Here is a 57671-nt window from a genome sequence, read left to right as displayed (position 1 = left end):
CATTTTCTGCCAATGACACTGGGGACGCGGGCCAGATCAAACCTCGGCCAGCGGAGCGATTCGTCAGTCTCCGCATGATTTGACGCAAGGTAAAAAGAGAATTTGTGCATATTGCTCGACACATCTGGAATATACTTACAATACTGTTCGGAAATATACTTCCTCTTCCATTCACCTAGGCGCTCATTTTTTCGCCGTAATGCGCCATAAGTTGGTAATTAAAGTATATAATAGTAAATATACTTGCCTTTCTTTTCATGCGTGCGGAAAGTACAAATCAGCTTGTGTCCCTGCCCATTTCCGCTCCGGTGGAGATGCGCCTCAACAGGCGGTTCGCTTTGGCAGAAGCGGCCGGGAGGGTCGAGGGGAGGAACCTCGCAAGCCGGTGCAGTAAGTCCGTGCGTTTGAGTGTTTCCGAGCGAAATGCGCGCCGATGGCTCCTTATTGCCCCGGCTTTGATGAGGCAATTGGGGGAGCCCGCTACCGGGCCATGCGCTGCGCAAGCACTTCATCCCGCTTTTCATCCTTCCCTTCCGGCAAGCACGAGAGCCGCGGCGCCATGGCGCGGATGCGAGAGGCTTTGCACTAAAGCGGGCTGTCCAGATGGGGGGCGGAACGTGAGTGAGGAGGGAGACAATGAAAAAAAGAAGAGAAGGCCACCGGCTGGCCGCGCTCGCCGGTCTGGCGACGCTCGGCACGGCACTGGCAGCGGCCCCGGCTTTTGCCACCGAATACAAATTCGGCGATACGACGCTTTCGATCGACTCGATTGCCTCGGTCGGTGCGACGCTTCGCGCCTCGGGGCAGGATTGCCTCTATGTGGCGGCCGTCAATGGCGGGTGCCGCGACGGCAACAACAATTCAGCGAACATCAACACGGATGATGGGAACATCAACTTCGACCAGTGGGACATCGTATCCGCGCCGGTGAAGGTTGTTTCCGATTTCGAGCTTCGCTGGAAAAACTGGGGCGCCTTTGTGCGCGCGCGGGCCTATTACGACCACGCCATCTACGAAGAGGCCGGGCAGAACAGCACCCGTTTCGGACAGCGGCCGCTCACGGACAATCTGCGCGGCAACGACGCGCGCAACAGCGCCAGAGGACTCGACCTTCTGGATGCCTTCGTGTTCACCAATTTCGATCTCGGTACCATTCCGACGTCGCTGCGCGCGGGCAAGCAGGTCATCAACTGGGGCGAGAGCCTCGCCATTCAGGGCGGCATCAACCAGTTCAACGCCATCGACGTTGCCGCCATTCGCACGCCCGGCGCGGAGCTGCGCGAGGCGCTGCTGCCCGAAGAGAGCGTCTATGTGAACCTTGCCCTGCCCTACGATCTCAGCTTCGAGGCCTTTTACGCCTTCAACTGGCGTCAAACGGAGCTCGACGCCGTCGGCACTTTCTTCGCCTCAAACGATATTTTCGGACCGGGCGGCGGATATGTGAATACAGCCGCGCCCGAACAGCCTCCGCTCGGTTCGCCGGAAAATCCGGGGACGATCTACAGGGGAAATGGCGACCTGCCCGACGACCAGGGGCAGTTCGGCGCGAAGCTCGGCTACTGGGCCGACTGGCTCAATGACGGCACGGAACTCGCCGCCTATTTCGTGAACTATCATTCGAAGCTGCCTTACCTCGAATACAGCAATGGCGCACCCGCCGCGGTTGACGGAAGTCTCTGCGCACCCGCGCCTTCCTGCGGCCTGCCGCAGCAGCTATACCGGGACGCCTATCCGGAAGACATCAAGTATGTCGGCACGAGCTTCGCTACCACGATTGCCGGCACCTCCGTTGCAGGCGAGGCGCTTTATTCCTGGAACATGCCGCTCGCCATTTCCTCCGGCGAGACGCTTGGCGCCCGCTGGATCGACAACGCAACGGGCGGGGCAGCGGGCGCTGCCGTGCTTCCCTATGACATGACGCCAGGCGCCTTTCCCAAAGGCTATTTCCGTGAAGACGTAATCAACGGCCAGATGTCGTCGATCACGGTGCTCAATCCGTCAAATGCGATCACGCGCTTCTTCGACGCGGCCAGCACAACCCTGATTTCCAATGTTGGCTTCCAGTATCTGCCGAGCATCAGCGATGACCGCCTCTCCGTCACTAGCGGGGGACGCGGTTCGGAAATCACCCATCCGAATATGGCGGTACAAATTCCGCTGTATCAGAACCCCAATCAGCAGCTCATCCATGCCGATACGTTTTCGACCGGCTATCGCCTGATCGGCTTGCTGACCTACAACAACGTGTTCAATACACCATGGAGCGTGTCGCCGACCATTCAGTGGCAGCACGATGTAAAGGGCAATTCGGCCGGCACGATCGGGCCGGGCTTCATCGACCGCCGCAAGACAGTCACGCTTGGCGTTACCGCGGACCTGCAAAGCACGTGGCGCGCCAATGTGAGCTACACGAACTCCTTCGGCAACGAGTTCCAGAACTACATGCAGGACAGAGACTTCATCTCGGCGAGCCTCTCCTACGCTTTCTGATGTCTCTGCCGGCGAAAACAGAAACGCCCCGTTCGAGAGAACGGGGCGTTTTTTATTTCGGGCGGGGCGTCCTCCGATCGCATGTCTTGCATAGATGCCTGCGCGGAAGTCAGCGAGTCGATGGCCTGAAACAGGGTGGCCGGAAAGCTGCCGGCGAATTCCCTTAGGCTGGTTGTATCTATTCATTTTGCACTTAGACAATTTTCCTTCGACTGGTTTGCAATAATTCACTTGTTTTTATCGCTGCGTCACAAGTTGACGCAAGGTAACAACGACGAATCCAAGCATTCCCCAAGGTAAGATTCAAGAAGTCGTTCCGGCTTCCAGCCTCATTTCCCAAGCAATGACTCTCATTAAATCCATGTTATTTACAATAGAGTCAGCATTAAACGTGTTGTCTGAAAACTAGACTCCAATACTTCTTGCTTTTACTTGAACAGCCCAACAGATTTATACCGCCGTCTAGTTTTGCCGGAGCGGGCGGATCACCCGAAGCAGGGCTGATCCAGAAGGGGGAGAAGCCGGGGCGTTCTTCAACAACAATAATTCTGTATACGGAATATTGTCCTCAGAGAGCACAGGCCCGGTCCCTTTTCTTTCCGTTGTCGTTCCGGCGATGCAGGCGCACCGCCCATCGAGCCCGCCCACATCGAAGACGGCGGGCCGGGCAAGAATGAGGGAACGAAATTCGAGGAGGGAAACCGATGAGTGCGAGCAAGCGAGGACGCCACCTTTGCGGGCTTCTTGTATCCGGCATGCTGACTGCCGCATACGCGGGCCCCGCAGCCGCAGTGGAATACAATTTCGGCGAAGCAACACTGTCGATCGACTCGATCGCATCCGTCGGCATGACGATGCGCGTGTCGAAGCAGGACTGTATGTATATCGCGGTGGTGAACGGCGGGTGCCCGGACGGCATCGGCCAATCGGCCAACATCAATACCGATGACGGCAATATAAACTTCGACCAGTGGGATATCGTCTCGGCGCCGGTGAAGGTCGTCAGCGACGCAGAACTTCGCTGGAAGAACTTCGGTGCATTCGTGCGCGCCAAGGCCTACTACGACTACATCGTGCACGAGGAAGCCGGAACCAACTCCACGGACTACGGCGTCCGGCCGCTTACCGACGCGCTCCGCGGCGACGATGCACGGAACGCAGCACGCGGCGTGGATTTGCTCGATGCTTTCGTCTTCGCGGATTTCGATGTTGGCAGCGTGCCCACATCGGTTCGCTTCGGCAAACAAGTGATCAACTGGGGCGAAAGCCTTGCCATTCAGGGCGGCATCAACCAGTTCAATGCCATCGACGTTGCCGCCATCCGCCTGCCGGGTTCAGAATTGAAGGAGGCGCTGACGCCGGAGGAAAGCATATATGTGAACGTTGTGCTTCCGGCCAACTTGAGCTTCGAAGCATTTTACGCGTTCAACTGGCGGCAGACGGAACTCGACCCCGTGAGCACCTTTTTCTCGGGCGCGGATATTGTCGGGCCGGGTGGCGCCTATGTGAATACGGTGATCCCCGAGCAGCCCAATCCGAACACGGCAGCAACGCTCTATCGAGCGCCCAGCGACGAGCCCGACGATCAGGGCCAGTTCGGCACCAAGCTTGGTTACTGGGCGGGATGGCTCAATGGCGGTACGGAGCTGGGGCTTTACTATGTGAACTACCACTCCAAGGCGCCATTCATCGAGTACAGCAACGGCTTCCCGCCCGCTATCGCCGGGCTCGTGGGCGGCCTCGCGGGCGGGTTCCCGGCCCAGTACTACCGAACCGCTTTTCCGGAGGACATCGAATATGTCGGTACGAGCTTCGCGACCACGGTTGCGGGCACGGCGGTGGCCGGCGAAGTGCTCTATTCATGGAACACGCCCTTTCAGATTTCCTCTTCGGAAATCCTGGGTGCGCGATGGATCGACAATTCGTCGGGCGGCCTCGCGGGCGCCACGGTACTGCCTTACGACATGACGCCGGGAGCCTTTCCGGCGGGGTATTTCCGCGAGGACGTGATAACGGGGCAAGTCTCGACCATCACGATCCTCAACCCTTCAAACGCAGTTCCGAAATTCTTCCGGTCGGATCTTGCAATACTGATTGTGAATGCCGGCTTTCAATATCTGCCGAGCATCAGCGATGCACGTCTCTCCGTTCTCAGCGGCGGTCGAGGCTCCGAAATCTCGCATCCCAATCCTCTGGTGCAGGGCGCGCTGTTCAACGTGAACCAGGAACTGATTCACGCGGATACGTTTTCCAGCGGATACCGGGTTATTGCCGGTCTCGACTACAACAACGTCCTGAACACCCCATGGAAGCTGTCTCCGAATATCCAGTGGCAACACGATCTGGGAACCTCGGCGGGCAGTATCGGACCAGGCTTCCTTCAGGACCGCATGACGGCATCCGTTGGGGTTACGGCCAACCTGCAGAACGTTTGGCAGGCGGAACTTCGTTACACAAATTCCTTCGGTAACAAGTTCCAGAACTACACACAGGACCGCGACTTCGTTTCATTCAGCGTGTCCTACGCTTTCTAAGGAGCGTGCCGGGGCGGACGTTCCGTCCCGGCACTCCCAACAACAAGAAGCGACACAGCCGAAGACGGCGTCACCATCTCGACCCGCCGGCTTCGCAGCTTGAAGTCAGCATCCCTCAACACCTGCGACGCGGCTCCCTTGAGCCGCGTTTCCTTTTACTGGGCAAACAAAAAAACGCCCCGTCGCAAGACGGGGCGTTTCAGTGCCAGCGGAGGGAAGCCGATCAGGCGGCCGCCTTCTCCTTCGACGGTGCGAAGCGGCCGTAGAAGGTGTCGCCCTTTTCGGCCATGTCGCGCAGGAGCTTGCCCGGCGTGAAGCGGGGCCCGTATTTCTGGGCAAGCTTGTCGCAGGCTTCGACAAACTCTTTCGTGCCGACCATGTCGATCAGCGAGAGCGGGCCGCCGGCCCAGGGCGCGAAGCCCCAGCCGAGGATGGCGCCGACATCCGCATCGCGCACGTCGGTCACCACGCCTTCCTCGAAGCAGCGCGCGGCTTCGAGCGCCTGAATGTAGAGGAAGCGGTTTTTCAGCTCCTGCACATCGAGGTCGTCGGGGTCTTGCGATTTACCGGCGAGATCTGCGAGGCCCGGCCAGAGCTTCTTCTTGCCGTCTGCGGGATAGTCGTAGAAGCCCTTGCCCGCCTTCTTGCCGACGCGGCCGAGGTCCACGACCATCTTCTTGACGAGATCGTCTGCCGGCGAGCCGACATATTTGTCGCCGAGGTCCTTCTTCGTCTGCTCGCGCACCTTGTAGGCGAGATCGAGCGAGACTTCGTCGTTCAAGGCGAGCGGCGCCATCGGCATGCCGGTCATCTTGCCGACATTCTCGATCATGGCGGGGGGTACGCCCTCGCCCAGCATGGCGAGCCCTTCGCCGACATAGGTGCCGAAGCAGCGCGAGGTGTAGAAGCCGCGGCTGTCGTTGACGACGATCGGCGTTTTCCTGATCTGCTTCACGTAGTCCATCGCCTTGGCGAGGGTTTCGTCGCTCGTCTTCTTGCCCATGATGATTTCGACAAGCTGCATCTTGTCGACGGGCGAGAAGAAGTGGATGCCAATGAAGTTATCGGGCTTCGCGGAGGCTTCCGCGAGACCGGTGATCGGCAGCGTCGAGGTGTTGGAACCGTAGATGCCGCCAGCAGCGAGCATCGGTTCGGCCTTCTTCGTCACTTCCGCCTTGATGTCGCGGCTTTCGAACACAGCTTCGATGACGAGGTCGGCGCCCTTGAGGTCGTCGTAATTCGTCGTCGGCTTGATAAGGCCGAGCAGCTTATCCGCTTTTTCCTGCGTGGTCTTGCCGCGTTCGAGCGCCTTCTTCAGAAGTTTCTCCGAATAGGCCTTTCCCTTTTCGGCATTCGCCTGATCGGTGTCGAGGAGCACGACTTCCATGCCGGCCTGGGCCGAGACATAAGCAATGCCCGCACCCATCATGCCCGCGCCGAGAATGCCGAGCTTCTTCACCTGGAAGGCGGGAACGCCCGACGGGCGGCGCGCGCCCTTGGCGAGTTCCTGCATGGAGAGGAAGAGCGAACGGATCATCGCCTTGGAACGCGGGTCCATCAGCAGCTTGGTGAAGTAGCGCGTCTCGATGCGGAGCCCCGCCTCGATCGGCACCTGGAGTCCTTCATAGACGCAGGACATGATGAACTTCTGCGCCGGGAAGTTGCCATGCGTCTGCTTGTGCAGCGTGGCATTGCCGATGGTGAAGACCTGACTTCCGCCTTTCCCGTTCGGGTCACCGCCGGGCACCTTGTAGCCTTCGCGGTCCCAGGGCTGGATGGCGATGGCGTAAACCTCGGGGCCCTTCTTGCCGAGTTTGACCTTTGGCTGGGCGAGACCTTCCTTCAGCCATGCCTTGGCGGCCGGGATGAGTTCGGCGGCGGGCACGACCTTGTGGAGGATGCCGGCCTTCAACGCCTTTTGCGGATCAAGCGAGGTGCCCTGAAGGATCAGCGGCAGGGCGGCCTGCGCGCCGATGAGACGCGGCAGACGCTGCGTGCCGCCGCCGCCGGGCAGGAGGCCGACCTTCGCTTCGGGCAGGCCGATCTGCGTTTTCGGATTGTCGCTGGCGATGCGGTAATGGCAGGCAAGCGTGACCTCGAGGCCGCCGCCAAGCGCGGTGCCGTTGATCGCGGCGACCACGGGCTTGCCGCAGGTTTCGAGGCCGCGCAGCAGCATGTTGAATTTGAGGTTGCCCTCATACATCGCCTTGACGCGATCTTCCTGCGAGCCGCTGCCCGAACCGCCGGCCTGCCCGCCCATCATGGAGAGATCGGCGCCGGCGCAGAAGGCATCCTTGCCGGAGGTGAGGACGGCGCCCTTGATGGCATCGTCCGACATGATCTTCTCGATGATCGAGGCCATATCGGCCATCGAGCTTTGCGAGAGGACGTTCATCGAACGGCCAGGCATGTCCCAGGTGATGAGGGCGATGCCGTCTGCGTCGAGTTCGAATTTGAAATTTTCGTAAGGGGTCATTGTCGCCTCACACGCGTTCGATGATGGTGGCGGTGCCCATGCCCGCGCCCACGCAGAGCGTGATGAGGGCCGTGTTGAGATCGCGGCGTTCGAGCTCGTCGAGCACGGTGCCGAGGATCATGCCGCCGGTGGCGCCAAGGGGATGGCCCATCGCGATGGCGCCGCCATTGACGTTCATCTTGTCGTGCGGAATGTCGAGCGCCTGCATCATGCGGAGCACGACGGAGGCGAAGGCTTCGTTCAACTCGTAGAGGTCGATGTCTTCGGGCTTCATGCCAGCCTTGGCCAGCGCCTTGCGCGATACGTCCGCGGGGCCCGTCAGCATGATGCAGGGCTCCGAGCCGATGGAGGCCATGGCGCGGATGCGGGCGCGGGGCTTCAGGCCGAGGGCCTTGCCGGTCGGACCGTTGCCGACGAGGACTGCGGAGGCGCCATCGACGATGCCGGACGAATTGCCGGCGTGGTGCATATGGTTGATCTCCTCGATTTCCGGATAGCGGTCGAGGGCGACGCCATCGAAGGCGAATTCGCCGAGCGAGGCAAAGGAGGGCTGCAACGCGGCGAGCGACTGCATGGTCGCATCGGGACGCATGTGCTCGTCATGGTCGAGGATGGTGAGGCCGTTGATATCCTTCACCGGGATGACGGATTTGGAAAAATAGCCTTTGTCCCAGGCGTTCTTCGCGCGCTTCTGGCTTTCGACCGCATAGGCGTCGACGTCGGCGCGGGAGAAGCCGTATTTGGTGGAGATGAGATCGGCGCCGATGCCCTGGGGCGTGAAGTAGGACTTGAACGCGATGTTGGGATCTGTCGACCACGAGCCGCCCGAGGCGCCCATGCCGACGCGCGACATAGACTCGACGCCGCCGCCGATTGCCATGTCGGCTTCGCCGGACATGACCTTTGCCGCCGCCATGTTGGTGGCTTCGAGGCCGGAGGCGCAGAAGCGGTTGATCTGCACGCCGGCCGTCGTCTGCGCGTAGTCGGCGTTCAGCACGGCGATGCGGGCGATATCGCCCCCCTGTTCGCCGACGGGGTCGACGCAGCCGAGCACGACGTCATCGACTTTCGATGTGTCGAGATCGTTGCGGTCGCGGATCGCCTTCAGCGTCTGGGTGGAGAGTTCAAGCGCGGTCACTTCGTGGAGCGCGCCATCCTTCTTGCCCTTGCCGCGCGGTGTGCGCACGGCGTCATAGACAAAACATTCGGTCATTCTCTGTCTCCCTGGGGGACTGGGTTCTTGTTTGCGGGTCGCGGGCGCTCAGAGCGTGCGGGCGACCAGCATCTTCATGATTTCGTTGGTGCCGCCGTAAATCTTCTGGATGCGGGCATTCGTGTAGAGCTTGGCGATGGGATATTCCATCATGTAGCCATAGCCGCCGAAGAACTGCAGGCAGGTGTCGATGATTTCGTTTTCCTTCTGCGTCGTCCACCACTTGGCCATGGCGGCTGTCGTCGCGTCGAGCTTGCCGTCGAGCAGCTTCACCGCGCAGTCGTCGACGAAGACGCGGGCTATGGTCGCCTCGGTCTTGCATTCCGCGAGTTTGAACTGCGTGTTCTGAAAATCGAGGATGCGCTGCCCGAAGGCCGTGCGCTCCTTTACATAATCGGTCGTATATTTGAGCGCCATCTCCATGGCGACACAGGCCTGCACCGCGATGATGAGCCGTTCTTGCGGAAGCTGCTGCATGAGCTGAAAGAAGCCCTTGCCTTCTTCGGTGCCAAGGAGGTTCGAGGTCGGCACTTTTACCTCGTCGAAGAAGAGCTCCGACGTGTCCTGCGCCTTCTGGCCCATCTTCTTCAGGTTGCGGCCCCGGCGGAAACCTTCAACCTCATCCGTCTCGACCATGATGAGGGAGGTGCCCTTGGCGCCGCCAGCCGGATCGGTCTTGGCGACGACGCAGATGAGGTTCGCCTGCTGACCATTGGTGATGAACGTCTTCTGTCCATTCACGACATACTGGTTGCCGGACTTCTTTGCGGTGGTCTTCACGCCTTGAAGGTCCGACCCTGTACCCGGCTCCGTCATGGCGATGGCACCGACAATTTCGCCCGACGCCATTTTGGGCAGCCACTTCTTCTTCTGGTCTTCGGTACCGTAAGACTGGATGTAGTGAGCGACGATGCCTGAATGAACCGAATTGCCGAAGCCGGAAATGCCGGCGCGGCCCTGTTCCTCGGCGATCACCATTTCATGGCCAAAATTGCCGCCGCCGCCGCCATATTCCTCCTTGATGGAGGCGCAAAGAATGCCGGCTTCGCCCGCCTTCAGCCAAGCGTCACGGTCAACGCAGCCCTGGTCTTCCCACCGTTCCACATGCGGCTGAAATTCCTTCTCGTAGAACTTGGCGACGGCACTCTGGAGAATTTCCAGTTCTTCGTTCAACCACGGCGATTTGTAACCGGCGTTCAGACTCATATCTTCGCTCCCTGAGGCGTCCTGTTAGAATTCGTTCGCGGCCAGCGACATCATGGGATCGGCACCGTGACGGATGCGCGCAAGATGCGTCGCCGTCTCGGGCACCACATGTTCCATGTAGTAGCGGCCGGTTTTTATTTTCGTTTCGTAATAGGCCTTGTCGCCCCCATTCAGGGTGGCAAGCCTTTCATGCGCGGCCTTTGCCATCATGGCCCACATGAGAGCGAGGCCGGTGACGCCGAAGAGGTGCATATAGGGCGTGGAGCCGGCGCCTGCGTGATCCGCGTTTTGAAGCGCGTTCTCCATGAACCAGAGCGTTGCGGCCTCCAGATCCTTGCGGGCGCGGATGAGCGGCTCCACAAAAGGTTTCAACTTCTCGTCGCCCTGGTTCTGCGCCGCGAAATCGTCGATTGTCTTGAAGAAGGCGAAGACGGCGCGGCCGCCGTTTTGCGCAAGCTTGCGGCCCACAAGGTCGAGCGCCTGAACGCCGTTCGCGCCTTCATAGATCATGGCGATACGGGCATCGCGCACGAACTGTTCCATGCCCCACTCTTCGATATAGCCATGTCCGCCATAGACCTGTTGCGCGTCGACAGCATTCATGAAGCCGCGGTCGGTGAAGTAACCCTTCAGCACCGGGGTCAGCAGCGACATCATGTCTTCGCCGAACTCGCGGGTCTTTTCATCGTCTGACCGGTGCGAGAGATCGCCGTGCAGAGCCGTCCAGACAAGGAGAGCGCGTGCACCTTCGTTGAAGGATTTGATGTCGAGCAGCATGCGGCGAATGTCGGGATGGACGATCAGCGGGTCGGCCGCCTTGTCCGCCGCCTTGGGGCCCGTCAGCGAACGTCCCTGAAGGCGCTCCAGCGCATAGGTGACGGCGTTTTGATAGGCCGCTTCCGACTGCGACAGACCCTGAAGACCGACACCGAGGCGCGCCTCGTTCATCATTGTGAACATGGCGCGGAGGCCCTTGTGCTCCTCGCCGACGAGCCAGCCAATGGCCTCGTCATAATTCAGGACGCAGGTGGCGTTGCCGTGGATGCCCATTTTTTCTTCAAGCGATCCGCAGGAGACGCCGTTGCGGTTTCCGAGGGAGCCGTCTTCGTTCACGAGGAATTTCGGGACGAGGAAGAGCGAGATGCCCTTGACGCCGGCGGGCGCGCCTTCGATGCGGGCCAGGACAAGGTGGAGGATGTTGTCGGCGAGATCGTGCTCGCCGGCGGAGATGAAAATCTTCTGTCCGCTGATCTTGAAGGACCCGTCGCCGACGGGCACGGCCTTCGTCCGCAAGAGGCCGAGATCGGTGCCGCAATGGGGCTCGGTGAGGTTCATCGTGCCGGTCCACTCGCCGGTGACGAGCTTCGGCAGATATTTCTTCTTCTGCTCATCGGTGCCGTGCTGCGAAAGGGCGGAATAGGCACCGTGGCTCAAGCCCGGATACATGCCGAAGGCCATGTTGGCGGAGGACACCATCTCGTTGAAGATGACGCCCAGCGCATTCGGCAGCCCCTGCCCGCCATAGGCCGTATCGGCAACGAGCGCCGGCCAGCCGCCATCGACCAGCGTCTTGTAGGCTTCCTTGAAGCCCGTGGGCGTGGTCACCACGCCATTTTCGAGCTTGCAGCCCTCGCGATCGCCGATCTGGTTCAAAGGCAGCAGCACCTCTTCCGTCAGCTTTGCCGCTTCTTCGAGAATTGCGTCCACGAGATCAGCCGGTGCGTCGGCGAAGCCGGGCAGATGCGCATATTGCGAGAAGTCGAGAAGCTCGTTCAGCAAAAAGCGATATTCGCGCAGCGGCGCTTTGTAGATGGGCATGGCGGATCCTCCGGCGGAAAGACACGCACCCTCCCGGAACCGGGAGGGTGCGCAGATTCCTAGACGATAGCCTTTTCGGGCTTTTTGGTGCTCGTCCTTTTTGCGGCAGCTTTCGGAGCCGCCTCCGTCGCCTTGCCGGCCTTCACCTGCTCCACGATCTGCGCTTCGAGGCGGGCGCAGCTGTCTTCCAGCGTCTTAATCTGCAGGTCGATTTCGTTGCGCTGCTGACGAAGCATGGCAATGCGCCGGCGGAACTTGTCCACGGCGACACGGTTCTGCGTTTCGCAGCCATCATGCTGATCGTAAAGGCTCAGGATTTCCTTGATTTCGTTCAAGGCGAGACCGACGTTCTTGCCGCGCACGATCAATGTGAGGCGGGCGCGGTCACGCGGATAATAGATGCGGGACTGGCCGCGACGCTCCGGCGACAGGAGCCCCTTGTCCTCGTAAAAGCGGATGGCCCGGGTGGTGAGGCCGAACTCATCGGCAAGTTCGGTTATCGAAAATGTGGTACCGGCGCTTGCGACGTCGCCGCCATTGCGCCGGAGCGCGTCACTGGAGGCGGCATGAACCTGCTGTTCCATGTACTTTCTCCCTGAATACACATGGCTTCCCGGGTGGAGGCACGGCCTCCGGGTCCAGTCGAGCCAAGGCGTTAAATCCCGAATTTTTGGCTGTTTTCAGCCGATTTTTGAAAGTGGACCGGACTCTAGTTGACGTTGACGTAAGCGTCAATGGGTCTCGAGGGACTCTTTTCCGTGGGGCCATGCCGCCACTTTGCCTCGGCGCTCCGCGATGCTCTATTAGCCGCCGGATAAACTGCCGGAGCCGAGGGGAACACCATGCGCAGCATCGCCGCCACCGCCTGCTTTCTGTTTCTATCCGTTGCCCTCGCCGCCTGCGCGGGGCCTGCGGCGGACAAGCCGCTGGCGGTGAACATTAAAAGTCTTCCGGCCGGGGCCAGCAGCGCGGCACAGGCCGACAGCCCGCTCAGCCGGGCGGTCCTGAAAAGCGTGAATGCCTTCCGTGCGGGCAAGGGGATAGGCACGCTTTCAGCCGATGCGACGCTGCAGCGCGCGGCGGCGGTGCATGCGGCCGACATGGCGATGCGCGATTATTTCGGCCATCACAATCCGGAGGGACAAGGACCGCGCGAACGGGTGCTGGCGGTCAATCCGGAGTTCAAGGGCCGGGTCGCGGAGAACCTTCAGATGGTGGAGGGGCCGAGCTATGCGGCGATGAGCGATGACGCGCTGGCAAAGGTGCTTACCGACAAATGGGCGCAGAGCCCGATGCACCGCAAGAACATGCAGCTTCCGGACATGACGCAGAGCGGTGTCGGCATTGCGCGGAGCGGTGAAAAGATCATTGCGGTACAGGTGTTTTCGGGTCCCTGACCGGGCGGCATGCCGGCATCTCGCGACGACAAACCTTCTTTCTTTGGGGCTGAAGAAAATGAAACGCAGGGAATTTCTCGGCGTCGCCGCAGGCGCGATCGCCATGCCGGCGATTGTGACCGCGGCGCGGGGCGACAACGCCATCGAATGGCGCATGGCAACGGCTTGGCCGAAGGGAGCGCCGGGCGTCGGCGTCAACGCGCAGCGTCTCGCGGACCGGATCGGCGCGATGTCCGGCGGGCGCCTTACGGTCAAGCTCTATGGGGCGGGCGAAATCGTGCCGCCTTTCGAAGTGTTCGATGCCGTGTCTCAGGGCGTGTGCGAGATGGGGCACGGCACGCCTTACTACTGGCAGGGGAAGAACCCGGTTTTCCACTATTTCACGGGTGTGCCCTTCGGCCTCATGGCGCATGAAATGGCCGGCTGGTTGCAATTCGGCGGCGGCCAGGCGCTGTGGGAGGAAGCCTATGCGCCATTCGGCGTGCTTCCCTTTTATGCCGGTTCGAGCGGTGTGCAGGCGGGCGGCTGGTTCAATCGCGAGATCAAGACGCTGGACGATCTGAAGGGGCTCAAATTCCGCATTGCAGGGCTTGGCGGCGAGGTGATGCGGCGGCTCGGCGCGAGCGTGGTACTGACACCGCCCGGCGAAATATTCACCTCGATGAAGAGCAAGACGATCGATGCCGCCGAATGGGTGGGGCCGTGGAACGACGTCGCCTTCGGACTCCACAAGGTCGCGCGATATTACTACCTGCCTGCCTTTCATGAAGCGGGACCGTCGCTCGAGCTCATCTTATCCCGGGAAAAATTCGCGGCACTGCCGGAAGACCTGAAAGAGGTCGTCCGAGGCGCGGCGCTGGCGAGCGCCGGTGAGACGCTTTCAGACTTCACGTTTCACAACATCGAGGCCTTTGCGGGGCTTGAGGCCGACGGAACAACCGAGTTCCGGCAATGGCCGGAGCCCGTCGCCGCGGCGATGGCGAAGGTGTCGGGAGAGGTTCTGGCCGAGCTGGCGGCGACCAGCGATCTCGCCGGCCGGATCGCCGGCGCCTATGGCGATTATCTGGCAAAGGCGCGGGCCTGGTCCGAATGGAGCGAGGCGGCAATGCTGTCGCTGAGGAACCGGCATCCGGCCGGGTGAGCTTCGTTCAAAAAAATCGCGCCATAGCGCGTACTTAGCCTCGGCGGTTAACCCCGTATTTACCGACATTGCCGCTTTATGGGAGTGCTGAAACAGCAAGTCCCGCCGAATGTTTGCGCGTCGGCGGAGACAATCGAGCCGCAACAACATTTTGGGCCAGTTCGCGTTGAGAAATACCAGATAGCGCGGTTTATACTGGCCCAAAGGGTTAACGGGCATAGTGATTCGGATGCGATCGGGGGTTCCATGGAGCGTCAAGGGCATAGAGCCCGAGGCGCGAGAGGCGGCCAAGCAGGCAGCGCGGCGCGCCGGCGTGACGCTGGGTGCATGGCTGAACCAGGTCATCATGGATACCGGAACCGATGAAGTGGGACCGCAGGAGGAGTCGCCGATGACGTCCCAATCCCCCTACGGACGGCCGCAGGCGGCGCCGGGGATCGCGATACCCGAACCGAAGGTCGACCTCGGCCCCGTGGCCGAAGCCGTGCGGGAACTCGTGCAGCGGGTGGACGGCAGCGAACGCCGGACAGCGGAGATGACGCGCAAGCTCGAAGCGACGGTGAGCCAACTCGCCGCCCGCCTCGACGAGCCGGAGCACGACATGGACGACAGATACCAGGAAGCGAGATCGCTCGACCCGCTGGAGCGCAAGCTGCAGCAGCTCGGCGAACGCATGGAACGCGCCGAGCGCGGCCGAGGCGGCCTGCGCCCGGAAGACGCGCGCGCGATCCAGACGCTGGAGAAGGCCATGAACGCGGTCGTCGACCATCTCGACGCGACCGAACGCCGGACCGACGAGACGCTGATCGAAATCCGCCAGTCGCTCGCCTCCCTCTCGCACCGCATCGAAAACGCCGAACAGGAATCCGAACGCGAGGAAGCGAAGAAACGCGCCCGCGCCCTCGAAGACACGCTCATGCAGCTCGCGACGCGCATGGAAAAAATGGAAACGGGCGTGAGCGGCATCGGCTCGCAGGCCGTCAATGCGGCGCTGAAGGCGATCGAAGAAAAGTCGAACGCGGAAAACCAGCGTGCGACCATCGACCGGCTCCAGAAGAGCATCGAACAGATTTCCGCGCGCATCGAACAGACGGAACAGCGGAGCGACCAGACCGCGAAGACACTCGAGACGACCGTTTCGAGCATTGTCCGCAAGATCGAAGAGATCGACCTCAACAGCCGCACACATATTCCCGACGCGCTGGCACAGCGGCTCGAGCAGATGGCCGAACGGCTGCAGCACAATGAACAATTGACGGTGGAAGCCGCGCAAACGGTGGAACGGGCGATCGCCGGTATCGGCGAAAATCTGACGGCGACCGAAAGCCGCGACCGGGAAGCGCTTTCGTCTCTGCAGACGATGATCGAACGCATGACGAACCGGCTCGGCCAGCTCGAGAAGGAAACGAAAGCCGCAAAGGCACAGGCAGCGCTGTCGCCGCAGCTCAATGCAGGTTCGCTGGCGGCAGGCTTTCCGCCTGCGGGGCCCGGCTATGGCATGAATTTCGACGCGCCGCAGATGATGAACCCCAGCATGGGCGGCAATCTCGGCCCTTCCTTTGGCCCGAGCGACTGGGGACGCCAGGACGCAACTCGCCAGGATTGGGGACGCCAGCACGAAGCGGAGCGTTCCGCACCTGCCGTTACAGCGCCGCCGCTCCATGAAGCGCCGCCTTACGCCGCGCGCGATGCGCGCTCCTTTGAGGAAGACAGCGTGCCGCCGCCTTTCGTGGCGGAGACGCACGACGAGACTTATGAAGATTTCGGCGACCATCAGGAGATGCGCGGCCAATATGACGACGGCATCATTCCGCCGGATCCGGTGGAACCGATGCAGAATGCCGGTCAACGCGCCGCCAGCGATTTCCTCGCCGCCGCGCGCCGCGCCGCGCAGGCCGCCGCAGAAGGCGGCACGGGCAGGCAGGAACCTTACTACGGCTCACCGCCCTCCCCCGGCTTCGCGGAATCTTCGTCCCGCTTTTCGGCGCAGGACCAGGGCGAGACGCGCCGGCGCAAACTCTTTCTTGCCGTCGCCGGCAGTTTTGTGCTGCTTGCCTTGCTCGCAGGCGCCTATGTGATGCTGAAGAACGGCTCGACGCCGACGCAGGCGCCTGTCGTTCTCAACAATCCGGGCAATGCGCGGCCGACCGTTCTCGACACTACGCCGCTTACGGCGGCGCCGGATGGACCGGCGGCCAATCCTGCAGAGACCGGGGCGGGCGAGACGGCCGCACCTGTTACGGATGCCGCTCCGAATGAAACACCTGCCGTGCCGAACGAGGCGCTGGTGCCCGCGCCGAAAGCACCGGCGGCAGCACAACCTTCGACAGGAACGCCCGCCGGGCAGGCAACGCTGACACCGGCACCTTCGCTGGCGCCCGCACCTTCGACGCCTGTGGAAACGGCACCTGTGGAGCCCGCCAAGGTGACGCTGCTCGATGCGGCGCGCGGCGGCAACGCGGCTGCGCAATATGAAGTCGGCCAGCGTTATGCCAATGGCGAGGGTGTGACACAGGACATGTCGGAAGCGGCGCGCTGGTTCGAGCGGGCGGCCAATCAGGACCTGACGATCGCGCAGTATCGCCTTGCCACCCAATATGAAAAGGGACGCGGCGTGCCGCAGGACGATGCGAAGGCGCGCGACTGGTATGAAAAGGCGGCAGCCGGCGGCAATGTGAAGGCGATGCACAATCTTGCCGTGATCCATGCCGAGGGCCGGGGCACGGCGCAGGATTTTGAAACGGCATCGCGCTGGTTTACGCAGGCCGCGGATTTCGGACTTGGCGACAGCCAATACAATCTCGCGATCCTGAACGAACGCGGGCTTGGCATCGAGAAGAACCTCGTCGAAGCCTATAAGTGGCTCGACATCGCGGCGAAGGGCGGCGACAAGGGCGCGGCCGCAAAGCGCGACGCCATCGCTACCGAACTCAGCGCAGACGATTTGGCGCGGGCGAAGATCGCGTCGGGCACATGGCGGGCGAAGAAGCCGGAGCCTGTTGCCAATGGCGATATGGGAACGCTGAAGCGCTGGGACATTTCATCGATGGAAGGCGCGACGAGCGCATCGGCCCCCGTCACGCGTGCGGATGTGGCGCGGGTGCAGGAACTGCTCAACCGGCTCGGCTATAACGCCGGATCGCCGGACGGACTGATGGGACCGCGCACGCGGGACGCGATACTGGAATACCAGCTGACTGAAGGGCTGGAGACGACAGGGACGGCGACACGCGAAACGCTGACATCGCTCGAAGCGAGGCTCAGCTAGCTTCGGCGGCAAATCCGGCGGCAGCAGCTAGGAATTGACGGAGGGACGTGCTACCCCAATTCCGTTCATTCTTCAGGGCGGGCTTTCGGGCAAGCTTCGGGTCCTGAGGATCTCCGGCAGCCGGAGCCGCGCGCGACATGCAGATCTATCTTCCGATCGCCGAGTTGCCGGTCAGCATTCTGACCATTCTCGCCATGGGCGCGACAGTCGGCTTTCTCTCCGGCATGTTCGGTATCGGCGGCGGCTTCCTGATGACGCCGCTTCTCATTTTTCTCGGCATTCCGCCCGCCGTTGCCGTGGGCACGCAGACGACGCAGGTCGTGGCATCGTCCGTTACCGGCGCGCTGGCGCATTTCACGCGGAAGTCCATCGATTTCAAGATGGGCGGTGTGCTGCTGATCGGCGGCATCGTCGGCTCGGTGAGCGGCATCTATCTCTTCAAACTGCTGACGGAGGTCGGCCAGATCGACCTCACGATCTCCATTGCCTATGTGCTTTTGCTGAGCATCATCGGCGTGATGATGATGGTGGAAAGCGTGCGCGCGATACGCGCGGCGCGGGGCGGCGCGCAGCCGGCGCGGCGCGGCGGACACCATAGCTGGATCCACGGCCTGCCCTTCAAGGTGCGGTTCCGCCGCTCGAAACTTTACATCAGCGTCATCCCGCCCATTCTCGTGGGCTTCTTCGTCGGCACGCTCTCCGCGCTGATGGGCGTCGGCGGCGGCTTCATCATGATCCCCGCGATGATCTACCTGCTGCGGATGCCGACCAATGTCGTCATCGGAACATCGTTCTTCCAGATCGTTTTCGTGGCGGCACTGACGGGCGTCATGCATGCGACGGAAAACCAGGCGGTGGACATCGTGCTCGGTTTTCTGCTCGTGATCGGCGGCGTGATCGGCGCGCAATATGGCGTGCGGGCGGCGGAAAAGCTGCCGGCTGAACAATTGCGCGCGCTGCTGGCCGCGATCCTGCTGCTGATCGGACTTCGGCTCGGTTACGACCTCGTTTCGACGCCGCCCGATCTCTACTCGATCGTCGAAGTGGAACCGCTTCCATGATGAGACATGTGGCGGCAACGATGCTTGCGGCGCTGGCGCTTCTCGCGGGCAATGGCGCGGCGCGGGCGGACCAGCTCGTTACCGATCTTTCCGAACATCAGATCGCCATCCGTTCGAACTTCACAGGAACGCAGATCCTCCTCTTCGGCGCGGTGGAGGCGCAGACGCCGCGCACGCGCGAGCTCAATCGCGACATCGTGGTCGTGGTGCAGGGGCCGGTGCGTCCGGTGATGGTGCGCAGGAAGGAGAGAGTGAGCGGGGTCTGGGTCAATCATGACTCCGTCACTTATCCGAATGTGCCGGGCTATTATGCGATTGCGAGCACGCGGCCGCTGGAAGTGACGGCGGATCCCGAAACGCTGAAGACATTGCGGATCGGCATCGAAAATATCGGACCCGGCGTGCCGGTGGCGCGCGCGATCGACGGGACGACACAGATATTGCCTCCGGATGAAGAGACCGCGTTCTGGAAGGCGCTGATCCGCAACAAGCGGCGCGACGGGCTCTACATCAATGTCCCGGGCGGCGTCACCTTTCTTGGGCAGACGCTTTTTCGCGCCACCGTCGAAATTCCCTCCAATGTGCCGGTGGGGCTCTATACGGCGAAAGTTTACCTGCTGCAGGAAGGCGAGGTCATCGACACGATTTCATCGCCGCTTTATATCGACAAGCGCGGCATCGAACGCTTCATCTTCCGCATGGCACATAGCGACCCGCTGCTTTACGGCTTGATCGCGGTTCTCGTAGCGGCGTTTGCGGGCTGGCTTGCTTCCGCCGTGATGAACCGGCGATAAAGGGGACCTCGAAGTGCGAAACGAGACGAAAGACCGCACCATCGCCCTCTTTCGCTGCACCCAGATGATCCTTTATTCAAAGTAGACTGCACGCTTCGAAAGACGAGAAACGAATGGCGACGCTCGAACTTTCATATGCCGCCGCGGCGCTTGGCGGCCTTATCAGTTTTCTTTCGCCTTGCGTGTTGCCGCTGGTGCCGGCCTATCTGTGCTTCATCGCGGGCACGTCTCTCGAGGAGCTGACGCGCGAGGACGAGCGGGGAAAGCCGCTGGCATCGGAAGGGCTGACACAGCGCGTGGCGCTCGGCGCCGTGGGTTTCGTTCTCGGTTTCACAACGATCTTCGTCGCGCTGGGCGCGAGCGCATCCGCCATCAATCCCTTGATTCTCGAACACAAGGATGTGCTGTCGCGCGTCGCGGGCGCCGTCATCATCGTGTTCGGGCTGCACTACATGGGATTGTTCCGCATCGCCTTTCTCAATCGCGAGGCGCGGTTTCATATTGCAGGAACGGGAGAGGAAGCGCGGAGCCCGTTGATGCAATTCGCGAGTCCCTATCTGCTGGGGCTTGCGTTTGCGTTCGGATGGACGCCTTGCATCGGTCCCATTCTCGCGACGATCCTGACGATCGCGGCGGCGCAGGAAAGTCTCAGCGCCGGCGTTACTCTGCTTACGGTCTATTCGCTGGGGCTCGGCATTCCGTTTCTTCTTGCGGCGTTTGCGGTGCGCGGGTTCTTGAGTTTCGCGGCGAGCTTCCGGCGGCACATGCGGAAGGTGGAGATCGTCGCGGGGGTGCTGCTGGCGGGGACTGGACTGATGATGCTGACCGGCAATTTCGAGCGGATTGCGATCTTCATTCTGGAGACATTTCCGGTGCTGGCGACGCTCGGCTGAGGGGTGGTTATCCCCGGTTTTCGGGTGACTGTCATCGAACTGTCACTGAACTGTCATGGTCGGGTCTTCAGGGTGGCGGGAAATAAGTAATCCCCGGTTTTGGCACCTTTCCCTGCGGCTTACCGCTCCCCCAGGGGAGGGCAGGAAGAGAATCATCATCCGTCTACGGATCAATCGCCTTCGAGGCGGCGGGCGGAGACGGGGATAACTGTTCTTGCGCCCATCATCCAGGCATGGAAATCGAAACCGGGGAGAAGATTTTCATAAGCCGCGTCGAGGACGTTGAGGCCCCCGGCATAGGCGCCGAAGGCGGGGAGGATGACCCGCGTGCCGTCGGAGGCGAAGCAGCGGCGGCGGAGGCGGCGGCCACGGACGCGGACGGCGGCGCAGGGGTGGAGATGGCCGGCGATCTCGCCCGTCGAAGGCGCCCCTCTCGGCTCGTGGCGGAAGGTGAGCGGACCGAGATTGAGTTCTTCCATCACGGTGCCGCCGAATTCGCGCGGGGGAACCGGATCGTGATTTCCGGCGATCCAGACCCAGTCGAGATTTTTTGCAAGGCGCGTCAGATGCGCGGCGTCGGATGCGTCCATGCGCGAGGCGGCGGCGCGATCATGGAAGCTGTCGCCGAGGGCGACGATTGTGCGCGGTTTCAATTTTTCAATGAGGGCTTCGAGGCGCGCGAGCGTGGCGCGCGTGTCGTAGGGCGGGAGGACGATGCCGCGCGCGGCGAAGGCGGAGCCTTTTTCGAGATGGAGATCGGCGACGACGAGCAGGCGCTCGTCCGCCCACCAGCCCGCGCCCTCGGGCATGAGACCGAGCGTGACGCCGCAGACGCGGAGCGAGGGCTGCGTTTCGATGCGGGGTTCTTTTTCTATCAGGTCGTACATTCGGCGGTGCCCGTCGAGAGGCCCATAGGCCCCGGCTTCCGCCGGGGTGACACTTCTATTTATCGAGAGGCAGCGCGTCAAACCAGCCTTGTCGCTTCTTCTATCAGACTGTCTCTCGCTTCGGCCAGCAAGGCTTCGTTCGCTTCGCCGTCGATCTGGACCTTGCCGATGTCGAGGAGGACGGGGACGGCCAAGGGCGAGACGCGGTCGAGGCGCTTCAGGGTGATGCGGGTCTTCACGCGCTTCAGCATTTCGGCGACGCGGGCGACGTCGAGGAGGCCGGTGGCGGCGTCATTATATGTCGCGCGGAGGAGGATGTGGTCCGGCTCGTGCTCGCGCAGGACATTATAGATGAGGTCGGATGAGAAGGTGACCTGGCGGCCGGTCTTCTCCATGCCCGGATAACGGCGCTCGATGAGGCCCGATATTATGGCGCAATCGCGGAAGGTGCGCTTCAGCAGGCTCGATTCGGCGAGCCATGCGTCGAGATCGTCGCCCAGCATGTCTTCGCCAAAGAGTTCGCCAAGCGGCAGTTCATGGCGCTCGTGCATGAGGCCGGGATCGCGCAGGCACCAGATGGCGAGCGAATATTCCGAGGCGACGAAACCCAAGGGCCGCGCGCCGGCGCGGTCGAGGCGGCGGGTGAGTAGCATGCCGAGGGTCTGATGCGCGAGGCGGCCCTCGAAGGGATAGCAGACGAGATAGTAGCGGTCGCCGCGCGGAAAACACTCGACCAGCAGATTGTGTTCGCCGGGAAGGACGGAGCGCCAGGCCTGTATCTCCAGCCATTCGCGGACTTGCGGCGGGAGCGCCGACCATTGTTCGCGATGGGCGAGCATGGTGCGGACGCGGGCGGCGAGATAGGTGGAGAGTGGAAACTTGCCGCCGTAGTAGGACGGGATCATCGGCTCGGCGGCGTTCGACTTCGTGACGAGGGCTTCCGTTTCGGCCAGCCCCTCAAAGCGAAGGACGTGACCGGCGAAGAGGAATGTGTCGCCGGGCGAGAGCTGGTCGATGAAATATTCCTCGATCTCGCCCAAATAGCGCCCGCCCATGCTGCCCACCGGGCGGCGGCCGCGGCTTTTTATCATGCGGACCTTCAACATCGGCGCCTCGACGATGGTGCCGACATTCATTCGGTATTGCTGGATGACGGAAGGCGAGGCGGCGCGCAGCCGCATATCGCCTTCGTGCTTCGCGTTGGGCCTGAGCCTTGCGAAGCGGTCGTAGTTTTTCAGGGCATAGCCGCCGGTGGCGACGAAATCGACCACCTTGCCGAAATCATCGCGGGGGAGAGCGCGGTAAGGGGCGGCGGATATTACCTCCGTGTAGAGATCATCCGGGTCGAAAGGTTCGGAGCAGGCGCAGCCGAGGATGTGTTGCGCCAGAACGTCGAGCGCGCCCAGCCGCGCGACCATGCCATCCTGCGCGCCTTCCAGCGCGGCGGCGCGGGCGGCCTCGCATTCGAGCACCTCGAAGCGGTTTGCGGGGACGAGAAGCGCGCGGGATGGCTCGTCGAGACGGTGATTGGCGCGGCCGATGCGCTGGAGGAGACGGCTTGCACCCTTGGGTGCGCCCATGTTCACCACGAGATCAACCTCGCCCCAGTCGATGCCGAGATCGAGCGTCGAGGTGCAGACGACGGCGCGGAGCGAGCCCGCCGACATGGCGGCCTCCACCTTGCGGCGCGCTTCCGCCGCGAGCGAGCCGTGATGGAGGGCGATGGGGAGCGCATCTTCGTTCAGGCGCCACAATTCCTGGAAGACGAATTCGGCCTGGCTGCGCGTGTTGACGAAGACGAGGACGATACGGTTCGCGCGGATCGCTTCGTAGACGGCGGGGAGCGCGTGGCGCGCGGAATGGCCGGACCAGGGAATGCGGCCCTCGCCCTCCTCCGTTTCGCTTTCCATTGGCGTCAGCACCGCTATTTCCGGCACGGCGCCGGGCGGGGCGACGATGATCTCGCTGAAGCTTTCGCCTTCCGCGGGCTGGGGCATGAGGTAGCGGCGGAGCTCGTCCGGCTCGGCCACGGTGGCGGAGAGGCCGACCCGGCGGAGGCCGGGCGCGAGACGCGACAGGCGCGCGAGGCCGAGGGCGAGAAGATCGCCGCGCTTGGAATTCGCCAGCGCATGCAGCTCGTCGAGCACGACGCAGTCGAGCGCGCCGAAGAAATCCCGCGCATCGGGATAGGACAGCAGGAGCGCCAGTTGCTCGGGCGTCGTCATCAATATGTCGGGCGGCTCTCGGCGCTGGCGGAGGCGGCGGTTTTGCGGCGTGTCGCCGGTGCGGGTTTCGATGGAGATGTCGAGGCCCATTTCGGCGACGGGCATTTCGAGATTGCGCTTCACGTCGACAGCGAGGGCCTTGAGCGGCGAGATATAGAGCGTGTGGAGCTTGCGGGCTTTGCGCGGGTTTGTGGCGAGGTCGACCAGTGTCGGGAGGAAGCCGGCGAGCGTCTTGCCCGCGCCTGTGGGCGCGATGAGGAGCGTCGATTTCTTTTCGCGCGCGAGGCCGGCCAGCGCGAGCTGATGCACGCGGGGGCGCCAGCCGCGCGCCTCGAACCAATGGGTGAAGGCGGGCGGGAGGATGGCGGCTTGCGGGTCTTCCTTCGGGGCGGGGGCCGGCTTGGTCATGGGGGAAGAGTATCAGGGCGCTCCGCCCCGGCCAAAGACCGGCAGCGGGCGAAAGACAGGATGGCCCTTCATGCCGGGCCGGGGCCCATGGACCCCGGCTTCCGCCGGGGTGACACACTTATTTTTGACGCAAAGGCCCATCAAAACCTGCCTTGCCCGAGGTTCAAATCACGGGGCAGTCGTGGGAGACTGCGGGAGACGGGTTCAAGGAGTTTTCGTATGCTCGATCAATTGCCGCCTGAAGTTCGCGAACAGCTCGATGTGTTGCTGCCGCTTGTCATGGAGCGGGGGCTGGGGCTGCTGTCGGCAATCCTTATTCTCATTCTCGGGCTCTGGTTTGCCGGGAAGCTGCGGCTCTGGACCATGCGCGCCTTTGCGCGGATGCCGCAGATGGACGAGATGCTGCAGAATTTCTTCGGCACCATCGTCTGGTATCTCGCGATCATCTTCACCGTGCTGGCGGTGCTGGCGAAATTCGGCGTGCAGACGGCGAGCCTTATCGCCGTGCTCGGCGCGGCGGGCCTTGCCGTCGGCCTGGCGCTGCAGGGGACGCTGGCGAATGTGGCAGCGGGCGTGATGCTGCTCATCATCCGGCCTTTTCGCGCCGGGCATTATGTGGAAGTCGGCGGGATCGCGGGCACGGTGAAATCGCTGTCGCTTTTCACGACGGAGCTTTCGACGCCGGACAATGTGCAGATCATCGTGCCGAACAGCGACATCTGGGGGCAGGCGATCAAGAACTATACCTATCACCCGACGCGGCGGCTGGACGTGACGTTCGGCATTTCATACGGCGACAATATCGGCAAGGCGATGGGCATCATCAGGGCGGAGATCGAGGCAGATGCACGCTGCCTCGCCGAGCCGGAGCCTTTTACGGGCGTGCTCAATCTCGGCGAAAGCTCCGTCGACATCGTGATGCGCGTGTGGGTCGCGAACAGCGAATACTGGAACGTGCGCTTCGACCTTATGCAGAAGATCAAGGAACGCTTCGACGCGGAGGGCATCACCATCCCCTTCCCCGCGCGGACGGTCTACACTGTCAATCCCGCCAAGGAAGCGGCGGAATAAGACCGGACGAAGAGGCCATCGCCGGAAACTCTGGAAGGACGGAATATGGATCGGTTTTTCGGCGGGCCCGTATTGCCCACTCTCCTGAAACTTGCCATCGCCTCCATCGCGGTGGGCGTTGTGCTTGCGGTGTTCGGCATCAAGCCGATCGACCTGTGGCGCGACTTTCTCGACACGGTGGCGAGCATCTGGGCGATGGGCTTCGATGCCATCGACTGGTCGGTGCAGTATCTGCTGCTCGGCGCCGTGGTCGTCATTCCGATTTTCGTCGCGGTGCGGCTGTGGAGCGTGCTGATGGCGCGGGGGAAGCGGGAGTAGCAATTCTTCCACCCTCCCCCTGTGGGAGGGTCGAAATTTGCGAAGCGAATTTCGGGGAGGGGATGCAGCAGCTTCGATGAATTCGATATCGACGGTAGTTGAGATTTCCTTCCTTCCCCCTCCCCAAACGGCTTTCAGCCGTTTGACCCTCCCACAGGGGGAGGGTGGCAGATCCTGTTCATCGCTTTTCGTCTCCACTTTTCGCTTTCCCTTGCGTCATGCCGAAAGGGAAGACGGAGCGAAAGCGGCACGCTAGTCTTTCCGCAACAAAACATGGGAGGACGAGATGGCGACGATGTTTCGCGACGGGCTTTTGAAGGGCAAGCGCATTCTGGTGACGGGCGGCGGCACGGGGCTCGGCAAGGAAATGGCCGAGGATTACCTGCGGCTCGGCGCGGAGGTTTATATCTGCGGGCGGCGGAAAAACGTGCTCGACGAGACGGCGAAAGAGCTGATGGCCAGGCATGGCGGCTCGGTGAAGACGCATAGCGTCGACATTCGCGTGGCGCAGGCCGTGGACGACATGGTGGCGGAAATCTGGGCGGATGGCGGGCCGCTGACGGGGCTTGTGAACAATGCGGCGGGGAATTTCATCTCGCCGACGAAGGACCTTTCGCCGCGCGGCTTCGACGCGATCGCAAATATCGTGTTTCACGGCTCGTTCTATGTGACGCATGCGATCGGCCGGCGCTGGATCGAGGACAAGGTGAAGGGGAGCGTGATTTCCATTCTCACCACCTGGGTCTGGAATGGCGGGCCCTTCACCGTGCCTTCCGCCATGTCGAAGGCGGGCGTCAACATCATGACGAAATCGCTCGCCGCCGAATGGGGGCCTTACGGCATCCGCCTCAATGCGATTGCGCCGGGGCCCTTTCCGACCGAAGGCGCATGGGCGCGGCTTTCGCCCGGACAATCGACGGATGGCGACGGCTCGCGCGAGGGCATTCCGATGGGGCGCGTGGGCGAGATGGACGAATTGAAGAACCTCGCGACGTTTCTCATGGCGGATGGCTGCGAGTATCTGACGGGCCAGTGCATCGCCATCGACGGCGCGGGCTTTTCAGGCGGCGGCGGAAATTTTGCGCGGCTCTCCAAGCTCTCCGACGAGGAATGGGACAAGATGCGCGAGATGATCCGCGGCGCGAATGAGAAGGACAAGGCGCAGAGGAGCGTTTGAGGAGGTTGCACGCAGGGGAGTGGATTGCTTCGCTCGCAATGACGAAGTGAGGCAGACGTACCAAATAGAAGTGTCATCCCGGCGAAAGCCGGGACCCAATCCACGCTTCCGCGAGTAGTGAGGCACATGGATCCCGGCTTTCGCCGGGATGACAGGTGTTTTGTTTTTGGCCGGGCATAGCCGCGCTTGCTGAGGGAACCAATGGGTCCCGGCTTTCGCCGGGATGACACTTTTATATTTATTTCGCTTCTGGTTATTTCACAGCACGCTCACATCTCCAGCACGACCTTGCCGACGGCTTCGCGGTTTTGCAGGAGGCGCATGGCTTCTACGGCGCGTTCCAGCGGGAAGCGGGCGCAGATGTGGGGGTCGATCTTTCCTTCGGCAGCGAGGCGATCCACGGCTTCGATGTTTGCCCTGCCCGCTTCCGGGTCGCGGCGGCCATATTCGCCGGCGCGGACGCCGACGACGGAGAAGCCTTTTATCAACGGCATGTTGACGGAGACCGTCGGGATGCGGCCGCTGGTGAAGCCGATGACGAGGAGGCGGCCGTTCCAGGCGATGCAACGGGTGCTTTCGTCGAAGACATCGCCGCCGACGGGATCGTAGATCACATCGGCGCCGCGCCCGCCTGTCAGTTCCTTCACCTGTTCGCGGAAACCTTTCGTGACGTTCAGCACGTGATCGGCGCCGCGCTGTTTCACCACTTTCAGTTTTTCATCCGAGGCCGATGTCGCGATGACGGTGGCGCCGAGGAGCTTTCCCATTTCGACGGCGGCAAGGCCGACGCCGCCGGTGGAGCCGTGGACGAGAAGCGTTTCGCCCTTTTGCAGATGGCCGCGACAGACAAGCGCGACATAGGCTGTGAGATAAGCGGCGGGATAGGCGGCGGCTTTCGCGAAATCCATGTTGCCGGGGATGGGACGGCAGGCTTCCGCCGAGATGTTTACCTCTTCGGCGAAGCCGCCGATGCGCAGGCCGGCGACGACGCGATCCCCCGGTTTGAATTTCGTTACGCCCTCGCCCACCGACGCGACCAGGCCCGCACCCTCCATGCCGGGGGCGAAGGGAAGCTCCGGCTTGAACTGGTATTTGCCCTGGACCATGAGAATGTCCGGGAAGTTGATCGAGCAGGCTTTGAGGCGGAGGCGGATTTCGCCCTTGCCCGGCGGCGGCAGCTCGACCTCGTCCAGCCGGAGGACGGAAATATCTTCCGATAGTTCATGCACACGCATCGACCGCATTTTTCGCTCCCGAAATTTTCTCTTATGGCAAATTGCTTTGTGGACCGAGCATAGAGCGGCGGCCCCAACTTCGCCACGGTGGGTGCGGAGAATGTGACGGGGGAAGCGAGAGGGACGACATGATTTCGGGCATGGAAGAGGCGCGCTTCGGCGTGGCGCATCTCGACAGGGTGGCATTGCATTACGCGGAGATGGGGCCGGAGGACGGGCCGCTCGTCATTCTGCTGCATGGCTTTCCCGACAGTTGCATCGGCTGGCGGCACCAGATGCCGGCGCTGGCGAAGGCGGGGTTTCGCGTGATCGCGCCGGACCAGCGCGGCTATGGCGTGAGCGGGAAGCCGCGCGGCGTGAAGGCCTATGATCTCGACGAGCTGGCGGAAGACATTGTGGCGCTGGCTACGCATTTCGGCGAGACGCGGCTCCGCGTCGTCGGCCATGACTGGGGCGCGGGCGTTGCCTGGTGGCTCTGTTCGACGCGGGGCGAGGCCATGGAAAAGGCGGCGATGATCAACGCGCCGCATCCCGCCATCTGGAAAGATGCGATGTACAAGGACAAGGCGCAGCGGAAGAAGAGCCGCTATGTGAAGGCGTTTCGCCTGCGCGTGCTGCCGGAGATGATGATAAGGCGGAAGAATTTCAGCGCGCTGGTGGAGGCGCTGAAGGGATCGGCGCGGCCGGGCGCCTTCGACGAGGCCGAGTTCGACGCCTATCGCAAGGCATGGCGCGAGCCGAAGGCGATCACCTCCATGGTGCATTGGTACCGGGCGCTCCTGAAGAAGAAGCTGCCGGCGAAACCGGCGCCGATCGCGACGCCGGTGCTGCTGATCTGGGGCGAGAAGGACGAGTTTGCCGATGTGTCGCTGGCGAAACGCAGCATCGCGCTGTGCGAGCGCGGCGGCACGCTGTTTTTCGCAGAGGGCACGCACTGGGTGCATCGCGAGGAGCCGCAGCCGATCAACGACATGCTGATTACCTTTCTGCGCTCCGATCAGGAATAGGCGAGCGCGCCGCCGACGGCCGCGAGGCCGAGCACGATGAAGATGGCGGCGGTGACGGCGCGGACGATGCGGAGCGGCACGCGCTTCGCCGCCGCCTCACCGAGGTAAACGGCAGGGACATTCGCCGCCATCATGCCGAGCGTGGTGCCGAGCGCGACAAGGACGACCGACTGGTAATGCGCGGCGAGCGCGGCCGTCGCGATCTGCGTCTTGTCGCCCATTTCCACGAAGAAGAAAGCAACCGTTGTGGCAAGGAAGGGACCGAAGCGGGCCGGGGCTTTCATCTCGTCTTCGGAGGGCGGCGCATCGGGGATCAGGGCCCAGACGCCCATGGCGAGGAAGGAGAGGCCGAGCACCCAGGCGAGAATTTCCGGCGTGAGCCATTCGGCGATCAATGTGCCGATGAAGGCGGCGAGCGCGTGATTGGCGACGGTCGCGACGAAGATGCCGGCGACGACGGCGGCGGGCGCGCGGAAGCGCACCGCGAGAATGAGCGCGAGAAGCTGCGTCTTGTCGCCGATTTCAGCGATGGCGACGGTGCCGAGGGAAACGAGGAAGGCTTCCAAGGAAATAACTCCGCGCCGGACGAGACAATGACCCATTGCGCCCGCCCGGCAGAGGGGCGCGCATGAGCCAAAGGTCTCGCCAAATCAGCTTTCGCTGAGCACGGACGCCACGGGCCGGGGCCCGAGTTTGTTGACGCCCGCCCCTCTCTGCCATGACGGCGGAGGGCGGCTACTCCCCTAAGGACGGGGTGGAATTAGCATGGAGGATTGCGGCGGGCAAGAGAGCGAGGGGTGAGAACGACTCGCAGCGCTGCGTCTCAGAGGGCGATGCCGAAGCGGGCGGCGATCCAGATGGTGAGCAGGTAGAGGAGGACGGTGATGGCGCAGCCGGCGGCGAGCGCGGGCCAGAAGCCGATGCCGTTTCGCAGCATGGCCGGGAAGATCAGAAACATCGGCAGCGACGGGAGGACATACCAGAAGGTGGCTTCGGCATGGGCAGCAATACGCTCGGCGTCGCCGGTCTCACGCCAGAGCCAGACGATGGCGAGGATGGAGACGAGCGGGAGCGACGCGATCAGCGCACCGAAGGCGGGGCTTCGCTTCGCCGTTTCCGAGACGATCATGACGAGGATGCCGGAGAGCGCCGCCTTGACGATCGTGTAGAGCATGGGTCAGCCCGCCTTGTGGAGCGCGGCGCCGACGTCGCGGGCGATCTGTTCGCAGGCGGATCTGGCGGCGGGGAGGACGCCGGTCATGGCGGTGAAGGCGTGGGCGAGGCTGTCTTCGCAGCGATAGAGGACGGAGACGCCGGAGGCTTTGAGCCTGTCGGCATAGGCGAGGCCCTGATCGCGCAGGACGTCGAAGCCGGCGGTGACCACGATGGCGGGGGCGAGGCCCGCGAGGTCCGGCGATTTCATCGGCGAGAGGCGCGGGTCGGCCGCGTCGGCGGGGGTGTTCATGTAGAGCGCGCCGAACCAATCCATCACGTCGCGGGGAAGCGGGTAGACGTTGGCGCAGCTTTCCATCGAGCCGCCCTTCGAGGCCCAATCGGTCACCGGATAGATGAGGAGCTGGACGGCAGGGGCGGCGAAGCCCTCGCGCTTTGCTTCCTGCGCGACATGGGCCGAGAGATAGCCGCCCGCGCTGTCGCCGCCGACGCCGACGCGGCCCGGTATCATGCCGAGGTCCTCGGCATTCGCCTCCGCCCAGCGGTAGGCGGCGACCGCATCCTTGCCCGCCGCAGGAAATTTATGCTCCGGCGCGAGGCGGTAGGCGACGTTGAGGACGGCGATGCCGGCGACATCGGCGATCATGGCGCAGAAGGTGTGGCAGGTGTCGAGATCGCCGATGACGCAGCCGCCGAAATGGAAGAAGACGAGCCCGGGGAGCGGGCCGGAGGCGCCGCGCGGACGATAGAGCCGTGCGTCGAGCGGGCCGGCGGGGCCGGGGATTGTCAGCTCGGAGATTTCAACATTGGTGCTCGGTTCGCCATCCAGCATCGCCAGGCCCTGCGAGGTGGCGGCGCGGGCGGTGAGGGGATCGAGCGTCGTGATGGAGGGCTGGCGCGCGCCCTGCGCAGCGAGGAACTGCATGCGGGCATCCATGATGCGGCCATCTATCGCGAGGGGCTTGCCGCCGGAGAGGCGGACGAGAGCGCCATCGGGCAGTTTCATCAGCAGGCGGATTATTGTTTTCTGGATGTTCATGCTTTTCCTGCACTGCTGCATTTTGCGGCTTACCCCTCCCCGAAAAATCCTGCAGATTTTTCGACCCTCCCTCAGGGGGAGGGTGGAAGAGTGCTACGGCTTGCCCTTGTTTCCTGCGTGAGGGAGGGCGCGAAAGCCGCCGAGGACGAGGGCGGTGGCGAAGGCGGAGGCGTGCTCGGCGTCCATTTCCGGGCGGCGCAGCATGCGGTCGCCCATTTCCATCGCGAGGCCGACCACAGCGGCCATCAGATATTCCGCATCCACCGCCGGCAGGGTGCCGTTGCGGATGTCTTCTTCGATATACTCACGGATTTCCTCGAAGCCGGCGATGATTTCCGGCGAATCCATGCGGACGCGCACCGTGTTCGGATTGCGGCGCATGACCTGGAAGGTGTCGCGGTCGGTGGCGAGGTAATCGAAATAGGTGCGGAAGGCGTTGCGGATGAAATCCTCGAAAGTGCGCGAGCGGATGCGCTCGGCGCGGAGGCGCGGACGGATGCGGCGCATGCCCTCATCCATCAGCGCCTCGAAGACTTCTTCCTTGCTCTTGAAATAATTGTAGAAGGTGCCCGATGCGAGGCCGGTCTTGCGGATGATGTCGCGCACCGATGTGGCGCCGTAGCCGAGATCGGAAAAGACGACCTTCGCCGCCTCGAGAATGGCTTCACGGTTGTTCTGCTTGGTGAGTTCGCGCTTGCCGGGCGCCTTCGGCTTTTTGGACGCCTCGGCGGGCGCCTCATCCAGATCAGTCGTCAATCAATTCCTCCGGCGGGTGCGGCAAGCTTTGGCCCCCCGGCCTCGCCTGCATCCCTTCACATTGGCCCCACTCTATCCAAATGACGACAATCGTCAACTTTAAACAGGGCTGAAATCCATTAAAATTCAGACACTTATACCTATTCCGCCGCGCGGGCCGAGCCGGAAGCGGCGCGGGGCGGAACGGGGAGCGGATTGCCCGCAGCGCGCGCCCTCTTCTCCCCCTTGCGCCACTCCTTCTTCAGATCGTGGCAATAGATGTTGAAATCGACCTGCATCTTGTGGCGCGGGCTGTCATAGAAATGGCCCATGAAGCGGCGTTCATCCGCCTCCAGCACGGCTTCCATTTCATGCTTCGGGGGGAGCGCATACTCGCCCGCGAGATAGGCCGCGACGAGGCGGGCCTGCTGCTCGGCGAAATTGATGAGCGTGGGCAGCGGCTGGGCGAGGCCCATGAAGAAGAGGTTCGGAATACCGGGCTTCATCATGCGCTTGAAGAGCGGCAGGTGATTGTCCTTCACCTCGATCAGGGATTTGTCGAGGAAGGGGAACTCGACGTTGTAGCCCGTGGCATAGATCACGACATCGACATCCTCGACGCTGCCATCCGCGAAGCGGACATGGGCGCCTTCGAACCGCTCTATGGTTGGTTTCACCTTGATATCGCCGCAGCCGACGCGGGTGAGAAATTCTCCGGATACGGAGGGGTGGGCTTCCAGGGGCTTGTGATCCGGCTTCGGCAGGCCGTAATCCTCCATGTTGCCGACGGCGCGCTTCAGCGCCTTGGCGGCCAGCCAACGCTGCACGGAGAGCGGCACCCAATGCGGCAGCGATGCCTTGTCGGCGACACGGCCGCCGATATATTTCGGGAAGATGTAGACGCCGCGCCGGGCCGAAACCCAGAGATTTTTCGCGATGGGCTTTTGCGACAGCTCGGACGCTATGTCCATGGCGCTGTTGCCCATGCCGACCACGACGATGTTCTTGCCGCGCATCTCCACCGGCTCAAAGGGTGTGAGATAGGAATGCGCGTGCATCTGGACGCCGGCGAATTCGCCGGGGAACGGCGGCGTGGGCCAGCGCGGGTTCCAATGGTGGCCGTTGCAGACGAAGAGCGCATCGTAGAGAAGCGTTTCGGACGAGGCGCCACCGGCGGCGGAGCGATCCACCGTCACACGCCAGAGACCTTCCGGCGTGCGCTCGCAATGCGTTACCGCCGTGTTGAAGGAAATTTTCCGGCGCAGATCGAAGTGATCCACATAGTCGTTGAAATATTGCAGCACCTGCGCGTGGTGCGGAAAATCCGGGAAGGCGTCGGGGATCGGGAAATCCTCGAACTGCATCCGGTATTTCGATGTGTCGATATGGAGCGATTCATAGCAGGCAGACATGCCGTTCTTGTTCTTGTAGGCCCAGTTGCCGCCGACGGTATCCGACATTTCAAAGACGTCGAACGGGATGCCACGATCCTGCAATGCCTTGGCGGTGGAAAATCCGCTGCAGCCCGCACCGATGATGCAGACTTTCGGCAACATGCGCGAAGACCCCGGCGACGACTGTCCGGCCATGACGAACTCCAGTGTGAAATTTCAATGGAACGAGGCTACAGGAAGATGCCGCATGGAGCCAGAAAGCGCCGCTGCATGAGGCTCAAGGGAAGGCATACGCTGCGACAAGGCGGCTGATCCTTTCGCCATCCGATGAGAGCGGCAGCTGGATGCATTCGAATCGGCGGTAGTCGCGGCCGAGCCAATCAAAGCGGCCGGAAAAGGCGATGGGCGCCGGCGAGCGAAGCATGTCGCGGAGCCCGGCGAGACGTTCTTCCAGCCTTTCACCTTCATGCCCTTCGCGCAGGGAGCGGCCGGTGCGATCGACGCCGGTCATCTCGACGATCCGGGTGCCGACGAGGCGATAGCGGAAATCGAGCGGATCATAGGTGACGTCCGCGATGGTGAGGAAGGGAAGCAGGCGCGGGATTTCGACCGGGTTGATGTCGGAGGGTGCCGGCATGAGACGGCCCGCCCGCTTGCTTTCCCAATAGGAGAGGAGCGCGGGCAGCGGCGCCGCAAGCACCTCCATATCCTTCAGAACGGTAAGGCCGCCTTCGATTGTCAGCATGGTCTTTCGCTCCTCCTGTTACCATTGTTGCGCGCCGGAGCGGGGCGATGCAAGCGGGCGGCGAGAAGGAAATATTACGATGTGTGAAGCGTTTGCGCCGCGCCCCGCCCCAAAATTCGCAGACGAATTTTGACCCTCCCCCAAGGGGAGGGTGGGTAGAGAAAAGCGGGTTGACTTGGCGCGGCGGCGTGGCGCTATTAGAACAGCGTAGCGAGCGAGGAAACATGGCCGCCGACGACGACTTCAAACCCGAACATATCGAGCTGATGAAGAATGTGCTGATCGAGCATGTGCCGCATGCGAAGGCGATCGGGCTTACCGTTGCCGATGCGAAGCGGGGACAGGCCTGGCTTTCCATTCCCTACGCGGAAAAGCTGATCGGCAATCCGGAGACGGGTGTGATCCATGGCGGCGTCATCACGTCGCTGCTCGACAATGCCTGCGGCATCGCGGTGCAGCTTGCGCTGCCGGAGCGCATGTCCATTGCGACGCTCGACCTGCGGATCGACTACATGAAGCCGGCGACGCCGAAGCTCGACCTGATGGCGCATACGCATTGCTACAAGGTGACGAAGAACATCGCCTTTGTGCGCGGCACGGCCTATCACACGGATGAGGAAGACCCCATCGCCACCTGCGTCGGCACTTTCATGCTGGGCGCGAACCGGGCGGCGCCGATGCCGGTATCGCCGGACGCCGCGGACGAGGCGATGAAACTGCTGGCGAAGAACAAGGGGGGCGCGGCATGAGCGAGACGAAGGGCAAGGCGGACATCAACGCGCTGATGCAGGCGATCCCCTATGCGCGCTATCTCGGCATTACCGTGGACCAGCGCGGCAATGAGGTGACGACGGTGCTGCATTTTTCGCAACAGCTTATCGGCAATCCGGTGCTGCCGGCGCTGCATGGCGGCGTGATCGGCGCCTTTCTCGAGACAACGGCGATTGCGCAGCTTGCCTTCGAGGGCGGCGCGGGGCCGCTGCCAAAACCCATCGGCCTTACCATCGACTATCTGCGCTCCGGCAAGCCGGTGGATACTTACGGCCGGGCGGAAATAACGAAGCAGGGGCGGCGCGTGGCGACGGTGCGCGCGGAAGCCTGGCAGGATGACCGCTCGCGGCCCATCGCGGCGGCGCATGGTCACTTCCTGCTGCAGGCGGCGGACGACACGACCACATCATGAGCGAGGCGGCGGCGCGGGTGAACCATCGCAAGGTTCTTGCCATCGCCATTCCCATCGTCATTTCCAACATCTCGACGCCGCTGCTCGGCATTGCCGATACGGCGGTGATGGGGCGGATGGGCGATCCGAAATATATCGGCGCGGTGGCCATCGGCGCGCTCATCTTCACCATGGTCTACTGGACCTTCGGCTTTCTGCGCATGGGGACGACGGGGCTTACCGCGCAGGCGCTGGGCGCGATGGATGGCGAGGAAATCCGCGCTTCGCTCGGGCGGGCGCTGCTGATTGCCGGGGCGGTGGGCGCGGCGCTGATCCTCATGCAATGGCCGATAGGCTTTGCCGCTTTCGCACTGCTCGACGGCAGAGAGGAAGTGGAGAGCCTCGCGCGCGTCTATTTCGACATCCGCATATGGAGCGCGCCTTTTGCGCTGGCGAATTATGCGCTGGTCGGATGGTTCATCGGGCTCGGGCGCGCGAATATCGCGCTGGCGCTGCAGGTGTTCCTCAACCTCGTCAACATCTTCTTCAACATCGCGCTGGCGCTGGGGCTCGGCTGGGGCGTGGCGGGGATTGCGGCGGGAACGCTGATCGCGGAAGTGGCGGCGGCGCTTGCCGGGCTTGCGGTGGCGGCGCGGCATTTGCGGTTCTATCCGGGGCAATGGACGCGGGCGCGGCTCCTCGATGCGGCGCGGCTGGCGCGGACGGTCGCGGTCAATCGCGACATCATGATCCGCACCATCGTGCTGATGTTTTCCTTCGCGTGGTTCACGGCGAAGAGCGCCGAGGCGGGCGCGGTGACGCTGGCCGCCAATTCGATCCTGCTGCAATTCGTGACGGTGAGCGCCTTCTTTCTCGACGGTTTCGCGCTGGCCGCCGAGGCGCTGGTGGGCAAGGCTTTCGGCGCGCGCAGCCGCGAGGATTTCGATCTTTCGGCGCGGCTTTCGACCGCCTGGGCGGCGGGGATCGCGTGTACATTGTCGCTCGGGATTTTCGCGTCTGGCGGTTTCGTCATCGACTTCCTCACCATCGATGAGGAAGTGCGCGCGGCGGCGCGGGTCTATCTCTTCTGGGCGGCGCTGCTGCCGGTGCTGTCGGTCTGGTGCTACCAGCTCGACGGGATATTCATCGGCGCGACACGCGGGACCGAGATGCGGAACGCGGCGCTGGCATCGAGCGCGCTGTTCCTGACGCTCTGGTGGCTGCTGCTGCCTTACGGCAATCACGGGCTGTGGGCGGCGCTTGCGGGCTTCAACCTGATGCGGGCGGCGTCGCTCGGATTTTACTATCCGCGACTGAGGCGGGCGCTGGCGTGAGCCTCAGAGAATCTCCAGCACGCTTTCGGGCGGGCGACCGATTTTCGCCTTGGCGCCCATGACGACGATGGGGCGCTCGATCAGGATCGGGTTTTCGACCATGGCGCGGATGAGTTTTTCAACCGTGAGTTTTTCATTGTCGAGGCCGAGGTCCTTGTAAGCGGCTTCGCCCTTCCGCATCAGGTCGCGCGGTTTCATCTTCAGTTTTTTCAGGATCGACTGAAGCTCGGCGGCGGAAGGCGGCGCTTTCAGATAATCGACGATGAGCGGCGCGTGGCCGTTTTCCTCCAGCAGCGCGAGGGTCTGACGCGACTTGGAGCAGCGCGGATTGTGATAGATGGTGGGTTTCGGCATTTTCGCTCCTAGAGGTTTACATCCGCGCCGACGGCATCCTTCAGATGCGCGAAGCCATCGGCGGCGAGGCGCGCGGCGAGGCCCTGCTTGATGCGGGCGACAAGCGGCGGGCCGTCATAGGTGAGCGCGGAATAAAGCTGCACCAGCGAGGCGCCGGCGCGGATTTTCGCATAGGCATCGTCCGCGGAGGAGATGCCGCCGACGCCGACAAGCGGCAGACGGCCCCCGGTGAGGCGGTACATGTCGCGCAGCACGGCTGTGGACATGGGAAAGAGCGGTGCGCCGGAGAGGCCGCCGGTTTCATTCGCATTGACGCCGGAGACGAGGCCTTCGCGCGCGATGGTCGTGTTGGAGACGATGAGGCCGTCGAGGCCCTGCTCAAGGGCGACTTCGGCGATGTCGCCGAGTTCTTCGGCGTTGAGATCCGGCGCGATCTTCAGGAGGACGGGCGTCTTGCCCTTGCGCGCGGCGAGGACGCGGGCGACGAGGTTTTGCAGCTCCGCCTTGTTCTGCAGGGCGCGGAGGCCGGGCGTGTTGGGCGAGGAAATGTTGACGGTGAAATAGCTCGCCAGCCCCTCGAAGGCGCGGATGCCCGCCTCGTAATCGGCGATGCGGTCCGCCGCGTCCTTGTTGGCGCCGATGTTGACGCCGAGGATGCCGGGGCGCTTGCGGCGCGCGAGGAGGCGCTTCTTCAGGGCGGCGTGGCCCTGATTGTTGAAGCCCAGACGGTTGATGACGGCGCGGTGAACCGGCAGGCGGAAGACGCGCGGGCGCGGATTGCCGGGCTGCGGCAGGGGCGTGACCGTGCCGACCTCAGCGAAGCCCATGCCCATGGCGAGCATGGCATCTGGCACCTCGCCGTTCTTGTCGAAGCCGGCGGCGATGCCGAGCGGGTTTTCAAAATGGAGGCCGAAAAGGTCTATCGCGAGGGAGACCGGGTCCGGCGCACGCCGGGTGGGGCCGAGGCCCAGGCGCAGCGCGCGCAGCGTGAGACCATGCGCGGTTTCGGGGTCCATCAGGCTCATCAGCGGGCGGGCGAGCGGGAAGAGGTCCATTCAGTCTTCCATCGAGGGAAAGAGGTGTGTGCCGTCCTCATCCACGGGGAGCACATCGACGCGGCGGACGGCGTGGAGGGGCAGGACGTCGTAGAGATGCGGGAAGAGAGCGCCGCCGCGCGAGGGCTCCCATTTCAGCGCCTCGCCAAGCGCCGCCACCTCGACCGCGACGAGAAGGAGGCCGTGGCGGCCGGCGAAATGGCGGGCGGCGGTTTCGCGCGCCTGGGTGGAGGTCGAAAAATGGATGTAGCCGTCGTCGATATCGACGGCGGAGCCGATGAAATGGCCCTCGGCCTCGGCGGCGAGCCATTCATGCTGGCTCACGATCTTGTAGATGAGGCTGGAATCGGGCGGCATGGGGCGCACTCTAGCGGCGCGGGCGGGGGCCGACAAGGCGGCGGATGGGAATCAAATCCGCAATTCCGGGGTGCGGGGGGCCGCGGCCTATGGCATGATTCCCATGTCCCGCCCCCGCCGACAGGAATTCATTCAGTCCGATGCCCCGCAAGCTTTCCCACAACCGCCTCTGGGCGGCGATCGACGCGCTGGCGGGGCGGCACGGACTGACAGCCTCGGGGCTTGCCAAGGCGGCGGGACTCGACCCCACGACCTTCAACAAATCGAAACGCGTGACGGCGGCGGGACGGCCACGCTGGCCGAACACCGAGAGCCTGGCGCGAATACTCGATGCAACCGGCTCGTCGCTGGAGGATTTTCTGGTGCTGGTGGCGGATGGCGAGGTCGCGTTCACGCCGCAGCGCCATGTGCCGCTGATCGGGCTGGCACAGGCGGGACGCGGCGGCTTTTTCGACGATGCGGGATTTCCGGTCGGGAGCGGCTGGGAGGAAGTGGCGTTTCCCGATTTCAAGGATGAGCACGCCTATGCGCTGGAAGTGAGCGGCGACAGCATGGAGCCGTTCTACCGGGCGGGCGACATCATCGTCGTGTCGCCGGGCGCGGAAATAAGGCGCGGCGACCGCGTGGTCGTGAAGACGGCGGGGGACGAGGTGATGGCGAAGGTGCTGGCGCGGAAGACGGCGACGCGGATCGACCTGCAATCGCTGAACCCGGCTTACGAGGACCGGTCGCTGAAGCCGGAAGAGATCGTCTGGATGGCGCGCATCATCTGGGCGAGCCAGTAGGCTCATCTCTTGCCTGTTGGGGCCGGCGCCTGTGCGGGCGGTGCCGCGCGGCCAAGCCGCAGGGCGACGATGCGGGAGGCGGCGGCCATGTCGTTCGCGTCGAGCGCCTGTTTCAATTCCAGCGCCGCATCACGCAGCAGCTTTTCCAGCGCCGTAGCCGGCTCGCGCCCGGCGATTTCCGCGAGCAGTTCCCCGGCGCGGGCGGTTTTGGCGGTGGTGCCGAAGCCCGCGAGCTGGAAGGCATATTGCCAGGCAATCGACATATTGGCGGGATCAAGCGCGAGGGCACGCTCATAGGCGGCGATGCCTTCATCAGCGGATGCGCCATAGACGACGCCGCCAAGGGGCCCGCCGGCATGGACGATTTCGAGATGCCAGCCGCCAAGCGCGGCATGGGCCCAGGCATTGTCCGGGTTGAGGGCAAGCGCCTTGTCGATATGGGCGCGGGCTTCCGTGGCCATGCCCGTGAAATGCGCGGCCATGCTGCCTTCGCGGCGGGCGACGAGGCCGAGCGCGACGGCGACCGCGAGATGCGTCTCGGGCCTTTCGGGCGCGCGCGCGACGGCACGGCGGCCATCGCGCAATGCCGCCTCGAAACGGACGAGGCGCGCATCGCCCTCGGCGCCGAAATCACCCCGCACCATTTCCGCCCGCGAGGCGAGCGCGTCGCCCTCGCCGGTCTGCAGCCTGCGGGCGAGCATGGCGGCGCGGGCGAAGGCGCCGCTGTCAAAGGCCGCCTGTGCCTCGGCAAGGCCGCGATCGAAGGCGAGCGCGGGAGCGGCGGCGAGCACTGCCGCGAACAAGAGAAGGGCGCGGAGGGCGATCATCGCGCGAAGGCCTTGTCGAAGAGGAAGGGATCGTCGAAATGACGCTCGCCGACAAAGGCGGTGGCATGGGTGCCCCATTGGCGCATGGCGCCGGGGCTTTCGATGCCGAGCGGCCAGAGGGTGAAGCGTTCGAGACGCTCCGTATGCGGCACGATTCCTGTGGGCCCATAGAAACTGCGGCGGCCGCCTTCCGGCAGAGGCAGGGACCGTTCGCCGAAGGCGGGGGATGCCCGGTCGGATTGGAGTTCGTAGGTGGAGGGTGTGGAGGCCGGGTGCCGCACGCCGAGATCGAGCAGGTAATGGCTGACGGCGGCAAGGCGGAGATGGATACGCTCGCCGGGGGCGAGACGCGGCGCGGCTTTCGGCACCAGAGGCGCCTCACGCATGTCGCGGTCCTCCGGCACGGGCACGCGGCGCAAGGGCGCGACGGGGAAGAACATGTGATAGCAGCCGCAGGCATGGATCGCGTCATAGATGAGCGGTTCACCCTCTTCATCGAGCGTCACGCGCCAGATGAAACCGTCGATGCGGCCACCGAGAAGATCGAAGCTTCCCTGCAGGGGGCGCGCCGGAAACCAGACCGTGTAGACGAGTTGCGGCAGCACCCTGCCCTCGAAGCGGGTGTAGACGAGGCGCGTGGTGGCGGCGGGGCGCGAGACATCGATAGCTGGCAGGAGCTCGCCTCCTTCGCGCTGCCAAAAAGGCGAGCCGAGACGGTCGTCGTCGCTTTGCGTCTCGATTTCAAAGACCGGTGCGAAGGCGGCGGCGAGACGGGCCACTTCATCCGCCGAGAATTTCGGCAGGCCGAGGGCGGAGCGCGGCGCGGCGCGGACAAGGGCGGAGACGCCGCCCTCCTCCATGGCCGCCGCCGGCACGTAGACAACCGTGCTTTCGGACGGGGCAGCGGCGGCGAAATCCCGCGCGAAGGGGCCGAGGTTTTCATCTTTCCAGCGGCCATAACCGATGGCAGCGCCGAGATTTGTCAGCGGGTAGAGGCCGATGGCGCGCTGCCACTGATTGTAATGGCTGGGTGCGACGGCGGCGCGGACAAGGGCATCGCGCGTTTTCAGCGGGCCTTCCAGGACTTCGGTTTGCAACAATAGATCGCCGCAGCGATTGGCGGCGCCGGCGAGGGATTCCGGATCGGTGGCGTGGCGAGCGGCGAGCGACATGCGCGCATCCAGCGGCAAGTTCGAGGCTTCGATCTCGCGCGCCCTTGCGTCCAGCCAGCGGAGGTGGCTTACCCAATCCTCGAAGGCGCCGGGGGCGGAGAGCTCATGGCGAAAGCTGGCGAGGAAGCGGTCGATGCGGAGCCAGGGGAATGTCTTTATGCGGGCGGCACCGGCGTCGCCGACATCATGCGCGGCGACGGCTTCATCCATATCCGTGAGAAGAGCGAGACATTGCGCGTCGGCCATGGGTGCTTCGGCGCGCCAGTCCGGCACGGCCACGCAGCCGCCAAGAACGAGCACGAACGGCAAGACGATCCATCGCGCACAGAACTTCACCGGCCTACCCCTATTGCACATCCCACGGCCATGTTCGGCCAAGCGGCGCAACACAGCAAGCGCCGCGGCAATAATCAGGCTTTGGAGAGGTCTTCGCCCGCGAGCGCACGGCGGATGAGACCGACGCTCTGCTTGACGCCATAAAGCTTGACGAAGGTGCCGAAGCGCGGGCCCTGTTCCTCGCCGAGCAGAACCTCGTAGAGCGCCTTGAACCAGTCGCGCAGCTTTTCAAACGGATGGTTCTTGCCGATGTCGTAGACGATGTTCTGCAGTTCCTCGGCCGAGGCGTCCGCATCCGCCGCTTCGAGGCGGGCGGCAAGCTCCTCAAGCGCAGCGCGCTCCAGATCGGCCGGCGCGCGGTACTTCTTCGCGGGGCGTACGAAATCGTGGAAGTAGTTGATGGCGTAGCCGACGAGATCGTCGAGCCGGGGATGGTTCTCCGGCGTCGCATCCGGCGCATAGTTTCGAATGAAGCCCCAGAGCACGTCGCGGTCTTCCGAGTGGCTGGCGCTGGCGAGATTGAGCAGCAGCGAGAAGCTGATCGGCAGATCTTCCGCAGGCGGATTGCCATGATGGATGTGGAAGGCGGCATTGTTCAGCCGCTCGCGCACATCCTGCTTCGGGAAGGCGGAGAGCGCGCCCAGATATTCATCGACGTTGCGCGGGATCACATCGAAATAGAGGCGCTTGCCTGCGCGCGGGCTCTGAAACATGAAATATTGCAGGCTTTCCGGGCTCGCATAACGCAGCCAGTCCTCGATCGAAAGCCCGTTGCCCTTCGACTTGGAAATCTTCTTGCCTTCCTCGTCCAGGAAAAGCTCGTAGTTGAAGCCTTCCGGCGGCGGCGCGCCGAGGACACGGCAGATGCGCGAGGCGAGCTTCACCGAGTCGATGAGATCCTTGCCCGCCATTTCATAATCGACGCCAAGCGCAGCCCAGCGCATTGCCCAGTCTGCCTTCCATTGCAGCTTGCAATTGCCGCCGGTGACGGGCACTTCGACCGTTTCATTGGTGCCCGGTTCGACATAGCTGACCGTGCCCTTTGCCGCATCGCGCGCAACGAGCGGCACGAGGAGGACATGACCGGTGCGGGGGCTGACGGGGAGGATCGGACTGTAGCTCTGCTGGCGCTCCTCACGGAGGGACGGCAGCATGATTTCCATGATTTCGTCGAACTTCGCGAGCACCTTGAGAAGGGTTTCGTCGAAACGGCCCGATTTGTAGTAATCCGTCGAGCTCGCGAATTCGTATTCGAAGCCATAAGAGTCGAGGAACGAACGCAGGCGCGCGTTGTTGTGTTCTCCGAAGCTCGGAAACTTTTCGAAAGGATCCGGGACGCGGGTCAGCGGCATATTGATGTAGTTCGCCAGCATCTCCTGATTTGGGACGTTGGTTGGCACCTTGCGGAGGCCGTCCATATCGTCGGAGAAACATAAAAGACGCGTTTTCACGCCCGGCATCAGGATTTCAAAGGCATGGCGCACCATTGTGGTACGCGCGACTTCCCCGAAAGTACCGATATGCGGAAGACCGGAGGGCCCATAGCCCGTTTCGAACAGGACAGTGCGGTCCGGACCGCCCTCGCGCTCGAGCCGGTCCACGATTTTCCGCGCTTCCTCGAACGGCCAGGCCTTGCTGACGCGGGCGGCTTCGAGGAGATCGGCGGGAGCTATAGCGGTGGGGGCGGCGGACATCTAATGTACCCGGAAGTAATGACTTAAGGTTTTGGCAAGCGGGCGGACCCTATGCTTTGCACATTCTCTCGTCAACGCGCCGACAGAACCGGCGGAGCGCCGGACCCGGCGGACCGCCGGGGAGAGCAAAATCGCAACAGATCGCGGCGGAGCGCCGGGAGATCCAGAAGTTGACGACCGAAGCCGACAGGCCCGCAGGCACAGAGGCAGGGCAGCCACAAGAGGCGGTCTTTCCCGGGACTGTCCGGCGCAATCCCCCCATCGAAACACGGATCGTGGCCGAGCAGGTGAAACTGCTGCTTTCGCTGGGCGAGGCGAGCCGCTGGACGATATTCGGCGGCATTCTCGTCGTTGGCCTTGCCTTTTACCAGACGGCGCCGATCTGGGCGACGGCGGTGGTGGCGGCAATCCAGCTCATCGCACAATTTGCGTTCGACCGGGTTCGCGCCGGCTTCAATGCCGACCCCGACAATGTGGAGCACGCGCCGAAATGGGCGCATCGGTATGCGCTCGTCACGCTCATCAGCGGTGCGACATGGGGCGTGGGCGCACTCTTGTGGCTGCCGGACTCGAGTTTCGCGCATGAAGTTTTCTACATGGCGGTGCTGGCCGCGCTGGTGATGGCCACGGCGGTGAGCCGGGCGACCTATCCGCCGGCGGTCATCTACTACACTCTCTCCTCATGCCTGCCCGCGGTCATCATGTTCGCCACGCGCGGCGATGCGCTCTCCGTTGCGGCGGTGCTGCTGGCGCTGATGTTCTTCGCGACGATCATGGGCTGGACGAGGCGGATCAACGAAGGCTACCGGGAGGCATTCCGGCTGCGCTTCGAGAATGCCGACCTCGTGGAGCGGATGGCGCGGGCGCATGCGGCAACCGAGCAGCGGCGGCGCGACGCGGAAGAAGCGGAGGCGCGGGCAAAGGCCGCAATGCAGGCAAAGCAGGAATTCCTCGACATCATCAGTCACGAGGTTCGCGAGCCGCTGGACGGATTGCGCAACATGGCGCTTTATCTCGGCGACGAGGCGGTGAACGAAACGCAGATCAAGATTGCGGCGTCCATCGAGGAGACCAGCCAGCTTCTCAGGCGGCTGGTCGACGACATGATCGATTTTTCGGAAATCGAATCCAAATCGCTCGAACTGAAGCCGCGCAGCTTCGACCCGGTGGAACTGACGGCGAGCGTCGTGCGGATGATGCGTCACCAGGCGGTAACGCGGGGATTGTCGCTCGAACTCGACGTGGCGCCGGGCATCGACGCCCTCATGACGGCCGATGCCGACCGGCTGCGGCAGGTGCTTTCCAACCTGATCGGCAATGCCATCAAATTCACCTATCAGGGCGGCGTGGTGGTGCGGGTCGCGTCGCTGAAGACGCCGGGCGGGGAAACGGTTTTTCGTTTCTCGGTGACGGATACCGGGCCGGGGCTCGCGGAAGATGCACGGGCGAGGCTTTTCGAGGCCTTCACGCAAGGCGCCGATGCGCGCGACTACCGCTTCAGCGGACAGACGGCGGGTGTCGGACTTGGCCTGCCGATCAGCGAGCGGCTGGTGCGGCTGATGGGGGGGCATATCGACGTGGACAGCACGGTCGGGCAAGGGAGTACCTTCTGGTTTCTGCTGCCATCGGAGACCGGCGGTGCGCGGGAGTATTTCGCGGCGCTGTGCGACGAGGCGCGGCCGGACGGAACAGCAAAGCCCGAGCGCCTTATCGATCATGACCATCTTTATGAACTGGAGCGGCGGCTGGGCGGGCACCACATTACCGATCACCTTGTGACCGGGCTTCAACGCGTGCTGGCGCTGCATCGCGACATCGAGCAGGCGCGATCCTCGGGGAACGGTGCGGCACTCGCGGAGGGCGCCCTGTCGCTGAAGACAGCCGCAGCCGACCTCGGCCTGACGGCGATTGCAACGGTGGCGGACAATATCGGCACGGCGGCCGGCCAGGGCGAACAGGAGGCGGCGATGCGCGAAGTGCCGCGCCTGCAACAGAAAATCGCCGCGACCTGGCGGGAGCTTGCCAAGGTTTATCCAAGCCTGGCGGCCTGACAATATCTTTGCGGCGGCGCATCGCTATACTCGCCGCCGATGCCGCAAATTCCTTCATTCGATTCGTCCGGAAGCGCAGGCGCGGGAGGCCCGTTCCTGCCCGATGCCGCCGCCATGGTGCCTTCGCGCGCGAGAGGCGGCGGCGCCATTGCCGTGAGCGCCGATGGCGAGATCGAGGAGCTTGGACCCGAGGAGGCGCTGCGGCGGATCGAGCGCGAGCCGGTGATGCTTGTTCATGCCGGCTTCACGGCGAGGCGGATCGCGCGGGGGCGGCAATTCCGCGAGCCGGGCCCGCATATTCTCGACCTGATGGAACTCTTCGCCTTCGTTCATCCCGCGCAAACCTGCCTGCCGACACCGGAAGGGCTGGCCCGCGCGCTCGGCATCGAGGCGGGCGAGACGCCGGAAGACCAGGCCCTGATGCTGCGCGAGGCGGCGGCGCAAATGCTGGCGACGCTGCAGAACCTCGCCCTGCCCGACCGCCCCTCCGCCGCGCGCACAGCCTACCGGATGGCGGAAGGCGGCTGGGCGTGGGGGCCGGGCGTGGTGGCGGCGCTGCGAGACGCGCTGGGCCGGGAGGGCAAGCCGCCGGGCTCACGCGGCTTCGACATATGGAACGAATTGCCGGAATGGGAAGAACGGGGCCCGCGCCCGCCCGCTGGCTCGATGCCGGTGAGCGAGGCGGAAGCCCGCGCGCAGCTTGCGCTGCTGGCGGGGGACGATGCCGAACGGCGAACAGGACAAGCGGATTTCGCGGGCGCCGCCTCGCTTGCCTTCGCGCCGCGCGATGCCGCGGGTGCGCCAAATGTGGTGATCGCGGAGGCGGGGACGGGCATCGGCAAGACCATCGGCTATATTGCGCCGGCAAGCCTCTGGGCGGCGCGGAACAAGGGCACGGTCTGGCTTTCCACCTACACGAAGAACCTTCAGCGCCAGCTCGACCAGGAACTTTCGCGGCTTTACCCCGATCCCGCCGAGAAGGCGGAGAAGGCGGTGATCCGAAAAGGGCGGGAGAATTATCTCTGCATGCTCAACTTTGCGGAGCTGGCGGACCGGGCAGCGATGGGCGGCGGCGCAGTCGCCATCGGCCTTGTGGCGCGATGGGCGAAGGCGAGCCGCGACGGCGACATGGTGGGGGGCGATTTTCCGGCCTGGCTCGCGGCGCGGCTCGGCGGCGTGACCGGACGCACAGGGCTGACCGACCGGCGAGGCGAGTGCGTCTATACGGCCTGTCCCTACTACAAGAAATGTTTCATCGAACGGGCGATCCGCAAGGCGCGGCGCGCGGAGATCGTGGTGGCAAACCATGCGCTCGTCATGCGGCAGGCGGCGCTCGATCAGGCGATGGGACCGGTGGCGCATCGTCCGGTGAAGGCGGCAGAGGCGGCGGGCAACGCGGAAGACGAAGCGCCGAGCGGCCGGGAGGCGCTGGCGCGGTTCGTATTCGACGAGGGACATCACATTTTCGATGCGGCGGATGGCGCCTTCTCGGCGACGCTGTCGGGGCTCGAGACAGCGGAGCTGAGACGCTGGATCCGGGGGGCGGAAGGACAAAGAGGACGGCGCGGACGCGGCATAGAAGAGCGGGTGGGCGACCTGATCGCGGAAGACAAGCTGGCGGAAGAAGCGCTGGCGGCGGCGCTTTCCGCTGCCGCCGCCCTGCCCGCGCCCGGCTGGACAGCGCGCATTCACGACGGCGCGCCGCGCGGCGCAGGCGAAAAATTTCTGGCACTGGTGCGGCAGCAGGTTCACGCGCGGGCGGAAGACAATGACAGCCCCTTTTCGCTCGAGGCGGAGACGATGCCGCCGGTGCCGGGGCTGATGGAAGCGGCCGCCGCGCTGGACGATGCGCTGAAGCGGCTGGCGGCGCCGCTGCAACTGATTGCCGACCGGCTGCGGGCGCGGCTCGACGACGAGGCGGAAGACCTCGACACATCGACGCGCATCCGCATGGATGCCGCCGCGCGCGGGCTCGACCGGCGGGTGCGGATTCTCATCCCGTCCTGGCGGAGCATGCTGGCGAGCCTGAACGCGGCGACGCCGGAAGCCTTTGTCGACTGGTTTTCGGTGGAGCGGCTTTACGGGCGCGAAATCGACATGGGCATGCACCGGCACTGGCGCGACCCGACGATACCCTTTGCGGATGCGGTGCTGGAGCCTGCACATGGCGTGCTCATCACCTCGGCGACGCTGCGCGACCGGCTGGTGGAAGAGGCTGAAGACGACGAGGGCTGGGAGACGGCGGAGATCAGAACCGGGGCCTCGCATCTTGCCGTGCCGGCGCGGCGGGCTTTCATGGCGTCACCCTTCGACTATGAGAAGCAGGTGCGGATTTTCGTCGTGCGCGATGTCAGCCGGACGGATATCAACCAGGTCGCATCCGCCTACCGGGAGCTTTTTCGCGCGGCGGGTGGCGGCGCACTCGGCCTCTTCACGGCGATCCACCGGCTGAGAGCCGTGCATGAGCGCATCGTGACACCGCTGGAGGAAGCGGGGCTCGAACTTTATGCGCAGCATGTCGATGCACTCGACACGGCGACGCTTGTCGACATTTTCCGGGCGGAGCGCCATGCCTGCCTGCTCGGCACCGATGCCGTGCGTGACGGTGTCGACGTGCCGGGGGATTCGCTGCGCATGATCGTCTTCGACAGAGTGCCCTGGCCGCGGCCCGATATTCTGCACAAGGCGCGGCGCGAGCAATTCGGCAAGGCACGTTACGACGACATGCTGACGCGGCTCCGGCTGAAGCAGGCCTTCGGGCGGCTGATCCGGCGCGCGACGGACAGGGGCGTGTTCATCGCGCTCGATGCGCGCCTCCCGACGCGGCTCACATCGGCCTTCCCGCGCGGTGTTACGGTTCACCGCGTGGGGCTGGCGGAGGCGATCGACGAGAGCCGGCGCTTCCTTTCCGGCGGCGAGGCCGAGCTTGCTCCGGCGAAAGCCACCCCCTAAGCTCCCCCGCAAATCGAGCAAGGAAGCCACATGTCGACGATTTCCCCCGAAAATGCCCTGATCTACATCATGGTCACGATGAGCGCGGTGGACCGCGCGATGAGCGACAATGAATTGCGCGACATCGGCACGATCGTGCGGACGCTGCCGGCATTCAGCGATTTCAACGAAGAGCGACTGATCCCCGTCGCCAAGGAATGCGCGGCCATTCTGCAGGAGGATGGCGGGCTCGACGCGGTGTTCGGCCTGGTGCGGGACGCGCTGCCGCCGCATCTGCGCGAGACAGGCTATGCGCTGGCGGTCGAAATCGCGGCGGCCGATCTTTCGGTCGGCGCGGAAGAAATCCGCCTGATGCAATTGCTGCGCGACACGCTCGACATCGACAAGCTGACGGCAGCCGCCATCGAGCGCGGCGCACGCGCGCGGCACATGCCGCTTTAGGGCGTCAGGTGCAGGCGGCTTCGCCGGTCTTTGTCAGTTCGCCACCGATCAGATCGAAGAAGCTGCGCGTGCAATCGGCGGGGCCGTTATATTTGTCGGCCTCGCGGTGGATCAGAACCGGCGTCAGATCGTCCCATGTATAGACATCGACGCCGCCTTCAGCCGCGCTGGAGCGCCAGCGGCTGAGGATTTCCTGCGTCTCGGGATCGAATTCCGCGGAGACGATTTCATTCAGCCCGGCATTTTCCACGAAACGGCTTTCCTCTTCCGACCAGAGCCAGTTCCGGTAGGGGACATTGGGGCCCGCCGCCGTTTCCGCGATCAGCCGGAAATCGAGATAGCCGTCGAAATTGGCGTCTATCGTTTCGAACCCGTTGTTGTCGACCTGCGTCATCGCCCGCGAGCCGGCATCGTCGATGATCTGGAAGGGCTCGGCCTTGCCCGCATGGCGGATCGCAATGCTGTCGATCACGCGATCGCCGGTTTCCCGGTCGAGGTGCCAGGAGAGTGAAAACTGGAAAGCCGGAAGCACCGGATTTACCTGGCTTTCGCAGAGGATCGGCCCTGTGCCGCCGGGCCCGGACGGGGCGCGGCAGGTGAAGCCGCCCTGAAACGTCTCGTCGCCTGTCACCCGCGCGCGCTGCTCATCCGCGACAGCGGCGGCGTCGACGGCGATGCTGCCTATTCCGCCTATCTCCGCGCCCTGAGCAAGGGCAGCAACCGGCCATGCCAGCAACAGCAGACAAAAACCGCTAGAACCAAAGCGTCCCGGCATTGCAGCAGCCCTCAGACAACCGCGTCCTTGAGTCGCGGTGGGCTTATTCTATCGCAAGGCGGCCCGGTGCACCCTTTTTCTTGAGGGCCGGACCGCTCTATAGTCTCGCTTCATTTGAGTTGATGCCTGCCGGCCACAATGAAGCAGGCCAATCGGGGATGCGTTGTCTGTTCCATGTTTGAGTTTCTCACCCTCAACGAACCGGCTCTGCGGTTCGGCGCCTTTGCCGGCGTTTTGGCGGCGATGGCGATCTGGGAAGCGCTGTCGCCAAGGCGTGCGCTGGCGAGCGGGCGCGCAAGGCGCTGGACGACCAATCTGGCGCTGACGGGCACGGGCACCCTCCTGCTGCGCGTTGCGGTGCCGCTTCTGGCAGTGGGCGTGGCCGCCGAGGCGGAGCGGCGCGGCGTCGGACTCTTCCACTGGATGGAGGTGCCCTATGCGGCGGCGTTCATCCTGTCGCTTCTGGCGCTCGACGTGCTCGTCTACGCGCAGCATGTCGTCTTCCACCGCGTCGGCCTTCTCTGGCGGCTGCACCGCGTCCATCATGCGGACACGGATGTCGACGTGACCACCGGCATAAGATTTCATCCCGGCGAAACTCTCATCAGCATGGCGATCAAGATGGCCGCGGTGGCGCTGCTCGGCGCGCCTGTGGCGGCCGTCATCCTGTTCGAGGTAGTGCTGAATGCGACCGCGATGTTCAATCACTCGAATATCGCACTCGGCACGAAGACGGACACCCTGCTCCGGCGGCTCATTGTGACGCCCGACATGCACAGGGTTCATCATTCTGTTCATCGCGACGAACACGACACGAATTACGGGTTCAGCCTGTCGCTGTGGGACATGGTTTTCGGGACCTACCGGCCGCAACCGCGGGACGGACATACGCAGATGCGACTGGGGCTGACGGCATTTCCGGCTCCCTTGCCATCCGGGTTCGGCTGGAGCCTGTGGAATCCATTTTCAACGGACAGACATTCGGATGGGAGCCTGCCGGACGGGCGCGGGGAGCGGACGACATGAAACGACTTTGCCTTATGCGCCATGCGAAATCGGACTGGAGCGACCCTGCCAACGATGATTTCACACGGCCGCTCAACGCGCGTGGCACGACCGCGGCGGCATTCATGGCACGGTATATCGCGGCATCGCCCTACCGGCCGGACGCCGTTCTTTGTTCGACCGCAGCGCGCGCAACGCAAACCTGCATGCCGCTTTGCGACGCGCTCGGCCCCAACGTGCCGGTGGTTTACCGCGATGAGCTTTATCACGCGATGCCGGACACGATGCTCACCGAAATCCGGCGCGTGCCGGCCAATGTGGAAACGCTGCTTGTGGTCGCCCATAATCCGGGGCTGGTGCTGCTCGCAATGGCGCTTGCCGAGGACCCGGACGATGAAACGGCGCTGCGCATCGCGCATGGCGTGCCGACGGGCGGCTTCATTGTCATCGATTTCGATATCGACGCCTGGACGGATATCAGGGAGAACGCGGGCCGTCCCGAATTCTTCGTCAGACCGCGCGACCTGATGACCGAGGGGGCCGAAGGAAAAAGCGGGACAAGCGCGGGTCAGTAAATACTGGCGGTGAAATAACGGGCGCTGACGCGCGCATAGGTCCCGTCTGCCACGAGCGCGGAGAGCGCCTTGTCTATCTCGTCCCGCAGGGCAACATCCGCCGCGCGGAGAGCAATGCCCGCCCCTTCACCAAAGAATACCGCGTCTGCGTAGTCCGAACCGACGAGACGGCAGCAGGCGCCGGACAAGCCCGAGGTCCAGAGCAGAAGCTCATTGCGGTCCGCGAAGAGCAGATCGACGCTGCCTTCGGCAAGCGCTTTCTCGGCGTCTTCCGGTGTAGCGAACGTACGAAGGCGCGCGCTGGCAAAACGCGAGCGGGCGAACGCTTCGTGGACGGACCCCGCCTGGACCGCGATCTCTTTTCCGGCAAGCGCCGCCGGCGTGGCCGCAACCGGCGCATCGTCCTTTCGGGCGGCGAAACGGCCGGGCGTCGAATAGTAGCTCTGCGTGAAAATCAAACTTTCTTCCGCCGGGTAGCTTTGCCGGCCGGGCACGGGGATCAGCAATGAAGCGATCACGGCATTGCCCTCGCCGCGCTTCAGCGCCGGGATCAACTGCTCCCATGACCGCGTTTCGAAGTGGCAATCGGCATCGAGACGCAGACAAAGCGCAGCGGCAAGCTCGATATCGAAACCTGAAAGCGCACCGGTTTCATCCCGGTAGTTGAAGGGCCGATAGTCGCCTTCCGTGAGAAGCACAAGCGACCGGCGCGCGGGCGACGGGGCCTCGGCGGCGGGACGGTCGGGGTTCGGCAAGGGCAGCTGCAGCGCCAATATCTGCTCGACGGAGAGCGGAGGCGAAGGTTGCGATGCCAGCGGCGGCACGGTTTCAGAGGGCGCCGGCTGCTCATTCTTTGCCTCCAGCCAAGGCAGAGGTGCTCCTTCGTAAAGGCGTGCAAGCGCGCCTGCCAGCACGACAATCGCGATAAGATTTGCGTAAAGGAGAAATCGCATAGGCCGCCCGCCGAGTGCCGCCCCTGAAGGGAAGCATGAATGTTTCATTATGACACGACCGGCGGAGGTTTTCCCGTGTCAGCAAGAGATAGAGGGGCCGGTTTTGCTAATGTGAGCAAAGTCCATGCCCTTAGCTCTTCGGTCTATATGGTTAATAATGCGCAAGGCTAAAGTTCCCTGAAGCCGCCGTTTTCTCATGGCGGATCGTCTTCGGGGGGCTGAAGGTGCAGGACGGGCAAAGCGATGCGCGCGTAGAACAGGCGCGCCTATCCGAGCGGAAACCGGGGCGACGGGCCCCTCGGGGCAGGCCTCAGCCGGGTTCGCGGCCGCTGCTGGGCGAGATGGCGGTGGAAGCGGGGCTGGTTCAGCCGGAGGCATTGGCACCGGCGCTCGAAAAGCAGGCGCATTGGGGCGGACCGCTCGGCAGAATTCTCGTCAGCATCGGCGCCATGCGAGTGGCAGACGTGGCGCGGCTTTACGGACGGCAGCGCGGCCTCCCCTTCGTCGACCTGCAGGAAGAGCCGCATGAGACGAGCCTCGCCAGCTCGGAACGGCTCGATTTCTATCTTCGCGAAATGTGCCTGCCGTGGCGGCGGCGCGCCGGTGAGACGATCTATGTGGCCGCCGATCCGGATCGCTCGCGCGCAGCCATTACGGGACAAGAGGGGCGGCCGCTGCCGGTCTTCGTAACCTCGCCGCGCGACATCAGCCGCACCGTGACGCGCGCATTCGGCCAGGCGCTGACGGACCGGGCGATTTTTCATCTGCGGCGACAAATGCCGGAAAGTTCCGCCGCCTACCGCCTCTCCGCGCCGCAATCGGCTTTTCTTCTGCTGGTGGCCCTCGCGCTGCTGACCTTTCTCGCCACGGCGCCGATATCTTTGCTGTCGGGAGCGACTGCCACAATCGGCATCACATTTCTCCTGATCGCCACGCTCCGCTATATGTCGATCTTTATCGGCCTGCTGGCAGAGCCGACGCGCGAAGAGCTCGCCTTCAGCAACTACGGCGTACCGCTCGACAAGGATCTTCCCGTCTACACGGTGATGGTGCCGCTTTTTCGCGAAGCAAGCGTGCTGCCTATTCTTGCGACGGCATTGCGCGAACTCGACTATCCGGCATCGAAGCTCGACATCAAGTTCATCTTCGAAGAGAGCGATGTTGAAACCTACGAAGCGGCAAAGGCGCTCAGATTACCGGATCATTTCGAGTTCATCGTCGTACCCACGAGCTTTCCGCAGACAAAGCCCAAGGCATGCAATTTCGCCCTGCCTTTCGCCCGAGGCGAATTCCTCGTCATTTACGACGCGGAAGACGCGCCCGAGCCGCAGCAGCTGAAAAAGGCGGTTTCTGCGTTCCGGCTCGGCGACGAAAAACTCGCCTGCGTTCAGGCCCAGCTCAACTACTACAACTGGCGGGAGAACTGGCTGACGCGGCAGTTCGCACTTGAATATGCGGCCTTCTTCGATCTGATGCTGCCGACCATGGCGCGGCTGCGGCTGCCGATACCGCTTGGCGGCACGTCCACCCATTTTCGCACCGAACTGCTACGGAATGCCGGCGCGTGGGACCCGAACAATGTAACGGAGGATGCCGATCTCGGGCTCCGTTTCGCCCTGCATGGTTATCGCTGCAGCATCATCCGCTCGACGACCGAAGAGGAGGCGAACTGCAAGCTGCCCAACTGGGTCCGCCAACGCTCGCGCTGGATAAAGGGCTGGATGCAAACCTATCTCGTTCGCATGCGGCATCCCGTGCGCCTCTACAGGGCGCTGGGCTTGCGCGGCTTCATCGGCTTTCAGGTCCTGATAGGCGGTTCGACGCTTTCCAGCCTCTTGCACCCCTTCCTCTATCTCGGCCTGATCGTGCCGCTGATCGAGAGCGGACTTGCCGGCGATCTGACCGGTCTCACGGTCTTTCACCTGCTGGTTCTGGTTTCGGGTTACGCGCTGGCGGTCTCCGCGGGACTTGCCGCTGCTTCGGCACGCGGCCTTCCCCAGCTCTTCATTCACACCCTGACAATGCCCGCCTATTGGCTGCTGCTTTCGTTCGCCGCCTACAAGGCCCTGTGGCAGCTTGTGGTAAAGCCGTTTCATTGGGAAAAAACGGATCATGGCATCAGCCGCATGCTGCCGGCCAGGCTGAAAGGGCCGGTTTCCAGCCAGTTTGTCTCGCCGCACTAACCAATCGCTAAAGAGTTTGGACCATATTCACGTTATCAACCCCGACCTCCGGGACAGCGTGAGAGAAATCGAGATGTGGCAGCGATCCGAACCCCGTAAAAACACCATCACTGCCGAAACCTATGCGCAGCTTGGCGTTCTCGTCGTCGAGGACACGCTGCATATGGCGACCCTTTTACGCGGCGTGTTGAACGGGATCGGCATCCGCAACATCGTAAGTGCCCGGTCAGGCGAGGATGCGCTGAGCGCGCTGATGCGCGGCAGGGTGGACCTTGCGATCATGGACGATCTGGAGCCGCCGCTCGACGGGCTTTCCGTTGTGCGGGCGATCCGGCTCGCCGAGGAAGACACGCTGAACCAGATTCCGGTGATTTACCTGACGACGAAGCGCGAACGCAGCGCGATAATCGCAGCGCGAGACGCGGGCGTGACGGAAATTCTCTCCAAGCCCTTCTCGGCGCAGCAGCTTATCGAGCGGATGGAAACGGTGCTGACGCGGCCGCGCACCATTGTCCGCTCCGAAGCCTTTACCGGCCCCGATCGCCGGCGCCGGGACGGCAAGGCCATTGTGAAGCGGCGCGAAGCCGACCGGAAGCCGTAGGCGGCGGCGCTAGCGGCAGGCATCCTTGTAGTCGCCGCGCAGAAGATTTTTCTGCACCTTTCCCATCGTATTGCGCGGCAGGCTTTCAACGAAGAAGGCCCGCTTCGGCACCTTGAAATTCGCCACCCGCTCCTTCAGCCGGGCAAGGAGCGTTGCCTCGTCGAGCATTTGACCGGGACGCAGCACGACCACGGCGACACCGGCCTCGCCGAAATCTGCATGCGGCACGCCGACAATGGCCGATTCCAGCACTTCCGGCATGTCGTCGACCAATTCCTCAATTTCCTTCGGATAGACGTTGAAGCCGCCGGAGATGATCAGGTCCTTGGCGCGGCCGACAAGGTGGACATAGCCGTCCACGTCTATCATCGCGACGTCGCCTGTCTTGAACCAGCCATCCGCCGTGAACTCTTCCGCGGACTTTTCCGGCATCCGCCAATAGCCAGTGAAGACGTTGGGCCCCTGCACTTGCAAGCCGCCGATCTCACCGGCTTCAAGCACCGCCCCCTCGTCGGAAACCACGCGAACCTGGGTGCCGGCAAGCGGAAAGCCAACCGTTCCCGGGCGCCGCTCGCCATCATAGGGGTTCGAGGTGTTCATGCCGGTTTCCGTCATGCCGTAACGCTCGAGAATGGCGTGGCCGGTGCGGGCACGAAATTCCTCGAATGTCTCGGCAAGGAGCGGCGCGGAGCCGGAGGTGAAGAGCCGCATGTGGCGAACGAGGTCGCGGTTGAAATCCTCGCCCGACAGGAGCCGTGTGTAGAAAGTCGGGACGCCCATGAAGACCGTCGCGCGCGGCAGCTCCCGGATCACGTCGGCGCGTTCGAATTTCTGCTGCCAGATCATCTTCGCACCCGACAGCAAGGCGCAGTGGCAGGCGACGAAAAGGCCATGCGCGTGAAATATCGGCAAGGCATGGAGCAGCACATCGTCTTCGGTGAAGCGCCAGACGTCGCGCAGCGCGATGCCGTTTGCCGCCAGGTTGCCGTGGCTCAACATGGCGCCTTTCGGTTTTCCCGTGGTGCCGGATGTGTAGAGGATCGCGGCGAGATCGCCCGCCGCGCACACGGCTGCCGGAAGAGCATCCCTCACCTTCTCGGCGCCGTCCATGAAGCTGCCGCGCGCATTCGCATCGAGCGTCAGCAAATGGGGCGTACCGCGCCGCGCCGTAATCTCGCGCAAGGCTTCTTCCATCGATGGATCGCAAATGACGAGGGCTGGTTCGGCATCGCCGACAAGATAGTCGATCTCGTCCGTGCGGTAGGCAGTGTTCAGAGGGAGGAAGACGAAGCCGCCGCGCAGACAGGCGAGATAGACGCAAAGCGCTTCCGGCGATTTTTCGACCTGAAGCACGATGCGATCGCCCTTGACGAGCCCGAGGCCGGCAAAGAAGGCCGCATAGCGCGCGGCCGTCGACGCCAGACGGGCGAACGACCAAATGAGCGGCCCGTGCGAACGGCCTGGCGCCTCCAGCGCGACACGCGAACGGTCTTCGGGAAAAGAGGCTTCGATCAGGGTGTAAAGGGACGGGCTCATGATGCTTCCGATGCTGCGGCCACCTCTTATAGCCGAGGCGGCGGGAAGCCGCATCTCCCCGCCTATCCGGCCCGGTGCAGATTCAGATAATGCATGTGCCGCTCATACTGCCCCAGAAGGTCCGCGATCACCTGTTCCTTGGTGTAACCCAAAATATCGTAGCGTTGACCGCCCTCACGCAGGGCGACTTCCGCGCGCCAGGTGTGATCCGGCCCTTCGCGCTCACCTTCAAGCGCAGTGATGGCAAAGCTTGGGACCGGTACGCTCCGAAGCGCGACGCCATAGAGGAAATCGTCGCTGGCGCCATGCCCGACCGACAGTTGTGTCTTCCTCTCGGTTGCGGTGACATCCACCTCAAGACCGCGATGACGAATTTCCACCGCGACCTCATTGAGCGCGGGGCCCACGACATCGCGCATGAAAGCCGATGCCCGCTCGCGCGTCGGCTGATGAAGAAGCGTCCCGAGACGCTGTTTCCAGGCGAGGGGCGGATGGCTCGCGACAATCGGAATGCCGAATTGAAGGCTCTTCTGGCGTTGCGTCTCCCGGCGGAGAGCGGTGAAGAGGCCGTAGCAGACGATGAGCAGAATGGCGGCCAACGGAAAGCCACTGGCGATGGCGCCTGTCTGCAACGCGGCCAGACCGCCCGCCAGCAGCAGCACGGCCGCAACCACGCCCTCCATCAAGGCCCAGAATACGCGCTGCCAGACCGGAGGCTCCGCTTTACCGCCCGAGGTGATGATGTCGATGACGAGGCTCCCGGAATCCGACGATGTGACGAAGAAGGTCACGACAAGCAACGTTGCGAGCGACATCGAGATACCGGCAAGGGGAAGGTGCTCGAGGAACTGAAAAAGCGCGACCGCGACATCGGCCTGGACGGCGCCGACCATCTCGGCCGAACCATCAAGCTGCATAGCGAGCGCCGTATTCCCGAACACGGTGAACCAGAGGAAGGTGAAGCCGGACGGCACGAGGAGCACGCCCACAACAAATTGGCGGATTGTGCGGCCGCGCGAAATGCGCGCGATGAACATGCCGACGAAGGGAGACCATGAAATCCACCATCCCCAGTAAAAGAGGGTCCAGTTTCCGATCCATTCATTCGGCTGATAGGCGTAGAGCGTGAATGTCTTGCCGATGATGTCGCTCAAATAGCCGCCTGTATTCTGCATGGCCGCCTGCAGCAGGAAGACAGTCGGCCCCACAAACAGCACGAAAAGCATGAGCAGCAGCGCCAGGCCGAGATTGAGCTCAGAGAGGCGGCGAATGCCCGCATTGATACCGGAAGCGACGGAGGCGGTCGCCAGAAGCGTTATGCCTGCGATCAGGGCGAGCTGAACGCCGAGCGCCATCTCGATGTCGAACAGGTAGTTGAGGCCGGCATTTACCTGCATCACGCCAAGGCCGAGCGAGGTAGCGACGCCGAACATCGTGCCGAAGACGGCGAAGATGTCGACGAGGTGCCCTATCCAGCCGTGGATACGCTCGCCGATCAGCGGATAGAGCGCCGAGCGCACCGTGAGCGGCAGTCCGTGACGGAAGGAAAAATAGGCGAGCGCCATACCCATCACGGCATAGATCGCCCAGGCGTGAAGCCCCCAGTGAAAGAAGGCGAGTTGCATTGCATTGCGCGCGGCGTCCAGCGTCTCCCCCTCGCCCACCGGCGGGCTGGCGAAATGCAGCACCGGCTCCGCGACGCCGTAGAACATGATCCCGATGCCCATGCCGGCGCTGAACAACATGGCGAACCAGGACGCCGTCGAGAAATCGGGTTCGGAGTCATCCGGGCCGAGCTTGATCGCACCCATGGAACTC

47 protein-coding genes and 1 riboswitch (1 of these 48 only partly in view) are annotated in these 57671 nt (G+C 63.4%); of the genes, 23 read left to right on the top strand and 24 right to left on the bottom strand.

Features of this window, described 5'->3' with window-relative positions; translation table 11 throughout:
• The first annotated feature begins 636 nt into the window (after positions 1 to 636).
• Both PLAV_RS02375 and PLAV_RS02370 read left to right on the top strand, forming a co-directional pair.
• Entirely contained in the window at positions 637 to 2490 is a 1854-nt protein-coding gene (locus tag PLAV_RS02375) for a DUF1302 domain-containing protein (RefSeq protein ID WP_011995381.1), read from the top strand.
• A gap of 704 nt (positions 2491 to 3194) precedes the next feature.
• A complete protein-coding gene (locus PLAV_RS02370) occupies positions 3195 to 5024 on the top strand; it encodes a DUF1302 domain-containing protein (RefSeq protein WP_011995380.1) in 1830 nt (609 codons plus the stop codon).
• A gap of 223 nt (positions 5025 to 5247) precedes the next feature.
• Here PLAV_RS02370 and PLAV_RS02365 read toward each other — a convergent pair whose 3' ends face one another.
• From PLAV_RS02365 to PLAV_RS02345, 5 genes are read right to left on the bottom strand one after another with little or no spacing between them, the layout of a single operon-like run.
• Complete coding sequence (locus tag PLAV_RS02365; RefSeq protein WP_011995379.1) at positions 5248 to 7500, bottom strand: 3-hydroxyacyl-CoA dehydrogenase NAD-binding domain-containing protein; 2253 nt, start codon at positions 7498 to 7500, stop codon at positions 5248 to 5250.
• Positions 7501 to 7507: 7 nt separating this feature from the next.
• Complete coding sequence (locus PLAV_RS02360; protein WP_011995378.1) at positions 7508 to 8713, bottom strand: acetyl-CoA C-acetyltransferase; 1206 nt, start codon at positions 8711 to 8713, stop codon at positions 7508 to 7510.
• 48 nt (positions 8714 to 8761) lie between these two features.
• On the bottom strand, positions 8762 to 9919 hold the full coding sequence (locus PLAV_RS02355; protein WP_011995377.1) for an acyl-CoA dehydrogenase family protein: 1158 nt from the start codon (positions 9917 to 9919) through the stop codon (positions 8762 to 8764).
• Between the two features lie 24 nt (positions 9920 to 9943).
• Positions 9944 to 11737, bottom strand: a complete 1794-nt coding sequence (locus tag PLAV_RS02350; RefSeq protein ID WP_011995376.1) for an acyl-CoA dehydrogenase C-terminal domain-containing protein — start codon at positions 11735 to 11737, stop codon at positions 9944 to 9946.
• A 59-nt stretch (positions 11738 to 11796) separates the two neighbouring features.
• The gene (locus PLAV_RS02345) at positions 11797 to 12321 is read right to left on the bottom strand and encodes a MerR family transcriptional regulator (protein WP_011995375.1); all 525 of its coding nucleotides are present in this window, start codon (positions 12319 to 12321) and stop codon (positions 11797 to 11799) included.
• Between the two features lie 258 nt (positions 12322 to 12579).
• Between PLAV_RS02345 and PLAV_RS02340 the strand changes: the two genes are divergently transcribed.
• From PLAV_RS02340 to PLAV_RS02315, 6 genes are all read left to right on the top strand, one after another.
• Complete coding sequence (locus tag PLAV_RS02340; RefSeq protein ID WP_011995374.1) at positions 12580 to 13134, top strand: CAP domain-containing protein; 555 nt, start codon at positions 12580 to 12582, stop codon at positions 13132 to 13134.
• A gap of 58 nt (positions 13135 to 13192) precedes the next feature.
• Complete coding sequence (locus PLAV_RS02335; RefSeq protein ID WP_011995373.1) at positions 13193 to 14275, top strand: TRAP transporter substrate-binding protein; 1083 nt, start codon at positions 13193 to 13195, stop codon at positions 14273 to 14275.
• A gap of 229 nt (positions 14276 to 14504) precedes the next feature.
• Positions 14505 to 17543, top strand: a complete 3039-nt coding sequence (locus PLAV_RS02330; RefSeq protein WP_011995372.1) for a peptidoglycan-binding protein — start codon at positions 14505 to 14507, stop codon at positions 17541 to 17543.
• Positions 17544 to 17680: 137 nt separating this feature from the next.
• Positions 17681 to 18604, top strand: a complete 924-nt coding sequence (locus tag PLAV_RS02325) for a sulfite exporter TauE/SafE family protein (protein ID WP_011995371.1) — start codon at positions 17681 to 17683, stop codon at positions 18602 to 18604.
• The gene (locus tag PLAV_RS02320; RefSeq protein WP_011995370.1) at positions 18601 to 19398 is read left to right on the top strand and encodes a TIGR02186 family protein; all 798 of its coding nucleotides are present in this window, start codon (positions 18601 to 18603) and stop codon (positions 19396 to 19398) included. The genes PLAV_RS02325 and PLAV_RS02320 overlap by 4 nt, the downstream gene beginning before the upstream one ends.
• 113 nt (positions 19399 to 19511) lie before the next feature.
• Positions 19512 to 20291 carry a cytochrome c biogenesis CcdA family protein gene (locus PLAV_RS02315; RefSeq protein ID WP_011995369.1) on the top strand — a complete coding sequence of 260 codons (780 nt, stop codon included), beginning with the start codon at positions 19512 to 19514 and terminating at the stop codon, positions 20289 to 20291.
• Between the two features lie 170 nt (positions 20292 to 20461).
• Here the strand turns inward: PLAV_RS02315 and pdeM are convergent, their stop codons facing one another.
• A complete protein-coding gene (pdeM, locus tag PLAV_RS02310) occupies positions 20462 to 21178 on the bottom strand; it encodes a ligase-associated DNA damage response endonuclease PdeM (protein WP_011995368.1) in 717 nt (238 codons plus the stop codon).
• A 77-nt stretch (positions 21179 to 21255) separates the two neighbouring features.
• Entirely contained in the window at positions 21256 to 23811 is a 2556-nt protein-coding gene (locus tag PLAV_RS02305) for a ligase-associated DNA damage response DEXH box helicase (protein WP_011995367.1), read from the bottom strand.
• Between the two features lie 219 nt (positions 23812 to 24030).
• On the opposite strand from PLAV_RS02305, the gene PLAV_RS02300 reads away from it, so the two are divergent.
• The 3 genes from PLAV_RS02300 to PLAV_RS02290 all read left to right on the top strand — a co-directional run bounded on the left by PLAV_RS02300 (position 24031) and on the right by PLAV_RS02290 (position 26377).
• Complete coding sequence (locus PLAV_RS02300) at positions 24031 to 24882, top strand: mechanosensitive ion channel family protein (RefSeq protein WP_011995366.1); 852 nt, start codon at positions 24031 to 24033, stop codon at positions 24880 to 24882.
• A gap of 45 nt (positions 24883 to 24927) precedes the next feature.
• A complete protein-coding gene (locus PLAV_RS02295) occupies positions 24928 to 25200 on the top strand; it encodes a DUF6460 domain-containing protein (RefSeq protein WP_011995365.1) in 273 nt (90 codons plus the stop codon).
• 295 nt (positions 25201 to 25495) lie between these two features.
• On the top strand, positions 25496 to 26377 hold the full coding sequence (locus PLAV_RS02290) for an SDR family oxidoreductase (protein ID WP_041536229.1): 882 nt from the start codon (positions 25496 to 25498) through the stop codon (positions 26375 to 26377).
• 269 nt (positions 26378 to 26646) lie between these two features.
• Here the strand turns inward: PLAV_RS02290 and PLAV_RS02285 are convergent, their stop codons facing one another.
• Entirely contained in the window at positions 26647 to 27621 is a 975-nt protein-coding gene (locus PLAV_RS02285) for an NADPH:quinone oxidoreductase family protein (RefSeq protein ID WP_011995363.1), read from the bottom strand.
• Positions 27622 to 27740: 119 nt separating this feature from the next.
• On the opposite strand from PLAV_RS02285, the gene PLAV_RS02280 reads away from it, so the two are divergent.
• On the top strand, positions 27741 to 28619 hold the full coding sequence (locus PLAV_RS02280) for an alpha/beta fold hydrolase (RefSeq protein ID WP_011995362.1): 879 nt from the start codon (positions 27741 to 27743) through the stop codon (positions 28617 to 28619).
• On the opposite strand, the gene PLAV_RS02275 is transcribed toward PLAV_RS02280, so the two are convergent.
• The 6 genes from PLAV_RS02275 to PLAV_RS18655 form a co-directional block, all read right to left on the bottom strand.
• Entirely contained in the window at positions 28610 to 29185 is a 576-nt protein-coding gene (locus tag PLAV_RS02275; RefSeq protein ID WP_011995361.1) for a TMEM165/GDT1 family protein, read from the bottom strand. The two genes, PLAV_RS02280 and PLAV_RS02275, sit on opposite strands and share 10 nt — an antisense overlap.
• Positions 29186 to 29191: 6 nt before the next feature.
• Positions 29192 to 29375, bottom strand: a riboswitch (yybP-ykoY riboswitch).
• Between the two features lie 67 nt (positions 29376 to 29442).
• On the bottom strand, positions 29443 to 29793 hold the full coding sequence (locus PLAV_RS02270; protein WP_011995360.1) for a DUF3147 family protein: 351 nt from the start codon (positions 29791 to 29793) through the stop codon (positions 29443 to 29445).
• A gap of 3 nt (positions 29794 to 29796) precedes the next feature.
• Complete coding sequence (locus PLAV_RS02265; RefSeq protein WP_041535808.1) at positions 29797 to 30831, bottom strand: alpha/beta hydrolase; 1035 nt, start codon at positions 30829 to 30831, stop codon at positions 29797 to 29799.
• Between the two features lie 93 nt (positions 30832 to 30924).
• Entirely contained in the window at positions 30925 to 31587 is a 663-nt protein-coding gene (locus PLAV_RS02260) for a TetR/AcrR family transcriptional regulator (protein ID WP_011995358.1), read from the bottom strand.
• 140 nt (positions 31588 to 31727) lie between these two features.
• Entirely contained in the window at positions 31728 to 33155 is a 1428-nt protein-coding gene (locus tag PLAV_RS02255) for a flavin-containing monooxygenase (RefSeq protein ID WP_011995357.1), read from the bottom strand.
• Positions 33156 to 33237: 82 nt separating this feature from the next.
• Positions 33238 to 33705, bottom strand: a complete 468-nt coding sequence (locus PLAV_RS18655; RefSeq protein ID WP_011995356.1) for a PAS domain-containing protein — start codon at positions 33703 to 33705, stop codon at positions 33238 to 33240.
• Positions 33706 to 33929: 224 nt separating this feature from the next.
• On the opposite strand from PLAV_RS18655, the gene PLAV_RS02245 reads away from it, so the two are divergent.
• From PLAV_RS02245 to PLAV_RS02235, 3 genes are read left to right on the top strand one after another with little or no spacing between them, the layout of a single operon-like run.
• Complete coding sequence (locus PLAV_RS02245; RefSeq protein ID WP_049767683.1) at positions 33930 to 34454, top strand: PaaI family thioesterase; 525 nt, start codon at positions 33930 to 33932, stop codon at positions 34452 to 34454.
• Entirely contained in the window at positions 34451 to 34888 is a 438-nt protein-coding gene (locus PLAV_RS02240; RefSeq protein WP_011995354.1) for a PaaI family thioesterase, read from the top strand. The genes PLAV_RS02245 and PLAV_RS02240 overlap by 4 nt, the downstream gene beginning before the upstream one ends.
• Entirely contained in the window at positions 34885 to 36201 is a 1317-nt protein-coding gene (locus tag PLAV_RS02235; protein WP_011995353.1) for an MATE family efflux transporter, read from the top strand. The genes PLAV_RS02240 and PLAV_RS02235 overlap by 4 nt, the downstream gene beginning before the upstream one ends.
• Positions 36202 to 36204: 3 nt before the next feature.
• Here the strand turns inward: PLAV_RS02235 and arsC are convergent, their stop codons facing one another.
• Genes arsC through PLAV_RS02220 form a run of 3 tightly spaced genes read right to left on the bottom strand, consistent with a single transcriptional unit; the run spans position 36205 to position 37967 of the window.
• Positions 36205 to 36555: an arsenate reductase (glutaredoxin) gene (arsC, locus tag PLAV_RS02230; RefSeq protein WP_011995352.1), complete on the bottom strand. Its 351-nt coding sequence runs from the start codon at positions 36553 to 36555 to the stop codon at positions 36205 to 36207.
• Positions 36556 to 36563: 8 nt separating this feature from the next.
• Complete coding sequence (locus PLAV_RS02225; protein ID WP_011995351.1) at positions 36564 to 37610, bottom strand: quinone-dependent dihydroorotate dehydrogenase; 1047 nt, start codon at positions 37608 to 37610, stop codon at positions 36564 to 36566.
• Positions 37611 to 37967, bottom strand: coding sequence for a DUF952 domain-containing protein (locus tag PLAV_RS02220; RefSeq protein WP_011995350.1), 357 nt, complete (start codon positions 37965 to 37967; stop codon positions 37611 to 37613).
• A gap of 140 nt (positions 37968 to 38107) precedes the next feature.
• On the opposite strand from PLAV_RS02220, the gene PLAV_RS02215 reads away from it, so the two are divergent.
• A complete protein-coding gene (locus tag PLAV_RS02215) occupies positions 38108 to 38752 on the top strand; it encodes a S24 family peptidase (RefSeq protein WP_011995349.1) in 645 nt (214 codons plus the stop codon).
• 2 nt (positions 38753 to 38754) lie between these two features.
• Here PLAV_RS02215 and PLAV_RS02210 read toward each other — a convergent pair whose 3' ends face one another.
• From PLAV_RS02210 to PLAV_RS02200, 3 genes are all read right to left on the bottom strand, one after another.
• Positions 38755 to 39579 (bottom strand): hypothetical protein, encoded by an 825-nt coding sequence (locus tag PLAV_RS02210; RefSeq protein WP_011995348.1) that lies wholly within the window; start codon positions 39577 to 39579, stop codon positions 38755 to 38757.
• The gene (locus PLAV_RS02205; protein ID WP_011995347.1) at positions 39576 to 41087 is read right to left on the bottom strand and encodes a hypothetical protein; all 1512 of its coding nucleotides are present in this window, start codon (positions 41085 to 41087) and stop codon (positions 39576 to 39578) included. Before PLAV_RS02205 ends, PLAV_RS02210 begins: the two co-directional genes overlap by 4 nt.
• A gap of 74 nt (positions 41088 to 41161) precedes the next feature.
• The gene (locus tag PLAV_RS02200; RefSeq protein WP_011995346.1) at positions 41162 to 42781 is read right to left on the bottom strand and encodes a lysine--tRNA ligase; all 1620 of its coding nucleotides are present in this window, start codon (positions 42779 to 42781) and stop codon (positions 41162 to 41164) included.
• A gap of 170 nt (positions 42782 to 42951) precedes the next feature.
• Between PLAV_RS02200 and PLAV_RS18650 the strand changes: the two genes are divergently transcribed.
• The 3 genes from PLAV_RS18650 to PLAV_RS02185 all read left to right on the top strand — a co-directional run bounded on the left by PLAV_RS18650 (position 42952) and on the right by PLAV_RS02185 (position 48225).
• Positions 42952 to 44832 carry a sensor histidine kinase gene (locus PLAV_RS18650; RefSeq protein ID WP_049767682.1) on the top strand — a complete coding sequence of 627 codons (1881 nt, stop codon included), beginning with the start codon at positions 42952 to 42954 and terminating at the stop codon, positions 44830 to 44832.
• Between the two features lie 114 nt (positions 44833 to 44946).
• Positions 44947 to 47784, top strand: a complete 2838-nt coding sequence (locus PLAV_RS02190) for an ATP-dependent DNA helicase (protein ID WP_143710153.1) — start codon at positions 44947 to 44949, stop codon at positions 47782 to 47784.
• Positions 47785 to 47814: 30 nt separating this feature from the next.
• Positions 47815 to 48225: a tellurite resistance TerB family protein gene (locus PLAV_RS02185; protein WP_011995343.1), complete on the top strand. Its 411-nt coding sequence runs from the start codon at positions 47815 to 47817 to the stop codon at positions 48223 to 48225.
• A 4-nt stretch (positions 48226 to 48229) separates the two neighbouring features.
• Here the strand turns inward: PLAV_RS02185 and PLAV_RS18645 are convergent, their stop codons facing one another.
• Complete coding sequence (locus PLAV_RS18645) at positions 48230 to 49000, bottom strand: XAC2610-related protein (RefSeq protein ID WP_011995342.1); 771 nt, start codon at positions 48998 to 49000, stop codon at positions 48230 to 48232.
• 174 nt (positions 49001 to 49174) lie between these two features.
• Between PLAV_RS18645 and PLAV_RS02175 the strand changes: the two genes are divergently transcribed.
• Together PLAV_RS02175 and PLAV_RS02170 are read left to right on the top strand one after the other, a co-directional pair.
• Positions 49175 to 50026, top strand: coding sequence for a sterol desaturase family protein (locus tag PLAV_RS02175; protein WP_143710152.1), 852 nt, complete (start codon positions 49175 to 49177; stop codon positions 50024 to 50026).
• Positions 50023 to 50580 (top strand): SixA phosphatase family protein, encoded by a 558-nt coding sequence (locus PLAV_RS02170; RefSeq protein WP_011995340.1) that lies wholly within the window; start codon positions 50023 to 50025, stop codon positions 50578 to 50580. The genes PLAV_RS02175 and PLAV_RS02170 overlap by 4 nt, the downstream gene beginning before the upstream one ends.
• Here PLAV_RS02170 and PLAV_RS02165 read toward each other — a convergent pair.
• Entirely contained in the window at positions 50574 to 51533 is a 960-nt protein-coding gene (locus tag PLAV_RS02165) for an ABC transporter substrate-binding protein (protein ID WP_011995339.1), read from the bottom strand. The genes PLAV_RS02170 and PLAV_RS02165 overlap by 7 nt on opposite strands.
• A gap of 341 nt (positions 51534 to 51874) precedes the next feature.
• On the opposite strand from PLAV_RS02165, the gene PLAV_RS02160 reads away from it, so the two are divergent.
• Both PLAV_RS02160 and PLAV_RS02155 read left to right on the top strand, forming a co-directional pair.
• Positions 51875 to 53716 carry a glycosyltransferase gene (locus tag PLAV_RS02160; protein WP_049767680.1) on the top strand — a complete coding sequence of 614 codons (1842 nt, stop codon included), beginning with the start codon at positions 51875 to 51877 and terminating at the stop codon, positions 53714 to 53716.
• 73 nt (positions 53717 to 53789) lie between these two features.
• Positions 53790 to 54317: a response regulator gene (locus PLAV_RS02155; protein ID WP_011995337.1), complete on the top strand. Its 528-nt coding sequence runs from the start codon at positions 53790 to 53792 to the stop codon at positions 54315 to 54317.
• A gap of 9 nt (positions 54318 to 54326) precedes the next feature.
• On the opposite strand, the gene PLAV_RS02150 is transcribed toward PLAV_RS02155, so the two are convergent.
• Positions 54327 to 55853, bottom strand: coding sequence for a malonate--CoA ligase (locus PLAV_RS02150; protein ID WP_041536218.1), 1527 nt, complete (start codon positions 55851 to 55853; stop codon positions 54327 to 54329).
• 62 nt (positions 55854 to 55915) lie between these two features.
• Positions 55916 to 57671: the 3' portion of a BCCT family transporter gene (locus PLAV_RS02145; protein WP_011995335.1), read on the bottom strand. It continues 230 nt past the right edge of the window; only the last 1756 of its 1986 coding nucleotides appear in the window; its start codon lies off the right edge, out of view; the stop codon is at positions 55916 to 55918.

It is taken from the genome of Parvibaculum lavamentivorans DS-1 (genome assembly GCF_000017565.1).
GTDB lineage: Bacteria > Pseudomonadota > Alphaproteobacteria > Parvibaculales > Parvibaculaceae > Parvibaculum > Parvibaculum lavamentivorans.
Note: the sequence above shows the minus strand (reverse complement) of the source record. Positions and strands in the feature narration are given on the sequence as shown.

Bases quoted from the DNA above. Each gene is read 5' to 3' on its own strand.
- PLAV_RS02375 (WP_011995381.1), top strand. From the start codon at position 637: ATGAAAAAAAGAAGAGAAGGCCACCGGCTGGCCGCGCTCGCCGGTCTG.
- PLAV_RS02370 (WP_011995380.1), top strand. From the start codon at position 3,195: ATGAGTGCGAGCAAGCGAGGACGCCACCTTTGCGGGCTTCTTGTATCC.
- PLAV_RS02365 (WP_011995379.1), bottom strand. From the start codon at position 7,500: ATGACCCCTTACGAAAATTTCAAATTCGAACTCGACGCAGACGGCATC.
- PLAV_RS02360 (WP_011995378.1), bottom strand. From the start codon at position 8,713: ATGACCGAATGTTTTGTCTATGACGCCGTGCGCACACCGCGCGGCAAG.
- PLAV_RS02355 (WP_011995377.1), bottom strand. From the start codon at position 9,919: ATGAGTCTGAACGCCGGTTACAAATCGCCGTGGTTGAACGAAGAACTG.
- PLAV_RS02350 (WP_011995376.1), bottom strand. From the start codon at position 11,737: ATGCCCATCTACAAAGCGCCGCTGCGCGAATATCGCTTTTTGCTGAAC.
- PLAV_RS02345 (WP_011995375.1), bottom strand. From the start codon at position 12,321: ATGGAACAGCAGGTTCATGCCGCCTCCAGTGACGCGCTCCGGCGCAAT.
- PLAV_RS02340 (WP_011995374.1), top strand. From the start codon at position 12,580: ATGCGCAGCATCGCCGCCACCGCCTGCTTTCTGTTTCTATCCGTTGCC.
- PLAV_RS02335 (WP_011995373.1), top strand. From the start codon at position 13,193: ATGAAACGCAGGGAATTTCTCGGCGTCGCCGCAGGCGCGATCGCCATG.
- PLAV_RS02330 (WP_011995372.1), top strand. From the start codon at position 14,505: ATGCGATCGGGGGTTCCATGGAGCGTCAAGGGCATAGAGCCCGAGGCG.
- PLAV_RS02325 (WP_011995371.1), top strand. From the start codon at position 17,681: ATGCAGATCTATCTTCCGATCGCCGAGTTGCCGGTCAGCATTCTGACC.
- PLAV_RS02320 (WP_011995370.1), top strand. From the start codon at position 18,601: ATGATGAGACATGTGGCGGCAACGATGCTTGCGGCGCTGGCGCTTCTC.
- PLAV_RS02315 (WP_011995369.1), top strand. From the start codon at position 19,512: ATGGCGACGCTCGAACTTTCATATGCCGCCGCGGCGCTTGGCGGCCTT.
- pdeM (WP_011995368.1), bottom strand. From the start codon at position 21,178: ATGTACGACCTGATAGAAAAAGAACCCCGCATCGAAACGCAGCCCTCG.
- PLAV_RS02305 (WP_011995367.1), bottom strand. From the start codon at position 23,811: ATGACCAAGCCGGCCCCCGCCCCGAAGGAAGACCCGCAAGCCGCCATC.
- PLAV_RS02300 (WP_011995366.1), top strand. From the start codon at position 24,031: ATGCTCGATCAATTGCCGCCTGAAGTTCGCGAACAGCTCGATGTGTTG.
- PLAV_RS02295 (WP_011995365.1), top strand. From the start codon at position 24,928: ATGGATCGGTTTTTCGGCGGGCCCGTATTGCCCACTCTCCTGAAACTT.
- PLAV_RS02290 (WP_041536229.1), top strand. From the start codon at position 25,496: ATGTTTCGCGACGGGCTTTTGAAGGGCAAGCGCATTCTGGTGACGGGC.
- PLAV_RS02285 (WP_011995363.1), bottom strand. From the start codon at position 27,621: ATGCGGTCGATGCGTGTGCATGAACTATCGGAAGATATTTCCGTCCTC.
- PLAV_RS02280 (WP_011995362.1), top strand. From the start codon at position 27,741: ATGATTTCGGGCATGGAAGAGGCGCGCTTCGGCGTGGCGCATCTCGAC.
- PLAV_RS02270 (WP_011995360.1), bottom strand. From the start codon at position 29,793: ATGCTCTACACGATCGTCAAGGCGGCGCTCTCCGGCATCCTCGTCATG.
- PLAV_RS02265 (WP_041535808.1), bottom strand. From the start codon at position 30,831: ATGAACATCCAGAAAACAATAATCCGCCTGCTGATGAAACTGCCCGAT.
- PLAV_RS02255 (WP_011995357.1), bottom strand. From the start codon at position 33,155: ATGGCCGGACAGTCGTCGCCGGGGTCTTCGCGCATGTTGCCGAAAGTC.
- PLAV_RS18655 (WP_011995356.1), bottom strand. From the start codon at position 33,705: ATGCTGACAATCGAAGGCGGCCTTACCGTTCTGAAGGATATGGAGGTG.
- PLAV_RS02245 (WP_049767683.1), top strand. From the start codon at position 33,930: ATGGCCGCCGACGACGACTTCAAACCCGAACATATCGAGCTGATGAAG.
- PLAV_RS02240 (WP_011995354.1), top strand. From the start codon at position 34,451: ATGAGCGAGACGAAGGGCAAGGCGGACATCAACGCGCTGATGCAGGCG.
- PLAV_RS02235 (WP_011995353.1), top strand. From the start codon at position 34,885: ATGAGCGAGGCGGCGGCGCGGGTGAACCATCGCAAGGTTCTTGCCATC.
- arsC (WP_011995352.1), bottom strand. From the start codon at position 36,555: ATGCCGAAACCCACCATCTATCACAATCCGCGCTGCTCCAAGTCGCGT.
- PLAV_RS02225 (WP_011995351.1), bottom strand. From the start codon at position 37,610: ATGGACCTCTTCCCGCTCGCCCGCCCGCTGATGAGCCTGATGGACCCC.
- PLAV_RS02220 (WP_011995350.1), bottom strand. From the start codon at position 37,967: ATGCCGCCCGATTCCAGCCTCATCTACAAGATCGTGAGCCAGCATGAA.
- PLAV_RS02215 (WP_011995349.1), top strand. From the start codon at position 38,108: ATGCCCCGCAAGCTTTCCCACAACCGCCTCTGGGCGGCGATCGACGCG.
- PLAV_RS02210 (WP_011995348.1), bottom strand. From the start codon at position 39,579: ATGATCGCCCTCCGCGCCCTTCTCTTGTTCGCGGCAGTGCTCGCCGCC.
- PLAV_RS02200 (WP_011995346.1), bottom strand. From the start codon at position 42,781: ATGTCCGCCGCCCCCACCGCTATAGCTCCCGCCGATCTCCTCGAAGCC.
- PLAV_RS02190 (WP_143710153.1), top strand. From the start codon at position 44,947: ATGGTGCCTTCGCGCGCGAGAGGCGGCGGCGCCATTGCCGTGAGCGCC.
- PLAV_RS02185 (WP_011995343.1), top strand. From the start codon at position 47,815: ATGTCGACGATTTCCCCCGAAAATGCCCTGATCTACATCATGGTCACG.
- PLAV_RS18645 (WP_011995342.1), bottom strand. From the start codon at position 49,000: ATGCCGGGACGCTTTGGTTCTAGCGGTTTTTGTCTGCTGTTGCTGGCA.
- PLAV_RS02175 (WP_143710152.1), top strand. From the start codon at position 49,175: ATGTTTGAGTTTCTCACCCTCAACGAACCGGCTCTGCGGTTCGGCGCC.
- PLAV_RS02170 (WP_011995340.1), top strand. From the start codon at position 50,023: ATGAAACGACTTTGCCTTATGCGCCATGCGAAATCGGACTGGAGCGAC.
- PLAV_RS02165 (WP_011995339.1), bottom strand. From the start codon at position 51,533: ATGCGATTTCTCCTTTACGCAAATCTTATCGCGATTGTCGTGCTGGCA.
- PLAV_RS02160 (WP_049767680.1), top strand. From the start codon at position 51,875: ATGGCGGTGGAAGCGGGGCTGGTTCAGCCGGAGGCATTGGCACCGGCG.
- PLAV_RS02155 (WP_011995337.1), top strand. From the start codon at position 53,790: ATGTGGCAGCGATCCGAACCCCGTAAAAACACCATCACTGCCGAAACC.
- PLAV_RS02150 (WP_041536218.1), bottom strand. From the start codon at position 55,853: ATGAGCCCGTCCCTTTACACCCTGATCGAAGCCTCTTTTCCCGAAGAC.